Below are 57,671 nucleotides of genomic sequence, written 5' to 3' on the forward strand. Positions count from 1 at the left end.
CGCCGAAGGCGCACTCGTTGATATTCCTGCCATATTGCGTTTGTTTTGTTTGTGAAAGTGATTTAATTACGTTTTGTTGAGGTCCTATTGTCGGTTACTTTCGGAATCAAGCGAGAGCGAGCAGCTTGGGATTTTCCTGATAGGTCTTCCAGAGAAACTCCCCAAAAAGTGTGTTGGCCCACGCAAACCAGGAACGCGTGAAGTTTTTAGGATCATTTTTGTGGAAAGACTCATGCATGAATCCTGTACCGCCGTGGGTACTTTTCAACGACTCTATACAGGTTTTCACCTCTTGGGCATCTGAACTGGTGAGACCGCGCATGGTAATGGCCATGGGCCATATCATGTCTTGCCCTACGTGCGGGCCGCCTATTCCTTCGGCGGCACTGCCTTTAAAGAAGAAGGGATTGTTTTCAGATAACACGTATTTACGGGTATTTTGATAAATCTGGTCTGAAACAGGAACCGCTCCCAAATACGGCAAGGAAAGCAAACTGGGCACGTTGGCGTCATCCATGAAATAGTGATTCCCAAAGCCGTCTACCTCAAAAGCATAGATTTTGCCGTGCTGCGGATGGTCAACTACTGCATGTGCCTGCAACGCTTTTTCCACTTCTGAGGCCATGCTCAGCAACGCATCTGCCGTACCCTTGTCTTTGGCAATGGCATCCATCATCTCGGCGGCTTGCCTTAGACTCACCACCGCAAAGAAATTGGAGGGAATCAGGAACGAGTAAATAGTGGCGTCATCACTTGGCCTGAAGGAGGAACAGATAAGCCCTACCGGTTTTACGGGAAAACCGTAGCCCTCCATGGGCAGGGTGTCTGTGGCCTTCGCTGTTTCACGCTGAAATCTATAAGGGCCTAAGTTCTCTTTGCGCTGCTGCTCCCTAAACGTCTGGTGAATGGTTTTAATGGCTTGCTGCCACTGATCATCAAAGGGCTTGGTGTCTCCTGTTTCTTTCCAGTAGTGGTAGGCCAACCGAATGGGGTAACACAGAGAATCTATTTCCCATTTGCGCTCGTGCACGCCGGGTTTCATATCGGTCTTATCGGTGCTCCACTCCCCCACTTTGTTGGGGTCTCCGTAGAACGCGTTGGCATATGGGTCTTTCAGGACATAGACAGTTTGCCGGTTAATCACGCCTGCCACCAACTGCCGGAGCGGTTCATCTTTTTTCAGGAACATAAGATACGGCCACACCTGGGCGGAGCTGTCGCGCATCCACATGGCGTCAATATCGCCGGTGATGACGTAGGTATCAGGTTTTCCGTCGGTGATTTTGTGGTTGACCGTGGTGTCAAGGGTGCTGGGGAAGCAATTCTCAAACAACCAAGCCAGTTCTTTGTCTTTTACATTCTTCCTGAATTCCTTGATAGCCGCTTCTACTGATTTGCTCTGGAAATTTCGCCTGGCCGCTGGTACCCGCACTACGGGAAAATCTGCGGCAGAGGCAAATACCTGCGGATAGAAAAGTATTCCCGCGCCTGCCAGGGCCGAGCTCTGTATAAAGGTTCTCCTGTTCATGTAAGTTTATTTTGGATATCGTTGGATAAACTTTCTCCCAGATTTAGGGAAAAGGTTATTTGATTTTCTGCTTCGCTACGCCTTCCTGGGTAATCTTCACCGGCTGGATAAAGCCATTCTCGTCAAAGGTCATGCGGTCAATGCAGGTCACGCGGTGGTCCCTACCTGTATCGCCTAAGGGTCTTCTGTGGTAAACAATGTACCAGTCGTCTGACTTGGGATCATTAATGACGGAGTGGTGCCCGGCCCCGGTGGCCACCTGCGGGTCTTGGGCCAGGATGGTGCTGATGCGCTTGAACGGGCCCATGGGTGAATCAGCGATGGCGTAGGCCACCCGGTAATCGGGGCCTCCCCAGCCGCCTTCTGACCACATGAAGTAATACTTGCCACCTTTCTCAAACATGAACGGGCCTTCCACGTAGCCTTCGGGGGTGATTTCCTTGAAGGTAGTTCCGTCTTCAAAGGGTGTAAAGCCGGTGAAATCGTCCTTTAGTTTGGCAATGTTGCAATGCCGCCAGCCGCCGTAAATCATGTAGTATTGCCCGTCCTTGTCTTTGAACACGAACTGGTCAATGGGCTGCGCGCCGTTGTGGAATTTATCAATCAGTGGCTTACCCAAGTAATCTTTAAAAGGACCTTCTGGTTTATTGGCAATGGCTACCCCAATACCTCCTTTTTCCTGGTCGCTCTGGATGTCATTCGCTCCGAAGAACAGGAAATATTTGCCTTTCTTCTCCACGATAGCCGGAGCCCAGATCGCTTTTTTGGCCCATTTTACCGACGTAGTGTCCAGAATGCGGGAATGCTTGGTCCAGTTCACCAAATCTGGGGAGGAGAAGGCATCAAAGAACACCTGCTTTTCATAGGGTGCCGAAAAGGTGGGATAGATCCAGTACTTCTTCCCGAAAATGGCACCCTCCGGATCGGCGTACCAACCGGGGAAAACCGGATTTCCGGAAGTGGCTTTTGCAACGGTTTTGGTAGCTTTTTTCGGGGTGGTTTTTGGGGCGTCTTGGGAAAAGGCAGGCAAAACCGCACAAGACAGAAAGCTGCCGAGGAGTACCTTTTGAAGGGAGGATTTTAAAGACATAGACGCAAGGATGATTTAGAAAGGCTGCCTTCAGTTTTCCTGATGGCAGCCCGGATGAGGAATCAAAGGATCCACAAAATAAGCATTGTATTCGTCTGTTTTGCAGAACAGCCTGGGAGAATCTATTTAGTGACGGCGCTCTGCAGCGGCTGTTTGTCCAGCTTCTCTTCCAACAGTTTCATGAAATATCCGCCTACCACAGAGCGTGCCTGGAAACCTGTCATGTTGCCGTTGGTAGTCTCGTGCCAGTCACTGATAGGAACCCGGGAAGAGGTTTCGTTCGCGTATTTCCAAACCGGCGTGAGGATGGCTTTAAAGTCTTGGGGGTTGTCAGCGAGGGTGGCGGTCCAGACAATCCAGTCAGATTTGGTATAGGTTTTCCGGCTGTCCAGCGGCAGGCCATAAGGACCTTGTTTTTTCAGGTAATACTTGACCTCCGTTTCACTTACACTTTTAGGAAAGATGTTCAGATCTAAGATATCGTCCCAGGCCAGGTTGTACTTCTGGCTCCAGGTTCCTTTGTTCTCGAAAGCCAGGGTGTAGTGGTCGCCATCCTGGGCCAGTTTCATCCATTTCTGGGCCATCTCTTTGGCATCATCGGTGTATTGTTTGGCCACATCAGCTTTGCCCAGCATGCCAGCCAGCATGCCATAGGCACCAAGGGCTTCAATGGCTTTCACCGACAAGTTCGCGTTGCGGGCCAGGTGCCCGGCGAAGTCATCAGTGGAGAGTTGGTTCTCCGGGTCGAAGCCGCTTTTCTTCAGGAATTCGGCCCAGGTAGTGAGGGTTTCCCAGTGCTTGCGGGCGTACTCGGCGTTGCCTTCCGCTTTGGCAATGGCGGCCGTTAAGATGAGCATGTTGCCGGCTTCCTCCACCGGCATGTCTTCGCCGTAGGTCTGTCCGTTGGCGATGGGGTACGTGCCCAGGTCATGCGCCGGGAAAGGCTTTTTCCACTGGCCGCTTTCGCTGTAGTAGAAGATGCCGTTTAGCATGCCTTTTAACAAATCTGGGTTGTAAACGAGAAACAGCGGCGCGGACGGATAGGTCACATCCACGGTGTTGATGGAACCGTTGCTGAAGTTCTCCTTGGACAGAAACAGGATCTCGCCCTGCGGGCTTTTTACCAAAATATGGGCCGCGATAGCTTGACGATAGGCCAGTTCGCACAGATCCGCATATTCTTTTCCGCCGGCTTTCTGGGCGTCCTGGTACATCTGCTTGTCAAAGGTCTCGCACTGCTTGATGGTCTTGGCGTAATCAGCGGAAGCCTGGGCCAATTCTTTCTCAATGGTGGCTACTTCGCTTTCTTTCCACCAAGGCCGCAGGTTCTGCTTGAAGTACTGGATGGCATAAACTTCATCATACCCCAGCATGAACACCTGTTCTTTGGCTTGGGTACCCACTTGGCCCAAGGGCACAATGGTGCTTAGCATCAGGCTTCGGCCCTGCTCCGTGTTCTGCACCGCCGGAGTTGTGGCGGATAGAAATGGCGCCACTGCTTTCCCCACTGAGGTCAAGTACTGGTTGGCTTTGGCCGTGGCCGGAACCGCGACGTACAGGTATCCCCAGTCAATGCGCACATCATCGCCTTTCTTTTGCAACAGCGGCTGAGCAGTGGTGCCGGCTTTGAGGATAGACAGTTTCTCGGCGGTGTACTCCTGGGCTTTAACTTCCTGATCTTGTGTGTTCACCGCGATGTCTGAGGAAGCACCTAGGTACAGTTGCACGTTGTGGGCCACTTTGTCGTTGGACTTCACTTTCATAGACACGTAAGACACCGGCCGGGCCAGCACGTCTAGGTTGTTCATGAGCAGCGGCGAGGTGAAGGTGGCGGTCACGTCCACTTTGCCGCAGGTGAATTGGTAAATGGTTTGGGTGGCGTTCAGTTGCACGCTTTTCTGCACGGCTGGGATTACCTTGGCGTACTCCTTGGTGGTTTCCTCGCGCACGATGCCCGCATCCAGCCATCTGCCGCCGGCGGTATTGGCGATGTGGATGGCTAACACGTTTCCTTCTTTCTTCAGCTTTTTGGCGACTTCCGGCTTAATGGGAATGTACTCATATTTATGGACCCATCCGGCATGGCGGTAAATTTCCTCGCCGTTCAGGTAGACTTCCACATTGTCGTCGTGGTTTAATTTCAGGAACAGTTTCCCGGCTTCGGCGGCAGAAAAAGAGAAGGTTCTCCGTACCCATAGGTTGCTGCTTTCCCAAGGCGTTTTGGCCTGGGTTTTATCATCCCCGAAAGGCGCCGCCCCGGTTTTCCAGGCAGATGTGTTGAATTGCTGTGATTGCCAGCCAGCGCCGGGTTCATTTTCTGTATAGGTGAAAGAATAAGGTTTCTCGTCTGCCGCCGGAAGCACCGCCTGGTACACTTTGGCTTCCTGGCCCAAGAACCGGTACACGGCACCGTCTACCTTCACCATGCCAATGAGGGGCATCTCCTGACCCGTCCAGTGTTTTGTAGCCGATTTTGACAAATCATCGCCAAAAGACCAAATACTGAAATACGGATTATGTGTGATCAACGGATAGGCGGGGGCCCTTAAGTCCTGTGCCGTGAGCACTAGTTGGGGCAACCATACCAGAAACAAAAACAGACTTATTCTTTTCATACGAGGTTGGAAGTAAGGTTTGTTAGCTTTTAAAAGGTTCTTTTCAGGTAGTAAAGAGGGCATACTAAAGGTAAGATTTTTAACATGTTAACCAAGGAAAGAGCTGGCTTTAAGAGAAGACCTATTTACCAATTCACCTCCACCCTGATGCCCTTGCTGTCGTTCTCAAACTGCACCAGGTAGGTGTTGGTCTCTTTGTGCCAGGCGGTCTGCACGTCGGTGAGTTTCTGACCACCGGCATCGGTCAAGGTAATGGTTTTGGGTTCCGCGGGCAAGACCATGCGCATGGCGTTTCGGGTGTTGGATGGGCTTTTGGTCAGGAAGGAATAAGAAGCTTTGCCCTTCTTCTCCTCGTACACCCGTGAGGCCGCACACAGCACCGATGGTTCTTTTTTGCTTTTCAGGCGAGTCAGGTTATACAGATAGGCTTGCTGGCCGGGCTTCACTATTTTCTCTGGGAGCACCGGCAACTCAGGGTCAAACAAGTCCACCACCGGACCCGGTATTCTCAAAGGAGCATCACCCACGCTTTCGTCTAGTACCGCCGCAATGTCATAAGGTCCGCGTTGCAGGAGGAAGTGATTTTTGGCGATGACCTTTCCGGCCTTGGCATCCGTTTCATAGGCGTTTTTCACCAAAGAGATGAAATCCGCATCCTGCTTTGCTTGCAGTACAAGTTCTTTGGGATCACGCCGCAGGAGGTACACTTTTCCTCTTCCCACCGCATAGCTTTGCTTCTCTGAAACCTCCTTGATGCCCATTTGCTCAAAGAGATGTTCTGAGGGAGCCTTATAGGTTATGCCTCCTGTGTTCCACCATTCCTTTACTGTCTGGAAAGGATCCTGGTCTCGGCCCACGTACACCAATACGCCGCCGTTTTTGACCCATTTTGCCAAAACTTCGTGCGAAACAGGTGACATGGGTTTCATATTGGCGTAGCTCATGATGAGTACTTTGGTATTCTTCAGGGTTTGGTCCAGTCCCAGGTTCTCCATGTGCACCGTTCCTACCGGAATGCCCTGTTTCAGAAGGGGCATCACTATGCCGTAGAAGTTGGAAAGCTGCGGGTCTTCGTAGCCTTTGTGCGTGGGGAACCGCTGGAACATCATGGAATTAGCCAGCAGGATGTCGATGCCTTTGGTACCGTTCACCTGGTTGGAAGACAGAGGCATCTCGTTTAAAGAATTCACCATGACCTGCATCTGGGTCGCGTAGCTTCTGGGGATGGGCTGAGTCTCATTGCTGTTTTCCATCTTGAACTTGCCCAAGTAGATGCGTTTGGGCCACGGCATGACCTCATAAGAAGCCACCATGGGGTACAAGAGCTGCGCGGTGAACGTGGCCTCGTAGTTTCGTTTGTAGTCGTCCCAGGTTTGGCGGCGGTCCTCGATGGGATCGGTGAGGAAGAACATCTTGCGGCCTGTAGGCGCCGTCATCGACACCATGGAGCCGTACTCCAGAAAGGCATTCTCAAATACGCGCTCTTTCAGCACGCCGTTGAAGTGGATGGGTTCCCGGGAGGTGCCCGTCCAGACCTGCGCGATGTAGCCATCCATTCCCTCCAGATTCGCCAGGCTGGCTTCCGGACTCACAATAGCCCAGGAGGAATAGTTGATGAGCGAGTGCGTGGGCACGTAACACTTGACCGTAACACCTTTGCTTTGACTATATGACCGCACATAGGCGAACACCTCTTTCAGGGCGTTGAAGTAGAGCTGGTATTTCAGTTTGGAGGAAAGGTAGGTCGCCTCGGGAGATTCGTCCTGGGCCATCCATGGGAAGCCGTACTGTTTTTCCCATTCTTTTTTAAATGAAGGTCCATAACCGGCCCGGGCCCAGAACTCAGGTTCCTCCAGGTGCACGGCAGTTACGCCGGCATCAATGGCTCTTTTTACTAGGCCTTTCATATAAGTGAGGTAAGTGGCCGACGGAACCACGTAGGGCACGTCTTTGCCGTGCCAGATGGTCTCGCCGTTCTTCATTACCTGGCCGTCTTCCCAATGGGTTTTGCCGTCGTACTTGCCCGTGAAGTAATCCTGGTACTCGCCCCAAGCAATGCCCGTCATGAAGTGCACTTTGTAGCCTTTGTCGCGCCAGCTTTTCACGCGGCCTTCAAAGTCTCCGCCTGCGTCATTGATACCGTAGACAATAGCTACATCGGACCGCACGTCGTAGTCGGCCGCCCAGGCATCGGCAATCTGGAAGGCGGTTTTCTCGCCATCGGGTTTGGGGGCTTTTAACTGGGCATGACTCGTCATTCCCAACAGCAGGGCACTACTCAGAAAGAAAGCAAGTCTAGATTTCAGGACCATGGGGGTTACGGTTGAAGACGTTTAGATAAACTCAAGCTATTCCTTGGGAGGGCACACCTGCATCATGCCCACCACGCTGCTGGCTTCATAAGACTGAATGGTGCCGGTAGGGCACGCCACCCGGTAGTCTCTGAAGGTGAGATCCCGTGCTTTGTCCCGGTTTTTCCAAGCGGTGCTGATGTTGTCCTGAATCCAAGGCAGGTATTGAGGTTGGTTCGCGTCTTTGATGAGCATCATGATGTAGCGCCCGAAGATGGCTTTCAGAACGCCTTGCTCGTTCCAGTCACCTTCTGCGGGCAGAATTCCGTTGGCGTCGCTCATCTTCTGCTTGGTGTAATCGGCGGCTAGTTTTGCATCCGTGAGGTAAGACTGGGTGCCGGTGGCTTTGTACAGCATCACGGCTGCGCCAATGCAGGTTCCCTGGTTATAGGTGTAATCGCTCCAGCCCACATTGCCTTGGGCCACGTGGACGTTATCGGCTACCCGGCCGTTGTTGAACAGGTTGGCTCTGGACCACGCGTAGATGGTCTTGGCTTTGTCCAGGTACTGTGCATCTTTGGTGATGTTGTACAGTTCCATGGCCGCAATTACCGTGGGGTAATTGATGCAGGCGTTCTTGCCATCTTTGGCAAAATTCCAGAACATGCCGCCGTTCACCGGGTCATAGGATCTGCTCCATACGTGCTGAAATCCTTCTTTGGCTTTATCCAGGTAGACCTGATTGCCGGTGATTTGGTGCGCTCTCGCCAACGAGATGATCCACCACATCATGTCATCGTAGATAAACCACTCGTGGGTGTTGTTCCAGTTATAGCCATCGTATCGTTGGAAACCGCCCTGGTAGATGTCATTGACCAACTTCAATTGGTTTGCGTCTTTAGTGCGGTTGTAGGCATCCATGGCAATGTCCCAATAAACGGCCTGCGTCCAGATAGCGCCCAATCCCGTTTTGGCTGAGGTGCTGTAATACAGTTTTGCCTCTGGATTGTAAAAATGGGTGTTAAAAGCAGTATAGGCGGTGGTGACATCGGCGGAGGTGAAAGAAGCCGTTTCCACGGGTTTGGTGGGCGTTACTTCCTCTTCTTCCTTCTCGCTTCCGCAACCAAAGAACAGCAGCACCAAGGCTGATAAAGAGAGACATTTTAGCTTTTTCATCTTCTTAGGTTTAATCGTCTGAAACTCGGTAGCACTGGCTGCCTACACACTTGATTTAGGTCTACAACCCAAGCTTACTTCTTGCCTAATTCTATCTCCTGCCCTCCGCCTGCGGCCGATAAAGAGAAAGGCTTGTTTTCCTCTTTAACACCTCGGTTCAGAGCCGGTTTATCACCCATCACGAAGCTCAAGATTCCACCGGCTGTGATGTCGGCGTGCCGGATATAATTGTGGTCATAGGGTTTTCCGTTGAGCGTAGCCGACTGGATGTACACGTTCTGCTTGCTGTTATTCTTGGCTTCCACGGTAAACTTCTTGCCGTTCTCCAGCGTGACGGTGGCTTTCTGGAACACCGGGCTCCCGATGACATATTGATCGGTGCCGGGGCACACGCTGTAGATGCCTAGGGCGCTCAGCACGTACCACGAAGATGTCTGGCCCTGGTCTTCATCGCCGGGGTAGCCATTCTCGGTGGAGTTGTACAGGCGGTCCATCACCATGCGTACTTTCTCTTGTGATTTCCAAGGCTCTCCGCCATAATTATAAAGGTACGGCATGTGCTGGATGGGCTGGTTTCCGTGGGCGTACTGACCCATGTTGGCCATCACCATCTCGGTCATCTCGTGGATCATACGACCGTAGGAACCCACTTTCACGGTGTTGGGCACACTGAACACCGAGTCCAGTTTAGCCGTGAACCGCTTTTCGCCGCCCATCAGTTTGATTAGCCCTTGGATATCCTGGAACACCGACCACTGCCAGTGCCAGGCGTTACCCTCGGTGAACGGTCCGCCCCACTCCACCGGATCGAAATTGGGAAGCCACTCGCCGTTTTCTTTTCTTCCGCGCATGAACCCAGTGCTGGGGTCATACACGTTTTTGTAGTTGTACATATTCCGGGCGAAAAGCTGCTCATAAAAGGAGTTCCCCGTGAGTTTGGCCAGTTGGTAGCCGCAGAAATCGTCATAGGCATATTCCAGGGTTTTTGCGGTGGCCTCTCCGTGCCGCGGCATAGAAACATAACCTAGCGTGTAGTAGTCTTTCCAACCTTCGCGTCCGTTGGCAGGTCCCCAGGGGCCTTTGTTCGTGGCTTCGTGGTAATAGGCGTCCAAGGCACGTTTGGGGTCAAAGGTGCGGATGTTCTTCACCCAGGCATCGGTGAGCAGCGAAATGGCATGATTACCGATCATGCTGCCCGCCTCGCCAGGAAATGACCAAGACGGCAACCAACCACACTGGTCTTTGGCATCCAGCAGGGCCACCATGTAGCGCCCGTGCATGGTGGGGTGCAGGATAGAATTTAGCGGAAACTGAGCCCGAAAGGTGTCCCAGAAACCGGTATCGGTGTACATGTAACCTTCGTGCACTTTGCCGTCATACGGGCTGAAATAGTAAGGCTTGCCGTCTTTGTCGTATTCGAAAAACTGGCGCGAAAACAAACTGGCCCGGAAGAAGCAGGAATAAAACGTGGCTTTCTCTTCTTCGGTACCGCCCTCTACCATCACGCGGCTCAGGTGCTTGTTCCAAACTGCCTCAGCGGCGGCTTTGGTGTCTTCCAGTTTCTTGTGCTTGCCCAATTCTCGGCTCAAGGTAAGTTCAGCTTGTTCCGGGCTGATGTACGAAGAGGCCACTTTCGCCTGCACTTTTTCCCCGTCCTTGAACTGCACGTAAGCCCCTATTCCCTGCCCTTCGCCGGACAAGTTGCCCGCGGAGATTTTGCCTTCCTTGTTTTCCCAAGTTCCCTGGTTGATGAACGGTTTGTCAAAAACGATCACGAAATAGCTTTTAAAATTGTCCTTCAGGCCCCGGCCGTTGTGTACGTACCCGATGATCTTGCGCTCCTTGGGGATGATCTTCACCATGCTGGCGCCGGTGTACCCATCCAGCACGATGTAAGAACCTTCTGTTTTCGGAAACGAGAAACGAGCGTGTACTCCGCGCTCCGTAGGAGACATTTCAGTAGTGATGTTGTTGTCCAGCTTTACTTTGTAGTAATGCGGTTTCGCAACTTCGTTGGCGTGGCTGAACTGGGTGGCTCGTTTGTCTTCATGTACCTCCAGTTTCCCGATCACCGGCATCAGGGAGAACACCGCGTAGTCATTAGACCAGGAGCTGCACTGGTGCGCCTGCTGAAATCCTCTGATGGTGTTTTTAGAGTATTGATACTTCCACCCATCGCCGTTTTGGCCGGTCTGGGGGGTCCAGGTGTGCATGGCAAACGGCAGCGCAGTGGTGGGATACGTGTTTCCGCGGGTTAAATCAAACGACGAGTTGGTACCCTGCAAGGTGTTCACATACTGTACCAGGCTGGGCGTACCGGCGTAGAGCGGGGCGCTGCAAAGCCAAAGAAAGAGAAAGAAAAAGAAAAAGGATCTTAGTTTCATTGGTGTTTTCAATAAAGAATATAGAAAGCGTAAGCGAAATCAGGATTGAGCCAAACTGTTTTCCAATCAGTTTTCAGAAAACACTCCGAAAACCGTTAAAGAAGCAGCGCTAGGTTATCAAGAACTCAGGTCAGGAGGTGTCAGAAAAGAACTACTCCAGACTATAGCGGTGTTATTCGATTGCCTCCATTGTGGACACCCACTGGTTCTCCACGCCCCAGGTTTTCTCCGGGGTGCTGGAAGCCACAATCGTCAGGTTCCCGCCCCTGGTGATTTCCTCGTGGGTGAGCCAGTTGCGGGTCAGTTTCTCGCCGTTCAGGTACGCTTCTTTCACGTAGCAGGCCTTCGCCGAGAAGTCTTTGACCTGAATGGAAAAGCTCTTGCCACCCGGCCAGTTGAACGCCACCTTTTCAAACAGGGGAACGTGCAGGTAGTACACCGGCCAGCCCACGGCGGCGGGGTACACGCCAGTCGCGGCGAACACAAACCACGAGGACATGGCACCGGCGTCATCATCCATGGTTCTGAGGTAAGCGGCCGGTTGGTTTTTGAAGATGGGTCCCACGTAAGAACCTATGCCCCGGCTGTTGTCATTGAAGTAATGCTGCACCACGGTATCTACCGCTAGTTTGTGCATCAGGGCTTGGGCTTTCCAAGGTTCAGAAGAGGCATTGTACAGTGCGGGCACCTGTAAATCTGGCTCGTTGGCTCGGTTAAACAAATCCCTCCCGAAGAACTCATCCAGTTGCTGCACAAAGGCCGCCTCGCCCCCAGTTAACCCAATCAAGCCTTTCACGTCAAACGGCACCGACCACCGGTACTGCCACACCGTGCCCTGGTACATGCCCCTCACCGACATTCTATCCACATCGGGCCGGGTAAGGTCTTTAAAGTCTTTGTTCCAGTAGGTCTTATATTCCAACGCTTTCTGCCGGTACTTCTCACTCAAGTCTTTTTGGTTCAGCTCTGCCAGAATCTGCGACAAAGCCCAGGCGTCATAAGAGGATTCCAAGGCTTTGTCAGGGTGCCCGTAATCTAGATTTTTTACTTCCTGTACCAGCGAGTCACAGATGGATTGGAAGTTTATTGCATATCCTTTCCGGTAGGCATCTAGGAGCACCACAATGGCGTGTTCGGTTCGCACGGTATTGGAAGGCTCGTGCGCCGTGGCGTAGTCTTTCTTGCCATAGCGGTACAGGTTGGCAATGGACGCAGCAATGTTCCGGAACTGGTCTGGATACACCAATGACAGCAAAGGAAGCTGGGTTTTGTAATTGTCCCAGATAGACCAACCGTTGTACAATTCTGCCTGAAAAGTTTGCCGTGTACCATCCGTGGCCCGGTACGCACCATCGCTCTCAGACACGACATAAGGCGACTGCAACGTACGGTACAGTAAGGAGTAAAAAAGCTTCTCTCTTTCCTTGTCACCTTTCACCTGGATTTGGCCCAGCACCTGATTCCAGTCTTGGGCGCTTTTCTGCTTGATTTCCTCAAAAGAGCCGGTTTCCAGGGAAGCCTTGGCATAGGAAACATCCACCGAGGAAAAGCCAATCTCCACTTCAGCCGTTTTCAGGTCGGCGGGTAAGATGGCAATGAGTTGATGCTTGCCTGCTTGGGACCATTGTACCGGCTGCCGGAATCTGAGGAAGTAATACAGCCGATAAGTGCCCGCGCTACAGGTGGTTTTAGAATCGATCCAGCCGCTCACCGAGGAATCATCCACCGTATGTTCTTCCGCCACGAAACGGTTCACGAAGGCATGGCTCAGATCCAGGTAAACACCCTTCTCCCCGGCCGGAAACTGGTATCGCTGCAGCCCTGACTTTTTGTAAACTGACATCTCGGCTTTGATTTGGTTGGAGAAACCCACTTGGTAAAACCCTGGACCGGCTGCTTCTGATACTTTGGTGAGCGTAGAGGCCTTGGGATCTTTTCCCAGGAAGGGTTTGATAAGGATATTTCCGCCGCTGCCCTCGCACCCAACTCCCTCAAACCGGTTCATGGTAAAGCCTAAAAACGTTTTAGCAAGATATTCATAGCCCAAGTGGGTAGAGGGATACGTCTGCGGTCCTATGCTCATCATACTGAATGGATAAGAGGCTGCCGGAGATAATTGACCATGGTCACCAGAAGAGCCCAGAAAGACATTCACCAGTTCTGTTTTAGAGCCGTTTTGCTTGAAAGGCATAGAAAACGGGAAACCTTTCTCCGTCTTTTGAACAGAGCAGGAACAGAAGAGAAACAGTAAAAAACAAATCGTCAGAAGTTTCATTCTACCTCCTGGGGTTGGTAAAGGGAATGTTTTTCAACCTTCAACTACATCAATGGGAAGTAGCCTTTTCAGCTTACTTTCAAGAAATAGCCTGTTTTTAAAAGCTTTAGTTCACTGGTGATTCTTCTGCTTACAGCATAGGATTCTGAGCGTATTGTTGCCATAACTCATCCACTGTTTTGCCTGTCAGTTTTACCCATAGTTCAGGAGTGTAGGTGTTTCTCCGCAGAGCAGAATCCAAATTGTCTACTATCTTGGGGTTCTTGTTCTTTTCTAACCAAGCCAAAAAACGACCAGTGATGCGGTAACTGTTAGTATAATGGTGTTGGGAATTGAACGGAGTCAAAGACCAGCCTCCGCCGGCATTGTCCACCCCAAATTTATAGCGCACATAATCCGTGATACCTTCGGTAAGCCAACCTGGCCCGGCCCCATGGTTATAAGCCTGCACCAGGTGGAATACTTCATGCGTGACTACATCAATGTCATTAGGGTGTTGCAGCATCCAAAGCGGACTGTACCGGATAATGCCGTCACTGGCTGCCGCTACGCCTTGGTAGGCGGGATCGATGATGAAAGTGACCTTCTTGGTGGTATTTGGGTTGAACCGGGCTGCTTCCTGGGGGTACACTTTGAAGAAGGCATCCATCATCCGGTTTTTGATCTGTTCGCCCTCCTGCGCGAAAGCTAGGTCCCTGTTATAGAAAATAAGCGTGTAAGGGCCTTTAGTGACAGAATCCTTGCTTATGTAGGCACCTATGTACTTCCAATCATCAATGCGGGCAATGTTCTTTCCCGATTGCCCAGCCTGCGCGCAAGCGGTAGTCAGAGCACCAACAAACAGCAAAGAACCAATGAGTAAACGTTTCATATGAATCAGGAGAACTGGAGATTAAACTAGTTTTATTTACTTAAGACCTTTACAGCTTCTTCCTTATCTGGCAGGATGCCCTTCCAGGAACTGGCCGCCCCTATTAGCGCAGACTCCTCCCCCAACTCGGCCACCCGAATAGAGATAGACAAAGCCGTGTCTTGCAAGTGCTTCCCCAGTTCTTCAGAGAACAGATGGTAGGCTTTAGAGATGTTGCCGCCAATCACCACCATAACCGTGTCTAGGGGCTTCACCACCGTTTTAATGAATTCGGCCAGATTTCGCCCAAACTCAACAAAAACGGTTTGCACGGTTTGGTTTTGCGGGGCCAGATCCGCCAGCTCTTTTACACCTTTTACCTCTTGGCCAGTGAGTTCATGGAACCGGTTTACAAACCAGCGCGTAGAGAGGTAATCCTCCGCTATGCCTTCTTTAAAGGGGGAATTCCACAGATCTGCGTCCTCCACTTTCCCGTGGTGGCACCAGGCAGAACCCAAGCCGGTGCCTAAAGTTAGACCCAGTACTTGTTCTACGCCCTGGGCGGCGCCGCAGAAAACCTCGCCCAGTAGAAAACATTCGGCATCGTTCAGAAACCGGATGTCGTTTACCTGCACCAAAAGCTTTTCTGCCAATAATTCCTTTACATTGAGTTTGTAGAGGATGTCATATTTGTTCTGGTCTTTGATGAGCGAAACCCCGTTGGGGTAATCAAATGGACCAGGCATGGCAATTCCTATTTTACGGGAGGAAATACCGTCATATTTCTGGGCTTGCTGAATGACTTCACACCAGTTGTCAATAATCTCAGCCACTGTTCCTTGGGTGTCTATTTCCTTTCGCACGTAGCTCCCAGACACAAGGGAACTCGTTTCCATATCTACCAAGGCCGCGGAGATGTGTGAACCTCCCACGTCAATTCCCACTACTGTTGCATGATTCATAGATGATGATTTTGAATCTGATGAAAGCCATGTTCTGGTCATAAACACCTTTCCGCTGACTTACTAAGACAAATTGCTATTCTTTTGATTTTGCCTGTTTCCTTTCTGAGGAGAAAGGAAACAGGCCCATATTATTTCCCGTTCTGAGTGACGTATTGCGGTTTCGAGAAAGAGTAAGGAAATGCGCTCTCTTCGGTTCCGCGTTTGGTGTTGGGCTTGTCGCCCATATCAAACCGGAGCTTGGCGCCTTTCATCAGCTCAAAGTGGCCCACCCAGTTCTTCTCGTGCTTTTTGCCGTTGAGTTTCAGGTCCTGCACATACAGGTTCTCCTGGCTATTGTTAGGGGCCTCAATCTCCACTTTCTTGCCGTTCTCCAGCTCCAAAGTCATCTTGGGGAAAAGCGGCGCGCCAAGCACGTACTGGTCGGTGCCGGGGCAAACCGGGTAGAAGCCCATGGCGCTGAACACGTACCAGGCCGAGGTCTGGCCGTTGTCCTCATCACCACAGTAGCCGTCAGGAGTGGGTTTGTACATGCGGTTCATGGTCTCACGCGCCCAATATTGGGTTTTCCAGGGCTCCCCGGCGAAATTGTACAAGTACGTCATGTGCTGGATGGGCTGGTTGCCGTGCGCGTACTGGCCCATGTTGGCGATCTGCATCTCCCGGATTTCGTGGATCACGCCGCCGTAGTAAGAGTCATCAAACACCGGCGGTAACGTGAACACTGAGTCCAGTTTCTTCACGAAGTTCTGCTTTCCGCCCATCAGGTCAATGAGGCCCTGCACGTCATGGAACACACTCCAGGAGTAATGCCAGCTGTTGCCTTCGGTGAAAGCGTCGCCCCATTTGAAGGGGTTGAACGGGGCCTGGAACCTGCCGTCCTTGTTCTTGCCGCGCATCAGGCCAGTGGCTGGGTCATAGAGGTTACGGTAGTTCTGGCTACGCTTGGCGTACAAGTCGATCTCGGCCTGCGGTCTTTTTAGGGCCTTTGCCAACTGGTAGATGGCGAAATCATCATAGGCGTACTCCAGGGTACGGGCGGCGTTTTCGTTGATGTTCACGTCGTAAGGCACGTACCCCAGTTTGTTGTAGTAGTCCACGCCTTTCCGGCCGATGGCGGTGATGGGTCCTTCGTTGTTGGCCCCGTGTACTAAGGCTTCGTAAAGTTTCTCTATATCATAGCCGCGCAGACCTTTCATGTAGGCATCGGCCACCACTGAGGCCGAGTTGTTCCCGATCATGATGTCTGAATAACCCGGGCTGGACCACTCAGGCAACCAACCGCCTTCTTTGTAATCGTTGATCAAACCTTCCTGCATCTCTTTATTAATGGCAGGGTACATGAGGTTCAGGAAAGGGTACAAGGCCCGGAACGTGTCCCAAAAACCAGTTCCCGCAAAACGGTAGCCGTCGTGCACTTTTCCGGTGTAGGGACTGTAATGTACAGCTTTGTTGGCTGCGTTCAACTCATACATTTTGTGCGGAAAGAACAGCGTGCGGTAGAGGCAGGAGTAGAAGGTGCGCTGCTGCTCCTCGGTGCCTCCTTCCACTTTGATGCGGCCCAGGGTCTTTTCCCATCGCTCGCGGGCCTTGGCCATGGTAGCGTCAAAATTGTCTTGGGCCAACTCCCGGCTCAGGTTCAGCTCGGCCTGCTCGGGACTGATGAAGGAGGAAGCGACCTTCAGGTTTACTTTTTCGCCTTTGCTGGTCTTGAAACCAATCACTGCACCCGAATGGTTAGCCGTCAGTTCCAGGGAATCCCCGCCAGTGAGTTTGTTTCCGCGGAAGGTGCGGGCCAGGGCGAACGGCTTGTCCACGTAGATGACGAAGTGGTTCTTGAACTCTTTCAATGGCCCCCTCGCGTGCTTGGTGGTGTAGCCCACGATCTTCCGCTCTTTCGGCAGCACCTTCACGTAAGAGCCCCTGTCCAGCGCATCGATAACGATGAAGGAGCTGTCAGACTTGGGGTAGGTGAACCGGAACTGGGCGGCGCGCTCGGTGGGCGTAAGCTCAGCGGTCACGTCGTGGTCGGCTAGGTAGACGCCATAGTAGTAGGGCTTGGCCGTCTCGGACTTATGGGAGTACCAGCTGGCCCTTCCGTCCTGATCGAACTTCATCTTGCCCGTCACCGGCATGAGCACGAACTGGCCGTAGTCATTCATCCAGGGCGAGGGTTGGTGCGTCTGCTTGAAGCCCCTGATCTTGTCGGCGGCGTAGGTGTAGGCCCAGCCGTTGCCCATGGTGCCGGTCTGCGGGGTCCAGAGGTTCATGCCCCAGGGCACCGCCACCGCCGGGTAGGTGTTCCCGTTGGAGAGCTCGGGCTTGGAGTCCGTGCCCATCAAGGGGTTCACCAGATCTACCGGTGATAATTCTGCTTTTTTAGAAACCTGAGCGGAAGAGAAAAACGGTACGCTTACTAGAATCCAAATGAAGAGTTTTTTCATTTACAAGGAACTTTTAATATTGCCAGATGGCTTGAATTGATGATTTGCAGAAAACAGCCTTTGAGCTTTCGCATCAGGAAGGAACCCCATTACCAAGGAAGTTCTAGGTACTCCGGCGTTTTAAGGCTGTTTTCTGCAAACGGTTGCTAAATCATTTTAAAAGGTAATATACTTCTATCGTTGCACGTTCCAGAGGGAAGCTCTTAAACCCAGTTCAAAACTCCCCTTCACTCCGGTCAGACTATTCAAAGCCGAAGACCCCGTGGTGTACATGCCGGTAAGTGCCAGCCTCTTTTTCACATTGGCCCCGAAACCAAAAGTCACGTTCTTAGAGCTGTGATACATCCCAAACACATTAAACTGGTTGTCCACAAACGTCAGGTTGGCACCGGCATCTATCAGGTCATCAAATCCTTTTACTCCGCGGTAGACCACTTTAGGCTCTACTCCTACACTTGAACCTAGGGCAAGCTTGTAGCTGGCGGCGGCAAAGTAGGTGGAACGGTTAACGGTGTTGTTCTCATTCAACCCCTTGTCCAGAAAAGCCCTAAGATTGGGAAAAGAGCCCTGAATCGTGAGTTTGGAATCTGTGTAGGCCACGCCAACTTCGCCCTCTACATAAGGTTTCTGGTCATTGAATCTGGCCACGGTGTTGTCATCTACATCTCCCACAATTTCATCCATATCTATCTGCTCATTCACCACGCCCGCAGACAACCCGAAATGTAATTGACGGGTGCTCTGGTTTAGTGGCAGATGGTAGGAATAGGTAGCCATGGCTCTGGATCTTTTGATCAACCCCTCTTTGGTTTGCCCTACGTTAACCCCCAAACCCACTTTGTTGCTAAGGCCGTAGTCAGCAGTGATGGCCTGGGTAGTAGGAGACTCAGAGATGCTACCCCATTGGTTGCGGTAGTGCAGGTTCAATCTCAGTCCCTCATTCACTCCTGCCATGGCTGGGTTTGCCAGGTACTGGTTCTGAAAATAGATCGCTCTTAGCGGATTGATTTGGGCGGCAGCTTCTTTTACCTGCGCCAAGCAGCAGAAGGCAAGTAGCAGTAAAGGCAGCCCTTTTTTCATGGTATACGTCTTTTTCATATGACTTGAAGTTTTTAATCACGAATAATGGTTAGGGCACCTTTTGCAGGAGAAAGACCTGAACCTAAGTCAATCACATAGTAGTAAACTCCCTGTGCCAGGGGTGAGCCTTGGTAGGTACCATTCCAATCATTGGCATAGTTCTCCGTCTCATAGACTACTCTACCTGCGGTGTCAAAAACTTTTAATTTGCTGCCGGGGTAAGTATTGATGTTCCAGATCACCCACACATCATTTTTGCCATCTCCATTGGGAGTTAAGATATTGTTGGCTTGCAGCCCTACGCCACCTTCTACCTGCACCGTAAACTGCGCTTCTTTTGTACACCCTTCAGCAGTGCTGGCCGTTACTTTGTAGACATAACCTTGGGTTGGTTTGATAGACAGCACGTTGGTGTTTTGGCCACTGATAATGCCAGGTCCATTTGCCCAAGTATAGGTATAGCCTTCTTCTCCGGTAACGGTTAGTTGAATAGTCTCCCCTCTAGGCACTTTCCCTGTACGGTCCGCTTCAATGCCCATGCTTAGTTCATAAGAGGTGATTTTGAAGGTTCTGGTGAACGTGTCAGTACCATTGTTCAGGGTGCCACCATTGTCTTTCACTGTTACTGTCACGGTAGCCTCTCCTGGTTGGCCTTGCACTAACTTGTAGGTAAGTGTTGCTTTGCCGTTCTCCACGGTGCTCACAGACAGATCACTGAAGAGCGCACTTCTGTTGGTGGAAACGGAAAGCGTAAGCTGTTGCCCTGGCTCAGAAGCTAAACCTTCTAAAGGAATGGTATAGGCGTCTACCACATTACAGCTTCTCTGATCAGCGATGGCTGCCATAGTAGGTGCCTGGTTGGAGCCGTTGGTGATGGTTTCAACCACAGAAGAATAAGGTGCACTGATCCCTGACGATTGGCTGTAAGCGTTTACAGGCCGAACTCTGTAGTAATAGCGGGTAGCCAGTCTAAGCCCTGCATCGGTATAGGTGGTTACATCTGCCGCTACGGTTTGAATTAAAGAATAGGAAGTTCCGTTGGTAGATCGCTCAATCTGGAACCCGGTTTCATTTTGTGCTCTATCTGTCCAGTCTAACTTTACCTGGGTTTCTGATAAGCTAGTTGCCACCAAGCTTTGTACTGGCAAAGGCAATCTTTCATCATACAAGGTGGTACCGCTCACAACTGGTGAATAAATAGAATTACCCGATGCGCTTATTGCTCTTACCCGATACTGATAAGTGGCCAGAACTCCTAGATTGGAATCTGTAAAAGTAGTAGCACCAGCTGCAACTGAACTTAGTCTAGTGAAAGTTACACCGTCTGTTGAACGCCAGACCTCATATCCTGTTTCATTGGAGGCCAAATCGTTCCAGTTAAGAGTAAGCGTACTTTGCGTTGCGTTTGCAATCCTTAAATCACCAGGTACAGCTGGGGCATTCTGGGGGATTCCCCAAATTTGGAACTCAGAAATCTGTATGGCATCATTGGAACCATTGTTAAGCGTAATATCAAGCTTATAGTATTTGAATGGCCTGTTATTAGAGAAGGAAAAAGATTTTTCTAATCGACGACCTGCAAAGCTTTGGTTTGCCCGTGTATCTAGAATGGTCCAATCTGTTCCATTAGTAGATCCTTGGAACGTCCAGTCTCTGGCATCTCTCTCAGGGGCATCATCACCTGAAACTATGGTATATTTGGTCACAATATCTGATGACGTAGATGATTCATACTGCACCCACAATTTTACAGGTGATGGTATACCACCGGCCAAAAACTTTGTCTGAAAATTATTGTCAATCAGTTTAGTGGAGTTTTCATTTACCTGATTTGTATTGTCTTTGGAAACAGTCAACCTTCCTACATTATCTGTTAAATCTACCATAGCACCACTATAATTTAGTGTTCTGGTGCTACTTATAACAGAATAGCTAGAATTTAGCTCCGCACCAGTAGTCCTAACCCGATAGTAGTATTTTGTATTTTGTGTTAAACCTCTATCAAAATAAAAATTTGTATTAGCCGCTGTAGTAGCTATCGTGGTAAAATTCACACCATCTAAAGAGCGCCCAACTTCAAACCCAGTTTCATTTGCACTTAAATCAGTCCAGGATAAGTAAACTTCATCACCAGCAGTAGCTAAAGCGGTCAACGCTGAAGGTGCTACAATTGCGATTCCTTCAAAGAGTCTCCACTCCCCCAGCTGGAAAGTGCCGCTCCCATTCAGAGCCGAGATATTGAGGCGGTAGTATGTATAAGGTGTAGTATTTGTGATGGCATAGCTCTTTGTTTGAATGCGTTGAGAGAAAGTCTCTCCCGTGCGCGTATCAAGCACTGTCCAATCATTGCCATTGTTGGATCCTTCTAGTGTCCAGTTTTTAGGGTCTCTCTCCGGAGCATCGTTGCCAGAGACCAGCGTATACGTTCCCGCTACCGCGGGTGTGTTCAACTGAAGACGCAGCCACTGTGAACCCGGCCAGTGTGATAGGAACTTTGAGGCTGGGTTATTATCAATTACCTTAGGCGATCCTTCCCCAGCTCCTCGCCCTCCATTATTTTCCTGTAATACGGTCAAAATACCACCTCTAGCAGTTATGTCAGGGTTTTTGACTGCCTCATAGAGTCTCCATTCGGCCAATTGGAAAGTGTTGTTCGCTTTAATGGCACTTATATTCAAGCGATAGTACCTGTAGGCGGTGGAGTTTGTAATATTGTATGTCTTGGTTAGGAAACGCTCTGGAAACATCTCTCCAGTGCGTAAGTCAAGTTCTACCCAGGTTGTACCATCATTAGATCCCTCAAACTTCCAGTCTTTGGGATCACGGTTTGGATCATCGTCTGCTGAAACAAGCGTATAGGTACCTACTATTGCTGGTTCTGTGAGTTGAAACTGCAGCCACTGCATGTTTTCAAAATGAGATAAAAATTTGGTGGCGGGATTGTTGTCAATCACTTTTGGAGAACCTTCTCTTTCGTTACGACCTGCATCATTCTCCCGAAATACCGTCAGAACCCCACCTTTTACTGTGAGATCATCCTGTGCAGCAGCTTCATTGATGACGCTGAAAAAAAACAGCGCGCAAAATGCCACCCTCACATATTGTAATATTTGTTTCATATATGTTTTTTAAGGCTATATGGAAAATCTAAATATTCTTCTTGGATCCTATTGAGTTGATGAGTAGCTAAGTCCAGGCATGGACAATCCTTTCCTGAACTTAGCCATACAGTTACCAACCAGTGTTTTGCACCAGTAGTTGGTTAATGTTCATCTCACTCTGAGGTATTGGCCACAAGTAATGCCGCTTAGTAAACACTCTTGTCTCAAAAGGCACTTTATTGTAAAAGTTGTTGATGTCTGGGGCATTGATGTCAAGAGCGTAGGTAGGTCCGTTGAAGGCTGTTTCAGCTATCTTCCATCTTCTGGCATCAAAATACCGCACGTTTTCAAAGGCAAGCTCTACTCTGCGCTCTTTCCTGATAGCTTCTCTCACAGCAGCCTGACCGGTTGGTTCCTCTAATTCGGCTGAGCCGTATTCAGGGATTCCTGCTCTATTTCTGATAAGATTGACATAAGTAAGTATATCAGGATGACCAGGGCTGTACTCATTCAAGGCCTCGGCATAGTTCAGGTAGATTTCGGCCAAGCGCAACATCACAAAAGACCTGCCACCGTTGCGCCAATCACCGGTGCTCATGTTTTTCCTAACAATGTACCCAGTGGGTGTATAGTCATTTCCTCCTCCAGAGTTCTTGCCAGAATTGCCGTTAAACCACGTTCTGGTTACAATGTTCCCGGTGTTTCTATTTAACCACAAACTATTATCATAGGTGATACCCACATAAAACCGTGGCTCTCTGTTTACCCATTGATTATAGACCTGTCTGGCCTCAGTATCATTTGGAGCCCTAAAGTTTGTAAACCCAGAGACCATATAACCTGATCTTGGGTCATCAATGGATCTTCCGTTTGCTGTGAAATAAGCATCCACAATGTGCTGGGTTGCTCCCAGCCCACCACTACCTTTCGCTTCTGCCTGTGCTCCGGCATGGAAGGGAGTCAACTCATATTGTCTTGGGTTGATACTCGCATCTACTCTGGCAAAGATTACTTCCTTGTTCCATTCATCAAGGAGCACGTCACGCGTAGAGAGATAGGGATCAAACTGCCCTTGGGCATTATTCTTCCGGTATAAATCAAAAGTACCTGGAACGTATGCATCAATAAATGCTTTGGCAGCATCAGCGGCCAATTTCCATTTGTTAACATCATACTGCTGGTTAATCAATTGTTGACCGTCTTTGTTAACCAAAGAAGCATAATCCGCATTGCCGTTGAACAATGGACTAGCTGCATACAATAATACCTGAGATTTGATTGCCTGTACATAGGACTTGGTCATGCGCCCATAATTTTGCTCAGTAGCAACATCTGGAAGATCTGCGGCCGCTGCATTGAGTTCCTCTAGCACATAGGCCACGCACTCATCATAGGTATTTCTTGGCTTTTTTAGTTCTTCAGCAGGCGCATCAACCGGAATGGATTCGTTTCCTACCAATACAACTGGCCCATATAAGCGCATCAGATAGTAGTAATACAACCCTCTTAGTGTTCTGGCCTCAGCTTTGTATCGTCTTACTAATGCTCCGTCTGCTCCGCAATCTGTGCATTGGTCTACGTTTTCAATGAACACATTTGCTCTTCTGATGCCCCGGTAGAAATTAGACCAGATGGAATTGACAAAGCCTGCAGAAGAGTCCCATGCCCCTATGTTCACGGAGTTACTTCCCACAAAGCCCCAGACATACTCTGCTTCATCAGAACCTGCGAGCCAAGGGCCTACGTTACCATCGCCGCCAAGTCCCCTTTGGCTTGCATCATCTGGAATCTGGGAGTATACATTGGCTAAGTATTGCTCTACTGTATTTCTATTCTTGAAGGTAGCCTCCAGCGTTAAACGGTCATCTGGCACCTGGTCCAGGAAATCATCATTGCAAGAGAAATTTAGGCTTGTAAGCAAACCTACAAGTATGATTGATTTTATTTTCTTCATTTTTCAGGAAATTAGAATTGGAGATTGAAGCCCAAGGAATAAACTGAGATATTAGGATATCTTGCGCCGTTTCTGGTAAGCAACTCAGGATCCCACAATTTGAAATTGCTGAAGGTTAACAGATTCACCCCTCTTAGATAAACCCGGGCGTTTCCTACACCTATTTTCCCGGAGATGGCACTTGGAATGGTGTATCCAATTTCAGCCGTTTTCAACCGCAGGAAATCTATCTCTTTTAACCACCAGCTACTGTACTGATTGTTGTTGCTGCTTCCATTGGCTCCAGAACCGTACGACAATCTTGGGTAAAATGCGTTCGGATTAGGGTTCTCTTCTGTCCAGCGGTCCAGTGCAATTTCATACAGGTTTTCTCCGCCACCATCGCCGCTGAAAGCTCTGATACTACGTCCTTCTAAAACAATGTCTGCCTCTGCCTGCCCCTGGAAGAAAAGACTGATGTCCAATCCTTTGTACCCCAGGCTTGTACCGAAACCATAGGTGAGGGCAGGCACATCCCCTTGTCCTATTTGAGAAATGTCATTGGCATCAATGCGGCCGTCTCCATTTAAATCTTTGTATCTGATGTCACCGGGCTGAATTCTACCAAACTGAACAGGAAATTGGTCGCTGTCATCAGGGGTAATGAATCCGTCTTTGTTTACATCATCCTCAAAGCTGTATAGACCTTCTGCGGTATAGCCCCAACTTGCCAATAAAGGAGATCCTCTTCTTTCCAGCCAAGGATAGAGCTGAGGTGCCTGGTCATTTTCTATGATTTTATTTCTGTTGTAAGAGAAGGTGCCTCTAAAGCCCATGGAGAAATCACCTATATTTTTGTCATAAGTAATTGTACCATCAAACCCTTTGTTTTCTACAATTCCTAAGTTACCAGAGGGTATGGAAGTAAGCCCTATATAAGCAGGTACATCTCCTCTTGTCACAAAAGCTCCTTCCCTGCGGTCTTTAAAGACATCAAAGATGATCCCTAAGCTGCTGTTGAAAGCATTAATCTCAATACCTATGTCTTGCTTACGGGCCTCTACCCAGGTAACAGCCACGCCATACGTTTGCTCCAGTATGCCACCAACCCCTGCTCTGTTTCTACCAAAGGTGTACCCTCTTATGTTGTTCCCATTACCGTCTTTATCAGTAACATTTCCTAAAAAGGCAAATCTACCTGCACCAGAGTCAGAGCCTACTTTTCCGTCGGTGTATCTCAGTTTTAAGAAATTGATGGTGTTTGCCAGGGGTTCAAAGAACCGCTCGTTGGAAACAACCCACCCCAATCCAAAAGCAGGAAAGAAGCCGTATCTATTTTCCGGGTCAAAATTTTCAGAACCATTGTATCCAATATTGACTTCGGCAAAGTACCTGTCATTGAAAGAGTAGGTAGCCCGGGCAGCTATACCTTCGGTTCTGAAAGGGATGGATTCTGTGAAATTGCCTGCAAAAGCATTAGAATAATCTGAACGGTTGCCCAAGATCAGTCCGCTTACCCGGTGCTTGTCAAAAGCCCTGTCATAATTCAAGGCCCCTTCCATGTAGAACCTTCTGTTTCCACCGTTTTCACGGCCATATGACAAGAAGTTCTGCCCAGAGAAGGTAGGAGCAGTGCCTAAGTTCAAAGTTCCATCTGGGTTTCTTGGGTTAGTTGGGTCCACAATCCAGGTATCTTCCCGCTTACTTCTTCTAATAAAGTGTTGGTTGAATGCATCAAAAGCGAACATGGCCGTAGCAGACAGCCCTGGCGTGAGAGCATCCAAACTTTGGGTTAATCTTAAGTTAGAGAATAGCTGGTTTTTGTTTTCGTTCTGATACCCCCTTAAGGCTGCATCTGCATAGGGGTTCCGGGATCCGCCGTTAGAACTTCTACCCGGCACCAATCCTCCTGGATACATCACGGGATATTCCACTGGGCTGATTTCAAGGGCCGAACTGTAGATGGTGGCGGCGTTCTCAGCTGGGTAATTTCCAGTAGCAATGTACCCCTGGATTCCTAGGTCCACTTTAGTGGATTTAGTGAGGTCCAACGTCACGTTAGAGGTGACGTTATAGCGGGTAAACCGAGTAGTGGCATTGTATTGGGCAATGGCATCTGTGTTGAACAGACCTGTTTCATCATAGTAGCCCAGAGACACATAGTATCTCGCCTGAGGGGATCCCCCGCTCACATTTAAGTTTGCGTTGCGGTTTTTGCCATAGTTTTCAAAGACCTCATTTAACCAGTTTACATCTGGGTATACAAAAGGATCCTCCCCGCTGGCGGTTCTATCAATGGTCTCCTGGCTGTACCTAGGAGTGGGAATGCTTCCGCCGGGCTCTCTTCTGGTATAGATTGCCTCATTGGTAAGGTTCATGTAATCTACTCCCCCAATTAGTTTAGGAACCTTGGTGAACTGAGTTAGCCCTTGGTTGTAATCAAACGTTACCCGTGGTTTTCCTTCTTCCCCTCTTTTGGTCATGATGAGAATTACTCCGTTTGCTCCTCTCACCCCGTACACCGCGGTGGCAGAGGCATCTTTCAAGATGGTAAAGGACTCAACATCTTGTGGGTCAATGTTATTCATAGATCGTTCCACCCCATCTACCAACACAAGGGGAGCACTGGAACCACTTAAAGAAGCAATCCCCCTGATCCAGATGTCTGCTCCGTCATAACCGGGTTGCCCGGAGCGCTGTACGCCTGTTACCCCCGCTACCCGCCCAGCCAACATAGTGCTGATGTTAGCAACCGGCTGGTCCAACTCTTTTACAGAGACAGAAGACTGAGCACCCACATTACTTATTTTACGCTGGGTTCCATAGGCAACTACCACTACCTCATCTACTTTGGTCTGGTCTTCTGCTAAGGTCACATTGAGGGTAGCTCTTCCATTGATGGCAACTTCCTGAGTGAGAAAACCTAAGTAGGATATTACCAGAGTGCTATTGCCATCAGGGGCATTTAAGGTGTAATTACCATTCACGTCGGTGATGGTTCCTAAAGAAGTACCCTTGACGCTTACGGAGGCACCTATCAAGGCTTCGCCTTTACTATCAATTACCCGTCCTTTCACTTGGAAATCAAAAACAGATCGAGTTTTAACATCTCGTTTTGTTTTCACAGGTTGACCCACTAGCTTTTTAGAGGTCTTCCCTCCATCTGCTAAAGCGGGATCTGCAGTAGTTACAATGCAGAATCCTGCCAGAATAATCTTGAGCCAAAGCACTCGATTATTCTTTGTATAACTACTCAGTAGGAATTTAAGTGGTAAATCTCGTTTCATATGGTCCTTTTTATTTTGAGTATTTCTTTCCTATAGAATGCAACCATGGCACTGGAAATATTTTTTCACCTTACCATTGGCTCTAACCTCAGACTATCTTCTAATTTCCTATCTCTTCTTAACAGAATTACTAAACCGTTTTAGCAAGTTTATAAAATGGATTTGCGCCTCTAAGAATATAATGGTGTTCTTCTCCTGATAAATAAGCAAAAATTGTAGCCTTCATTCTGAAGTTGTCTTCGTAGAATCTTAAAAAATAAAACTCAACTAAAACGTTTTAGCAAAACATTATTAAAAACACCCTAACTACAGGGCTTGAATTACAATCTGGAAATTTCAACTATTATATATTAAGACTGCCGCTTTGACAAAGCAGCGAGCAATAAGTATGGCAATGTATAGGACTCATAAACCAAGTTCCCAATAATCTTACCCCACCTTTAGAGACCACTAATTTCTTCAGGTATTTGCGTCTTTCGCAAAACTGGTACTAAATTAATGCAAACTGATACTTAATCTACATCTATTAACGAGGTTGAAAATTTTGGCAATTGGAAGCCTGTTTTTCTTCTCTTCGTTATCGATATGATAAAAGAACAAACATTATTTTTTAAAAACAAGAACATGCTCAAAATTTATTTTTCCCTTTCAGTGGTGGGAATAGGCATACCTTCACCAAAGAAGGCCAGTAAAGTGCTCATATAAGCTCTATACCGCGTTTTGAAGAGATGAGAAATAATTGCCGTATAAACCACAGAGAAAGAACAATTCAGTGGAACTTTGCAAAATTAGCAATGAAAGTAAGTTTTCCTCTCAAGAAAACCTTCCAACATGGATGTGATCATTCCTCTACTTTCTTGAAGTTTGGTCAGCTTTAAACTCTGAACAAACCTCTCTTATCTACCTTCCTGCATCTGGTCTCTTCTCATTTTCACGTTGCTAAAACAGTTTACCATTTTTAATGTTAATTTTAGAATGCTTTAGGCGTCTCTCTTACAGACGCTCATTGGCTCCCGACTCCAATTGACGATCATCACCATATCCCTGTTTTGCTTTAACCTTTCAGAAGAAGGGGCTCATATACACAAGAGAGGGTATTGTTGCAACTATCAAAAAAAATGAAAAAGAGGCTTTCAATCAGAGACATCGCTCAGCAACTCAATATTTCTATCACCACTGTCTCTTTCATTCTTAATGGGAAAGCCAAAGAAAAGCGCATCAGCGAACAGGTAACAGAGCGGGTTCTTAGATTGGTGGAGGAACTTGACTACAAGCCCAACCAAATTGCCCGCAGTCTGAGAACCGGCAAGTCAAAGATTATTTGCTTGATGGTGGAGAACATTTCTAACGACTTTTTCTCCAGTATTGCCCGCCATATTGAAGAAAATGCTTTTGACCAAGGATATAAGATCATCTATTGTAGCACAGAAAATAAGCCTGAGAAAACCAGAGAATTGATAAAAATGTTTCAGGAAAGGAATATTGACGGGTATATCATTTCTCCCCCAGAGGGCATCAAAGAAGACATTCAGTCTCTATTAGATGAAAAGTTACCCGTTGTTCTTTTTGACCGTTTGATTCCGGGCCTACTCACGAATTCTGTGATGATCGACAATTTTGATGCCACGTACAAAGCCATTCAACATCTGGTAGAACAAGGATGCCAGAACATTGCCTTCATTACGCTTGATTCATGTCAAACCCAAATGAAAGACAGGCTAGACGGTTATACCCAAGCCCTCAAAGAGCAAGGCCTGAAAACCTATGTGCTTAAAGTGGATTATGCAGCTCCCTATGCAAAGCACGTAAAAAGTATTGCTACGTTTCTAAAGAAACACAAAGCGTTTGACGCAGTTCTGTTTTCAACCAACTACTTAGCCACCAGGGGCATTGAAGCGCTTAATACCCTCAATCTGAAAATTCCTTCGGATATAAGTGTCATTGCGTTTGATGACCTGGACTTCTTTAAACTGTATCAGCCCACTATAACCGCTATCTCGCAACCGGTGGAGGAAATGTCAAAAAAGCTGATTGACATTATCTTGAGGAAACTTGAAGGTAATCTGGAAGACAATGACCGGGCGGAAGTAGTTCTTCCCACAGAATTGATTATACGTAATTCGTCTCGCCGAAATTGATGCTTATAATTTAAAGCTTTAATCATTATCCTGCCTGCATTCCCATTCCTCCGTTTCTTTGAAGTTATTATTCTCTGCTGCTTACATTATGAAATGATAACTAAGAGGACAGGAAGCACTGCTTCCCATTCTCAAATCCTGACCGGGAGAATAAGAATGCAATAGTCTACTGGAGCTTTTTTGTTAGGCCGCCATACATTGGCTGTTTTAAGCTTATCTTCAGGAAAGAAGCCCTAAAACAGCAAATGAATCAAGGATGAAACCCTAAAGTATCTTCCGCTTAGGACGCGTAGTAATACGTAGTTGCTTTTACTCAAATTTTCAGAGTTCCTAAACCTGTTGTACATTTGGTTTAGAAGGATTAACCAGACTGGCCTGTCTTAAAAGTTGTATTTATTTCTGTAGGGCTGGTAAGGGATCAAAACAGAATAGCGATTTATCTGTTATGCCTTTCGCTTACTAACTGACCCAATAGTCATCTAGAGATTGCCCCTATGGAAAAAAAGCAGGCCCCCATCAGCTTCAACCTTGATAAAAACTATGATTCAGAGTTCTGCGGTAGTATTCCGTTGCATTTAGTAAACCTGATTCAGCCGCACGGCGCGTTGCTTACCTTAGATTACTCCAATCTACAGATAGTGCAGGTAAGTGAGAATGTGGAGCAACTGCTAGGTATTCCTGCGTCAGATATCTTAGACCAACCTATTGCCAGTTTTTTGCCGGCCGCACAGTTTGAAGACATCAGGGTAAAAGTACAGAAACAGAACAGCCAGGTTAAGATCCCTTTTAACATCACTTTTCTGGTACAAGGCCAAGAGACTTCGTTTACCGCCCTGGTGCACCCCAGAGAAGAGTATGTCCTGATTGAGCTGGAAAATAACCGGGACACTTCTCCCCAGAATTCTTTTCTGGAACTATATCAGCAGATCAAATACCTTACCTCACTCCTGAAGCAGGCAGGCAGTGTGCATGAAATTGTCCAGATAACGGTAGAGGAAATAAAGAAAATGACCGGGTTTGACCGGGTGTTGGCGTATCAGTTTGACCCGCAGTGGAACGGTATTGTGATTGGGCAAGCCAAGGAAGAAGACATGGACGACTACATGGACCTTCGTTTTCCGGCGTCAGATGTGCCCAAGCAATCCCGTGATTTGTATTTCAGCAATCCGTACCGCCTCATACCTACCCGTTCTTACACGCCGGTTCGGTTAATGCCGCTCATCAACCCGTTGACCTTGCAGTTCACAGATCTGTCTGACTGTAATTTGAGAAGCGTGGCCTCGGTGCATTTAGAGTATCTGGCCAATTTGCAAATCATGGCGTCCATGTCTTTGCCGCTCATCATTGACAACAAACTGTGGGGGCTTATTTCCTGCCACCATAAATCGCCTATGAACCCCAGCTATGAACTAAGGTCGGCGCTGGAATTATTGTCGGGCATTGTCTCGGCGCAGTTGGCGGCCAAAGAACGGGAGCAAGCCATTGAACTCAGGGCCAGGCTGCGGGGCATGCACGCGCAGATTCTAGAACAGCTCTACACCAACCACAGCCTGCCAGACGGCCTGCTGTCTGGTTCCACCAACCTGCTGCACCTTTTCCACCTCACGGGGGCGGCGGTGTTGCTGGAGGGAGGCGTCTGGACCAGCGGGGCCACCCCTTCTGAACAAGACCTGAAGGAACTGGTTTTTTGGCTCAGAAGAAACAAAATAGATAAAATCTATACCACTGACACCCTGCCTATCCACTACATGCGATCACAGGAGTACAAAGACCTGGCCAGCGGCCTAATTGTGCTTCCTATCAACTCAGAGCAGGGCGAATATATTCTGGGTTTTAGGCCAGAGGTGTTGCAAACCGTAAGTTGGGGCGGTAACCCGAACCAGGCCATTCAGATGGAGCCCGATGGAAAGAACTACCACCCCCGCAATTCTTTTGCCACTTACCAGGAAACGGTGAAGCACACTTCCTTGCCTTGGCTGGAAGAGGAAATAGCCGCCGCTGAGGCGTTTCGCAGTGCTGTCCTGGAAAAAATTATCAAGGAAAGATATTAAGGCACGTTCTTCCGCAGTTTTATCATAGACAGCATCATATCATCAGTACCAATGCCAAGTTCAAAACAGCCAGTCACTCTCCCTAAAACAGACCACTATCTGGTAGGAATTGGGGCATCTGCGGGTGGATTAGAGGCTATTCATAAGTTGTTTGACCATTTCCCTAACAACTCCACGTTTTCGTTTGTCATTATCCAGCACCTCTCGCCAGACCACAAAAGCTTAATGGCGGAATTGCTTTCCAAGCACACCCAAATGCGGGTGCAGGAAGCCGAAGATGACATGATCACGCGCCCCAACTGCATTTACGTGCTGCCCAGCGGCAAGCAACTGACCTTGAAAAATGGACGGTTGAAGTTGGTAAACCAAATCAGAAACCGGGAGCCCAACTTCGCCATTGATGTTTTCTTTGAGTCACTGGCCAAAGACCGCGGCAGGTACGCCATTGGTTTGGTATTATCCGGCACCGGCACAGACGGAACCAAAGGCGTGAAGATGATCAAAGCGGCGGGCGGCATGGTGATGGTGCAGGACCCGGCCTCGGCTAAATTTGACGGTATGCCCCGCAGTGCTATAGAGACTGGTGCCGTTGATTTTGTTTTTCCTCCGGAAAACATGCCCCATGAGATTCTGGAATACACGCGCCAGATTCCGTTGGTGCAGTCGCTCATAGAACAGGAAACGGGCATTGAAAACGATGAGGTGCTACAGGAAATTCTGGACCTGATCTGTACCCATACCCAAACCAATTTCAAGAGCTACAAACAGGGCACCATCTATAGGCGCATTAAAAAACGCATAAATGCGGTGAAAGTGGACACCCTGCCAGAATACCTGAACTACATCCATGAGAACCCCTCCGAGATCAAACAACTCTGCCAGGAGTTCCTGATTGGCGTGACCCGGTTCTTTCGCGACCCCGAGGCGTTTGAGGCATTGCAAGAGGATATTATTCCCGAGATTATCGCCCACACTCCAGAAGAAGAAACCATTAAGGTGTGGGTAACCGCCTGTAGTACAGGGGAAGAAGTGTATTCCATAGCCATGCTGTTTCAGGAGTGTTTTCAGAAAATTGGCCGTGAAACCCGCGTGAAACTCTTCGCTACTGATGTAGACCAACGCGCCATTCGGCAGGCGTCTAAGGGCATTTATCCGGCGTCTATTGCCAAAGATGTGTCTGAGAAACGGCTGCAGCAGTTCTTCCACCATAAAAACAACAAATACACCATCAAGGAAGACATTAGGAAACTGGTGGTGTTCGCGCAGCATGATTTGCAGAAAGATCCGCCCTTCAGCCGGATAGATTTGATCACCTGCCGCAACATGCTCATCTACCTGAACCCTGATTTGCAGAAGAAGGTGATGTCGGTGTTTCCGTACGCTCTAAAATTGAAGGGATATTTGTTTCTGGGGCCCAGCGAACATATTGGCGACCTCAAATACAATTTCACGGAGAAAAACCGCAAGTGGAAGATTTTCCAGAAAACCCAGGAAACCAAAGGCGTGCAGCATACCTACGGGGTGAGCCACCACACCCGCGTGCCTGCCGAGAACAGTCAGCCTACGTACCGGAACGCGCAGGCGCTGCGTTACAATGAGCTGTTTCTGGATGCAGTAGCCGAGGATCTGAAAATGACCGGCCTCTACATTGACGACAATTACCAGCTTTTGCACGGCATAGGCGATTTCAACCGTTTCCTGAAATTACCCGAAAAACGCCTGCAACTGAACTTGCTGGAGATGGTACCTAAGGAGCTGGCCGTCACATTGAGCGTAGATATCAGAAAAGTGCTCAAAAACCAGAAAACCGTGTCCAGGCAGGTGATGGTGAGTTTGGGTTCTAAAAACCAGTTGGTGCAGTTGACGGTGAAAGCCATTTCCATGGAGCCAGATTCGCCCAAGGTGCTGTTGGTGCTGCTCCAGGAAATGGGGAAAGTTAGCCCCACGCTTAAGAATCTGCAGCCTTCGTTGGTCTCTCCCTCAGACACCGAGTATTTCCAGCAGCTTTCCATTTTGGAGGCCGAACTTAAAGAAGCCCGCGAAAGCCTGCACCTGACCGTTCAGGATTTGAGCACCTCCAACGAAGAACTGCAGTCTACCAATGAGGAGCTCATGTCTTCCAACGAGGAGCTGCAAAGTTCCAATGAAGAAATGCAGTCCCTCAACGAGGAACTGCACACGGTCAACTCAGAACACCAGCTCAAGATCAAAGAACTGCAGGAACTCAATGAAGACCTGGACAACTATATCAGGAGCTCCAACATCGGGCAGCTTTTCCTGGACCAGAAGTTGGTTATCAGGAAGTTCACGCCCATTGTCATGCAGTTGATCAACATCATTGACTTAGACCTGGGCCGCCCTATTCACCATTTATCGCATAATTTCAAGTACACCCGCTGGCTGGAAGACATCCAGAAGGTGAACAACACCTCCGTGGAGATTGAGCAGGAACTGGAAACTAATGATGGAAGATGCTTCCTGATGCGCATTATCCCCTACCTGAAACACGACGGCAACAAAGACGGCGTGGTGCTCAGCTTTGTGGAAGTCACCACCTTGAAAACCCTCAGCAACGTAGTGCAGGGCGTGCTCAACAGCTCGCTCAACAACATCATGGCGTTTCAGGCGGTGCGCAACGCAGAGAAGGAGATTGTGGATTTCCAGTGGACCTTGCTTAACAAGCAGGCCGAGCAGTTGATGGGCAAGTCACAGGCGCAGCTTCTGCACCAGAGCATTCTGCCAGAAATGCCTTTCCTGAAGAAAACCGGCCTGTATAAGAAGTTTGTGCAGGTAGTGGAATCCGGCGAGCCCCTGCATGTGGAGCAAAGCCTGGAAATGCACGGGCAACGCCGCTGGTTTGAGCTAGCCACCGCCAAAATGGGCGATGGTCTTACCCTCACCATGGGCGATATTACCGACAAGCGGGAAAGCGAAGAGAAAATTCTGCTGGCCTACGAAGACCTGAAACGCGCCGAGGAAGACCTTATCAAGCTCAACAACCAACTGGAAATCAAAGTCGCCGACCGCACCCAGCAACTTTCTGCCAGTCAGGAGCGTTTCCGGTTGGTTTCCATGGCCACCAATGATGTGGTCTGGGACTGGAACCTCATCACCAATGAACTATGGTGGAGCGATACCCTTAAACCCATTTTAGGCTATGAGCCCGAAGAAATGGGCAAAGGCATTAACGCTTGGTTCACCAAAATTCATCCCGAAGACAAGCAACGGGTAATCAAAGGCATTAATGAGGCCATTAACAAAGGCGAAGATCAATGGGTGGAGGAATTCAGGCTCACCCGCGCCGATGGTTCCTATGCCCCGGTGTACAACCGCGCCTACATTCTGCACAATGAGTACCAGGTGCCGCACCGCGTGCTGGGTTCCTTCATTGACTTGTCTGACCTCAAAGACACGCAGTTGAAACTCAAGGACACCAACGCCCACTTGCTGCGGGTGATTGATGACCTGGACAATTTCGTGTACACCGCCTCCCATGACCTCAAAGCGCCCATCCATAACATTGAAGCCCTTTTGCGGGAGCTGCAGGTAGAACTACCCAACAGTGCCATGGAGATGGTAGATGCCCAGCAGATCATGAACATGATGCAAGGCGCCGTAGAACGCTTCAAGAAAACCATTGGCAATCTCACAGAGATCACCAAACTCCAGAACGACCATAGCACTGAGGTGAGCACCATTGATGTAGCCCGCCTGGTACAAGACGTTGCGCTGGATCTGGAAACCATGATGAAGGAAGCCCACGCCGAACTGGAACTGGAAGTGGACAAATGCCCGGTGATTACTTTCTCTGAGAAGAACCTGCGCAGTATTGTCTACAACCTGGTTTCCAACGCCATTAAATACCGCCACCCAGACCGCGCGCCCAAAGTGACTTTAACGTGCAGCGTGGAAAAGGAATACAACGTGCTCACTGTTCAGGACAATGGCTTAGGACTAAACCCCGAACAACAGGAACACCTGTTTACCATGTTCCAACGCTTCCATGATCACGTGGAAGGCACCGGCATTGGCCTGTACATGGTCAAGAAAATCCTAAACAATGCCGGCGGTAAAATAGAAGTAGAAAGCCAAGTAGGAGAAGGAACCGCTTTCAAGGTGTTTTTCAGAAAATAGCCCAGAATCACAGCAAACCAACCATTAGCATAAAAGCCGAGTTTTGGCGCTGCTTTCCAGAAAAAAGCACCAAAACTCGGCTTTTATGTTTTCTGATATCGTGGGGGACAGGTCGCGACCTGTCCGTACATTTTTTGGAAAACAGCATGGAAAATGGCAATGATAAGGGATTGCTTTCAGCTACTTTAATAGTTCGGGCTTACAATTCCGGAAGGGCAAAGGCAAGTATGTACGGACAGGTCGCGACCTGTCCCCACGGTACCACAAGCAGTGCTTATTTTCCTCCGTTTCGGTAAATCCTGACGGGGAACAGGCGGTAATCATTGAGGTTAATGGCATATAGAAACCCTTCCCAATGGATAACAGGCACCACGCCGGTAGGCTGAATACCATTGTTGTTGGGAATGGTGACCAACGCATTGCCCACATAGGATGCATCTTTCAAGCCCACCCGCAGAGCCAGATGGTTCTGGAAGGCTTCTTTCTGGTCTTTGGAAGAAGTAAAACCCACCTCTTTGGGTACCAGTTCCTCAGCTTTTCCTTGGGTGTAATACGTGACTTTCTCTACCGTATTGATGGAAATATCGGGTACATAGAGCCGGGGAACGGTGGTTTTGGCTTCGCCTGCGTTATAGAACTTAACGGTATTGGTGATGGGTTTTACCTGGTCTGGCAGGTTGGCTGCTTTCTCCAGACGCTTCAGCTTTTCGGCCTTGTTCAAATACGCCGTGGCCTCCTGCTCACTCCCATCGCCGGTGCCGTGCGTCAGTTGGTAATGTTTCTGGTGCACGTCCAGAATGGTGGTGAAGGTGGTAATGAAATGGTCAGTGTTTTTGAGGTGGAACAACTCCAGGTCATGCAGCTTCTTCCTGGAAACCATGTAGGCGTGAATGTTCTTCGTCTTCTCGTAAACCGCCTTCATTTTAGGCTCCTGCGGCGTTCCTTTGAAGCGAGTACCCAGCTCTTGCAATTGGGTAAGCCGGCGATTGGAATCTTTGATATACGCTACCTCCTGTAAATCAAAATCGACGGGTGCTCCTACTACGGTTCTGGGGCCCGGCTCTTTCATCCCAAACAGGGATCGCATAAAACTCATCATTCAGTCAGTAACTTTTTAAGGTGGAGCGTCTCAATTTCAACCTGTATTTTCTCGGCGTTTTTCTGATTCTCGAAGAAATTGTCCAGGTTGTTGATATACAAATCTAAAAGGGAGTCCTGCTCCTGCGTCAGGACTCCGTTCAGAGATGTAGGGGTAGAGGAATTATCTGGCATTAATCAATCTCAATCTTTTTGGATTTGTTTAACGTGCCCAGAATCTTGCTGTTGAGTTCTTCCTGCACCAGCGCGAGTTCTTTCACGGCTTCGGCGCGTTTGCGGCTGCCTTCTTCAGAAATCTTGATCACGGCATCCAGGGTTTCCACCATGTCTTTGTTCACCTTCTTGAGGGTGTCCACGTCCACAATGCCCCTTTCGTTTTCCTGCGCAGCAGTCACCACATTTGTTTTGAGTAACTGCGAGTTCTTCAGCAGCATCTCATTGGTGGTGTCGGTTACTTTTTTCTGAATTTCCAGGGCTTTGCGCTGTTTCTCCAGGCCTAGCGCAATGGCTACCTGCTGGCGCCACACCGGAATCACAGTCACAATGGAGTTCTGGATTTTCTGGGCCAGCACGTCATTGGTGGTCTGTATCATCCTGATCTGCGGCATAGACTGCGTGGCAATGGTATGCGACAAGGTGAAATCATGCACCTTTTTCTCTAAACGGTCTTTAAACGCCACCATATCTGCCAGGCGCTGCACCACCAGTTCGTCCTGACCGCTGCTTTCTACTTCAGACTGCAACTGCGGGATCAGTTCGTTCTCAATCTCTTCAATCTTCATTCTCCCGGCGGCAATGAGGGAGCGCACTTCATGGATGTACTCCACCACCTGCTTGAACATGACCTCCAGCCCGGTAGAATCTTTCAAGACACTCTGGCGGGTTTTCTCCAGTTTCACCACCACATCATCTACGTTCTCAGAAACGGAGTTGTACTGGCTGGCCAGTTGCTGCGTCTTGTTTTTGATCTTACCCACAAACGGAAGACGCGAGAAGAAACCGGGTTTCTCGGTCTCGTCTACCTTGATCATGTTGATCTGGGTGAGCAGTTCATTGATGGCCGCCCCGGCATCACCTGAATCCTTGGCTTTCACCTTGGTCAGAAGTTCATTGGAGTAATAGCCCAGTTTGCGCTGCGTCTCTACCCCAAAGGAACTGAGGCTTTCGGGCTTGCTGGGGTCAATTGTCTTGGAGATTTCCTGGGCTCTCTGCTGCACCAGCTCTTTGTTTTCAGATAAGACGATTTCTTTATTTTCCATAGTGCTTAGTTTCTTTGAATGCGGAGGTTTTGAACAGGTTCTAACTCATTTACAAATGCCTTGATATGTTGGTGGCGGTCATTGACCTCATACCATTCAATTTCATGCTTAGGCAAATAATCACCTAATAAACCATGTACTTCCTGCAGTAACTCAGCGCCTTTGCGGGTCCTGAAAACAGGGTTCTTGTAGTAGGCACTCAGGTATTCCACTTTCACCTGCCCACCTTGCGTCACGGCCAGTTCCTTCACCTCTACCACCAACTCAGAAGATTTCTGGTTGTCAGTGACAATGGTTTTGTACACGCCTTTTTTCTCGTCTTCCAACACCGCGCGGCATTTCTCTTGCACGTCTTTCAGCGTCTGTTGCAGCTTATTGTTGGGCCTGATGTAATGGCCATAAATATACCCTAGAAATCCGGCCAATAGGAATGCGAAGAAGATTGCCATAGTTGTTTCTTTATTTCAAAAACGCAGTAAATGCCTAATCCTATACGCAGGCCACACGTAAATGCCCATTTTCACCAGATCAAGACAGGAAATGTTTTGCCTTATGCACTTCCATCTCTTGCCAACGGTTTTTTAAATCGAAGGTCTTGTGCTGTATTTGTCGTGTTTCCGATGTAAATATTACTAAAACTTCCTTAGATTTTATGCCGAGGCTTTGAATTGTTTCAAACCCGTTTTGAGCAAAATACCCCAAAAGCCGAAGCGGCTCAATCTTCAAAAGGCCCACCCCTGCGGCAGACTTACTCGTTACCCATATTGTACTGCAAGCCGCTTTCCTTTTTAGCTCGAAACCCTGCGCGATTAATAGCTACCTTTACGCTCTAAACGAAGATCCCATGCTCCAGAAAATCCTAGACACCCTGAAGATCTCCAGCCTGAACGAGATGCAGGAACAAACGCTGGCAGCAGCCCAGAAAAGTGATGTCATCTTATTATCACCAACAGGATCAGGGAAAACATTAGGATACTTGTTATCAATATTGCCCCGCCTGAAGCCCGAAGTGCAGGAAGTGCAGGCGCTTATTCTGGCTCCCTCCAGGGAACTTGCCATGCAGATAGAGCAGGTGTTCAGAAGCATGGCTACCGGCTTCAGGGTAGATAGCCTTTACGGCGGACATGCCACCAACCCAGAGAAACGCAGCTTAGCCAATCCACCCGCCTTACTGGTGGGTACCCCCGGCCGAATCGCCTATCACTTACGGGAAGAAAACTTTTCTACCGCCGCCATAAAAACTCTGGTGCTAGACGAGTTTGACAAATCCCTGGAGTACGGGTTTCAGGAAGACATGGCCTATATCATCGGGCAGCTCAAGAATGTAGACAAACGACTGCTGGTTTCGGCTACAGCCATGCCGCAGGTTCCTTCCTTTACCAAGCTTAAGAGCCCCATTACTGTGAACTTCCTGCAGGAGGCAACTAATGCCCCGGATTTGCAGGTGAAAGCGGTAGAAGTTCAGAATGGAAACAAAATGTCGGCTCTGATGGGTGTGTTATGCTCAATTGGAACCGCTTCCAGCATGGTGTTTTGCAACCAACGCGACACGGTGGAAGCAGTAAGTGATTTCCTGCGCGACAAAGGCCTTCCTCATGGCATCTTCCACGGAGGCTTAGAGCAACCAGACCGGGAACGTACCTTGATGAAGTTCCGGAACGGCACCTACCGCACCTTAGTAAGTACTGATCTGGCTGCCCGGGGCCTGGACATTCCCGAGGTGGAATTTGTTATCCATTTCCAGGTTCCTGATCAAGAAAATTTCACCCACCGCAATGGCCGCACCGCCCGCATGAACGCCAAAGGCACCAGTTACCTGCTCTTGCAACCCGGTGAAAAGCCGCCTTACCTTTCCAAGAATCCGCCACTGGAGAACTTGCCTGCCAAAGCTACCCTGCCCCCTCCTTCGCCCTGGGAAACCATTTACATTAGTGCGGGCAAAAAAGACAAGGTCAACAAAGTAGATATTGTAGGCTGGATGCTGCAAAAAGGCGGCTTAGACAAATCAGAACTGGGCCGTATAGAACTGTTGGATAATGCCGCTTTCGTGGCCGTTTCTAAAAAGAAGCTGGAAAAAGCAGTGCAACTCCTGCAAAATGAAAAGCTGAAAGGAAAGAAGGTAAAGATTGAGCAGGCGGCTTAAGTGAGTGAGAGATTGAGTGAATGATTGATAATACACAAATAATACACAAAGGAATCCCCGTTGCAGAATTTTTGATAAAAACATCTGCAACGGGGATTCCTTTTGGACTTGACCTTTAAGATTGACTAATCTCGCCTATAAACCTCTTGCCTAAATTAAAGGTATGTGTCTTTGACAGTAGATTTCATTTTAATCCTCTTTTCCTTAAAAGAGCCTCAAATTGGTCTTGGCAATTAAAGAACCTACTTTAGCAACTTCTCTTCCTTCAACCAATCAAATATAATTTGGTCCACCGGCGAAACTTTATCCCGGTCAGAGTAGCCAAGCCATACTACTTCCTCTATCTCGTTTGCCGGTTGTATGTTGCCCTTGTAAGCTCCGGTATAACACGTCATTTTCACCTCCACTCCCTCTGGATGACTATCGGCTTGGGCCTGAAACGTCCCGAAGTAATTTACCGTCTCCTCTACCAAATCTACTTCCAGCTCCTCCTTGATCTCTCTGGACAAGGCCGCAAAGTCGTTTTCATCTGCCTCTCGCTTTCCACCCGGAATATAGTACTTCGTACGGCCCACACTGCGCGTACTCAATATTCGCCCGTCATGGATTTCAATCCAGGCTAGTTTATCTATGGTTTTCATGGAAGAGAATTTTGGTAAGCTTTAGGATGAATATACACAAACTACCCTAATGTTTTCTCATGCGGGAAATACTTTTTCAGAAGGTGCTCTTCCCTTACCACCTGAACAAAGAAAAGCGGATTTGAACCTGTTTTGTGAAATTACCCCAAAAGATAAACCCACATTTGCTTTTACCTACGGGAAAGTAAAAGACCAACATATAGGAGAGAACGCCTAAGAAGAGCTTCCTTCACAAAAGGTGTAATTTCACTTATCAAAAATAAAATTTTACTTTTTCTAGGTAACCTTGAACTAATGTCTACCTTTGAGGGTAGTAGATGTATAATAAACAATATCATGAATCAAGGAACAGTAAAATTCTTCAACGACTCTAAAGGGTTCGGTTTTATCAAAGACAACAATTCAAATCAGGAGTACTTCGTACACGTATCTGGATTAGTAGATGAAATCAGAGAAAACGACGAGGTAGTCTATGATCTTCAAGAAGGAAGAAAAGGACTAAACGCCATCAACGTTAAACGCGCTTAGTCTTTAGACATAAAGACATAGTACAAAAAAGCCTCTCCGATTGGGAGAGGCTTTTTTTATGCTCTAATGTGAGGGCGTTTTTAGCCGTTTTTTCAGAAAGCTGGTTAGAAATGCCTAAAAAACCCAAGTCAGGAAACACCAAACACATACTTATCCATAAACTCATTCCTGAATTTTCCTTCCGGATCATGCTGAAGAAGCAATCGCTTAAAATCCTCCATCCTTTCATATTGGGCCTGCAACACCTCGGGCTCCATAGTAAACAGTTTTCCCCAGTGCGGCCGGGCATTAAAAGGAGCTAACTTCTCTTCAATTAACGGAAGCAGTTGCATCACCACTTCCTCATCCTGCTTCCAGGTAAAGTGAAACGCCACGGTAGTTTGCTTGTATTGCGGGCTTAGCCACAACTCATCCGCTTTGATGGTTCTGATTTCTGAAACAAACAGATGCGGCTTAATCTTCTCGTGCAGTGATTCAATTGCCATGATGGCTTCATAGGCATGTTCAATGGCCACAAAGTACTCACTCTGCAATTCGGCTCCGGCGCTAGGTTTGAACCCCATCTTAAAGTGCGGCAAACGCTCGTACCATTCACCAACTTCTCCCAATTGCTCAGTAGTATTCTCCGCTGATTCACTCTCAATAGGGTGCAACTTCTGAGTAGCGAGTTTTGCCCCAAACAACTCTGGTTCAATAATGGTTGGCACACCTTCCTCTACTTTGCTCTTTACCCAAACCTGGTTAATGTTTTGGTTTTCCCAATGGGTGAACAGGCTCACGCTGTACCCTTTGGACATGATTTCTACAAAATTATTCTGCAAAGCTCGCATAGGTAAATTCCGATACACTACCTGCGTCATCTTAAAGGAAGGCACTAAGTCAAGAGTGATTTTAGTCACAATGCCTAAACCACCAAGCGCCACTACTGCACCATTAAACTGTTCTCCATCCTTCTGCCGGGACATAATTACCAACTCACCAGCTGCATTCACAAACTCAATGGCAGAAACAGAGGTAGCCAAGTTGCCATTTTGTATTCCAGAGCCGTGTGTGGCTGTGGAACACGCTCCAACTACTGTAATGTGCGGTAAGGAAGCCATGTTAGGCACTGCATAGCCATGTTCCTGCAGAACTTCGGCTAGTTCTCCGTACCGCACTCCTCCTTCTACCGTCACATTATAGGCAGTTTTGTCTAGGGAAACCACAGAGGCTATAAATTGAAGGGAAATAAGATCCTTTCCGCTATCAGCGATTTGGTTAAAAGAGTGCCGTGATCCTACCGCCCTTACCTTCTGGGAATTTCTTACAATAACCTGCACCTCTTCCACAGAGGCTGGATAATGTACTTTGCTGGTGCTATAGGCGAGATTGCCGGCCCAGTTTTTTAAGCCGGGTTCTTGTGCAGGAGTAGTCGTTTTTCGTTTGGCCTTTAGCAGTTTAGAAAAAACCACGCCACCTGTCAGACCCAACGAGAGGAAGAATATGACTCTTTTAACCATTTTAAACTTGTAAATAAAACAAGTTAGAAAAATAGCCGATTTTATCCAAACCATTTAGCTTACTCTTGATCTTCTTGAACATTGACGAAGTAATCTTGGTGGGTGGTTCTACCCGTATCCCAAGAATCCAGGAGAAAGTAGAGAAGTTCTTCGGCAAGAAACCATCTAAGGGTGTGAACCCAGATGAGGTAGTAGCCATTGGTGCCGCTATCCAGGGTGGTGTATTGACCGGTGAGGTGAAAGACGTGTTGTTGCTTGACGTGACTCCGCTCTCTCTGGGTATCGAGAACATGGGAGGTGTGATGACCAAGTTGATTGAGTCTAACACCACTATCCCAACCAAAAAGTCTGAGACCTTCTCAACCGCTTCTGACAACCAGCGAAGCGTGGAGATCCACGTGTTGCAGGGTGAGCGCCCGATGGCCCGCGATAACCGCACCATCGGAAGGTTCCACTTGTCAGACATTCCACCAGCGCCACGTGGTGTTCCGCAGATCGAAGTAACCTTTGATATTGACGCTAACGGTATCCTGCACGTGTCTGCCAAGGACAAAGGAAATGGCAAAGAGCAGAAGATCAGAATTGAGGCTTCTTCTGGTCTGTCTGAGCAAGAGATCAAGCGAAAGCGCTATGAAGCCAAATCCAACGAAGAAATTGATAAAATAGAGCAAGAGGAAAATGATAAGCGAAACCAATCTGACTCAAGGATAAGATTTGTTTCTTTATATTTAGATATGATCATCTATTAACCTTATTCATTTAACCCCAACCGAATTTTTCACTTTTTCTTTTCACCATCATTAATGTTTACTTTTTGCATAATCTTTGATTTTAAATTTAAGTGTGCTTACAAAAGTAAACTTTATACATATTTTGATAAAATACCAAAAAATAAGTATTGCAACTTTACCTTTAACGAATTAACTTAATTCCTTCATAAACAACAGAAAGAAAACATATTATTCAAAAGAAAATATTTACTCTAGGATAGCAAATAAAAAAAAGAAAACAGAAATACATATAAGTAAAGGGTAAACAAGAATTAATTAAAGCTTTCAGAAATTTCATCTAATAGACGGATAGGTAGAGACATATTTGCAAAAGTTATGCGCAATGAAATATTTACGATACTCATTTAATAATTAATGTACGACAAATACATAATATATGGAAGAATTAATATTTTACTACAATGAGCATGCTCAGCAAGCAAGACAGCACGAGAACTATCGCGAAAGAATGACAAGTATAATTTTAACAATAAATGGTGCCTTAATTGCATTTATTACATATGATAAACTTTCAATATGGTCTGTTTGGGCGTCTTTGTCAGTTATACTTTTGGGTGTTTACGGATTTTTATTTGCAGGAAAGCATTATGAAAGATTTAGGTATCATACTTCAATTATGGGAGCGATAAGGAACGAAATAGATAAATTATATATAAACCCACTTGCAAATAAAAGGCAATTAAAAATTTTGCGAGATGAGGGAAGTACAAACCATTACAAGAACTTTAATTGGCCAATTTTTAAAAGCCATAACAATAAAGCAAACTCTTGGATGGCTAGGCAGAGGGTACACTTATTTTGGGAGTTCCTCCACGTTTTATTGATAATGATTGGAATAGGTATAACAACAAATATATTTATAAAAATAAGTATCGATGATCAAGATAAACCAATACTAGTTAAATTAATTCGTTAAAGTTATAAAAATAATAGGAACAAGAAAAAACGACATACAAATTTATAAAACATGACAATCGAACTTCATATAACCTTTTTATTCACCAAGACTTATACGCTCTTATAATTTAAACTAAATCAAAAACAAAGATGGATAATGAGGTATAATTGTTTATAAATCTTAATTGATTATACTTATCTAATAAGAAAACAATGAATGATAGTTCTAGAAAAACAACAAAAAATAAATATTCTGCAAAAACCTTGGCACTACTAGTTATAATACAAAACCATAAAATCACAATGCATTAACTATACTTTCTAGTAAAATTGAAAATTGTTTCAGTAATGATTACTGAAACAATTAATTAGACAAAATACATTATTTTTCATTTAGGTTTAGTTATGTGAAGAAATAAAGGGATCATAAACTTGTTCACAAAAATAAAATAAAATCATAATTAATTTTAATAAGAATAATAATAAAATTGAATTTATGGGTGAGATTAGAAAAACTGTATTTGTTCTTATAGCAGCAATGTTTCTTGGTAGCGCCACTGTCGACTTAACCAAAGATGCGAAGAACGATATCATTGGAAACCAACCGCGTATGGAAAGTGTTAAACTTGAATATGACAACTATGAAGTACTCCAAGCAATGGGAAAAAGTGCATTTGCAATTATTTCTTTGCTACTTAGTTCTATGTCAAAAACAGTTGCCAAACCAATATCAGATAACAAAATCCAGTTTTCTACGACAACCGAGATAAGCATTAAAGATACAGAAATACCAAAAAATGAACTCAACCAACAATCTACAGTAAACACTTCAGAAATAGTGTCATCAGAAAAAACTACAATATTTAATCTATGGAAAGACTATTCAGATGAAGAAGTTTCGATATACTTTAATCAGTGGAAACAAGATTTTATTGAATTAGTCCGCTTTAAATTATCTCAAGAATTTAATAATGGGCTAGAAATGATTCAGATTACCTTTGACAAACATGCTGGTACATTAAGGGTCCATTTGAAAAGTGTTTTAAACAAGGAGAACCTTGCGGAAAGTACAATTAAGGCAATTGGTGATGAATTAACTGAGATTTTAAAAGATTTGATTAAAGAAAAAATAATTAGGATTTCAATAGATGCTTATAAGAATAAAAAACATTTAAGAGATGCGATAAAGGACATTGTAAAATTACAAAAACAAGAGGTTCAAGATTTAAGAAAATGATTATCCACATTAATAATATAAAAACAAAAGTTAAAGAAATCAAATCTTTTTATATTCATTGATTGGTTTATTAATCATTTTTGATAAAATCATTTATCACCCCTTTTGAAACTTCCATTTCCAACTTTCCGTCTTTTTTTCCAATTGAGATAATACCATTTCTATCTGTTCGAGCGAATAAGATTTTCTCTTTCTTTTTTTCCAGAAAAGACAAAACACCTGGCTCAGGATGCATTGAATCATTTGCACCACCTGAATGGGCGAACATAACAATTTTTGATTCTATCCATTTATCAAGTAAATCTTCTGATAAACCATCATAAGAAGTATGATGAGAAGTTTTTATAAAATCATAGGGACCACTAGCCAATACTAAATCAGATAAAACTTTCATTTCTTCCTCAAGCCCAAAAACTTCAGGTTTTGCAAATTGCATATCTCCTGCAAGCAGAGCTGACCATCCATCCGAATCAAACTTTAACACAATGCTTTCACAATTGATTGCTCCTCTTGAATCGAAAGCCATAATTTCATTATACCGTTCAATTATTAATTTAGAATCATATAAAAATTGACCATTAAAAGTATTAACACTTGGATCTTTAGACAAAGCTTCTTTAGTTATATTTAAATGATTATTAGATGGACCAATAATAGCCATACCAAAATCTGCGAATTCTTTTTCTAATTTAGTATAATTCTCCTTTACACCATCATATAAGGTTACTTCACACCCATCATTCCTCAAATAATCTATTAACCCTTGGTAATCTTGCCTTAACATAGAAGCTTCAAAAATAAACTGCAATAATTGCTCATCATTTAGGTCACTTCTAAATTCTTCATTTAAGGCTTCAATCAATGCAGTAGCCTGCCCGAAGTCATTTTTACTCTCATCTTTATAATTATCTCCCCATCTCCAATCGGGATCAATAAGTAAGGCATTTTTAGCTTTGATATCACCCGTACGCACCAGTGTTGGAAGACACCCAATATGGTCACTATGGTTATGCGTTACAACCAGCAGATCAAATACAAAAGGAGGTTGTATATTCAATAATTTATTTAATTGAAACCGAATTGTATTGCTATCACCTGGGTGAGCACCATCTATAAGAATTTTTTTTTCGCCATTGGTGATCAAGATGCAATCACCATATTTTTCACTACCCATGTCAAGAATATGAATTTTCATAAAATTTCAGGTTTATAAATAATAAATTAATGTATAAAATATAAGTTCATCAATCAGGGTTCGAAGGTATAATAATTTAAGAAAAACATAAGAAACTCACATTATTAAAAATCTATATAGATATGAAATTTTAACTCTGGTTTTTAAATTATAATTTATTTACTGGTAAATATGATAACAAAACACAATTCCAACCTCATACTTTTAATAGTTTAGACAATACTAAAATTGAAGAATACACTTTTCAACAACTAAATTCTATAATTTTCAAATCAAAATAAATAGTTTTCAAACACTCAATTTTGGGAGTTTATTAGCTTTTTCCAATCCTCCCCAATCTTTAAATAATTTATTACCTATATCTTGAATTTCATCAAACCTTCTTGGTTTTCCATTGCCACTTCCAGAAAACACAATATAAAGAACATCCTTACGGAGGGTTCCGCCACTTTTTGGGTTAGAACGGATCTTTAAAATTTCGGCAGCTTTAATAGATATTTCGCCAAAAGCATCTGCAGGACCTACCTCTGAATAAATAGCAGCAGTATAGTTTCCAGTTTTTCTATCAATAATATAAGCAAAATCACCAAGCTTTGCACCAAGGTTACTTTTTTTAGGTAAAACTACATAAGGAAATTCATTAGCATTTACATAACATTTAGGATCTGATTTTTCAAAATTCTCCCAATCGCCATGTGCAGTTTTTGAAACAAAATAGCCAGGGAATGGATCATCTTCTTTTTGATAGATTGGATTGTTATTTTTGTCGGTTACAATTCCCCACCAGGACCATTGGTCAAGAAGTTTATCGGTTGGAGCTCCTTTAAATGGAGGCTTACCCGCATTGGCCAAATAATCAATACCTTTATCTCCAATTTTGTAAGCATTAGGAGCTCCATCAGCACAAATTTTTGCATAGGATTGACAAATTATAGTTCCTTCTCCTGCAACCCCCCAGACACGGTATATTAAATTTTCATTTCTTCTGAACTCAAAAACAGAATATAGTTTATTTTCATCCGAATTAGTTTTAGAGGTAGAAACCCTTTCTATTAAAAACGATTCATCTGAATATGTTTTACTAAAATCTAATGGCAAACTACTTTTATTTATTAATTTATCAAACCAGGCGAAAATAACTTTTTCATTATTTATTAGAGCTTTACTAGTGTTTTCTTTTACAGCATCTCCTGTGTTTGAGCTTGAGCAATGAATAACTTTCTTAGCCAGACCTTCTTCAGAAACTTCCGTAACTATACCCATATGTCCTTCTTTCTGCTTTCCATTTACATAATAATCACCATATACTGCTATACAGCCGGGTATTGCCTTTTCTATTCTAGTTAATAATCCTTTAGGATTTAAAGCATCCTTAAATGTAGCTGTGGTTTCGAACCATCCTTTATTACCATCACCATTATAATTAGCATAAAATTCATTTTGTATATGCCTGTTTATACCTAAACACCAAGCTACAAATCCACTACAGTCAAGCAACTTATCTGATCCTTCAAATGCAAATTTGGAATTAGGATTCTTTCCACCCTTACCTAATTTATACTTTTTCCTTGATTTAGCATTTTTCTAGCTCTTTCTATAAGCTCTGTAGAAGTGGAAGGATAGTCCATAGCAAATGAATTTAAAAAATTAATAAACCTATTTAATCAATAAAGTGTTTTAATTGTTTTAATAACCTTGTTCATTTGAAACAATAAGGGTAATTCCCAAACAAGTCTCTACTTTGTGTTTCCAATTTAAGCACTTTAAAAAAACATAAGGAATTAAATTATAGAAAATCAGGATACAAGGTCAGAATTACCACCTGAAAAGCCATTTGATTTTAAGTACAACAAATATTTAGTTGGGTTTAGTAACCTGGCTGGAGGATTAGGCTTATCCTTCATCCATCTAAGCGGTAGTTGAGAATTGTTATTATTTTCTACTTTATAGGTTTCAAAATGTAACATATTAGTTGCACTTATAAAACCAATTTGCTGTCCAGCTTTCACAAAATCACCAACGTTTAAATTGAGTCGATCTAAAGAATCTACCGTGACTTCCCCGTAGTTTGCTATAATATTTGAATGCTGTACAAGCAAGGCATAGGTTTCATCTCCATTTTTAGCCTTATAAAAATATTTAAAAGCAATAATTTTACCATCTTCACATGCAAAAACCGGATCATTATGATAGCCAAATAAATCAATGCCAACATGGTATCTTGAATCACCGGACTTGGTTTTCCTGTCAGCTAAAAATCTCCTTCCCTTTCTTCCTATCACAAATCCATCTTGGGATTCATATGAAACCAAACGTCCTTCGGAAATATTGGAATCAATTGGCCAATAACTATTTTGGGAAGGCTCTTGAGCAAAAGGGACAGGATTATTAGTTGGTACCCTTTTTGGAGGGGGATTAACCAAAAAAGTTTCAAAATTTAAAGGCAACTCTTCAACTGAATTATTAGTTTCTGCTACACTTCCATACCTTTAAAAATCACAAATGCATCTATACCGGTTACTGAAGCTAATATATTAAGGGAAGCAATATCCCAATCCGGGTGCTTTGCCAAATAACTGTTTAATGAATTAGCCAAATACTTCATATTTGGAAATTGTTCCGCTGCAACAATTGTATTTTGCATAATTTTAATTATCTAGTAATAAATGAAATTCAATAACCAATAAGGGACAGAAAAGTAGTATTATTATACTATATCAATACTATTAATGGCAAGCTCTATTATTTTCCCAAACCAATTTTAAATCAATGCAATTAAAATGTAAGAATCTAAACTGATAATAATAAATAGCTTTTTAAAAATTCAAAAACTTGACTTAATCTATACTTAGGTAAACTTCAATTAATTAAGTTAAAACCAAAGGAATACAGCTTTAAAAAAAGGAAATAGGCTAAAAAATGAAATATGTTAATTCTGAAATAAAGAACTTTATACAGTTATAGATTTTGATAAAAATAGTTTATACTCCTCTTCATTCAATTGCATCGTCTCTTCTTTTATGGTATAAAATTGAATACCTTGTATATTACCATTAGGATGGGTTAAGGGAGGAGCCGTTTGTGGCACTTTTACAAAGATGCCACCCGGGTCATCCGACCCTGCGGTTCTCCATCCGTAAACTCCTTTTAACACCCTTATCCCATATATTAATTCAGGGATATTTCTATATGGATCCTGAATAGTATTCTTAGATGTAGAAATAATATGAGTTATATGATTCTTTAATTTTGTGCTTTCCGGGTGTTGGGTATTGTTAGCAATATTTACAGCCTCATTAATCCTGCTTAGAATTGGACTATCAATTATTACTTTCCCAATGGTGTTATTGGAGAATCCTTTAAATTGTTTTGCCTGACAGCCACTTGATGAAACTGGTGCGCATATAAAATCAATGTATGTCCTGGCTTCTTTTGAGCAAAAGATATAACTTTTCCCCAAGGCCTTTCTATTAATAATCACCGACTTCATAGCTTCTAGTACAACATTAATTTCCTCAAAATTATAGCCTACTTGCATTGGCGTACGTGCTTCAGCCAGAAGCAAGTGTTGGAAACACCCTACGTCAGTATTAACATCATCTAAAATAACCATTTTTAATTTTCCTTAACTTATATTTATTTCATAATTAACAGCGAAACTTAACCAAAAATTTAATTTTACATTAAAGCTTATTTTGCATTAAGATTTTATGTAAAATCTCCAAAAATAATTAACTTTTAAAGATTGTATCAGCAACAAAAACTGGTAAATCAATTTCATCAGAAGTATTGTTATAAATCGTTATTGAAACTGCAGGATAGCCGTTACTGTAAGATTTATATTTATCGTCAAAGGAATTTTCATTGGTGTCCTTCGATGGTAATCCCCCAGCTTCGAACTCCATTTGTTTAAGTATAACAACTGGTAACTTTGCTTTTCGATCTTGGTTTAAATCAGTTGTGTTTATTAGAAACTTTGCAGTTGATTTGTATGGAAGGTTAACAGTTTTTATTTTTTCATAAACCTGCTGTAAATTCACAGTTCTTGGTAATAAAATAGGGGAATGATACCTTATTTGTGGGCTGGCCCAAGTTGAGGTACTTACAGTTTCGGTTGAATATATAAACTCTTCATTTTTAATTCGTTTGTTTCTAACACTCTTTATTTCTGGCATTACTGAAATAATTCTTCTTTCCAGACTTTTAAGAATATCGAAGCCCTCCCCATCCAGAACAATAGTTAATTCACCGTTTTTTCTAGTTGCATTAATATTAAACTTTACTAAAGAATCTTTTACATGCTCCCATTTACCTGCAACATTTTTAATTAAGGAAAATTTAAAAGTTCTCTCGTCTTTATTTAATATTGAATTAAAGGAAGACTGGGCTGAAATCTGGGATGTTAAATCATCTATAAAATCTCTGTCATTAAAGGTTAGATTATTTTGCTCCAACATTGATGACCAATAGGCAATAAATCCTTTAAAATCTTTATTTGATCGTGCAGAAGCTTTAAATAAATCTTTTACCTTTATCGTAATATCCAATTGATCATTAGCGACATAAGCATCTTGTTGGTCTTCTGGAACTCCTGGAATCAAATCCGGATCAGCAATTTTTAATTCGTAACTCCATTTGCCTATATCCTCGCTCCAGCTTAGGATACTATCCTTTTGCTTTTGTTCTGCTTTATGCCCAATTATACTTGGTTTCAATGGAAACCTCCTAATAATTCTTGGCCATTGCTTTTCATTTGTACTTGTATCGGTTCTAATTTCTGTTATCAACAAGATTGGTTCTATCAACTGTATCCAAGTTGATTTTTCAATTTCATTTCCAATTTTCTCAATATCAAATTCAATATGCGTTATTTTTGGTAAAAACTTTAATTCTATATTAGGCTTAAAATTTATCTGGTCAAACAATATGAACCATTTAGGTTTAACTTTATCATTCTCTTTTGGATCAGTTTGAGGCCAATACTCATTATTAATGATTGTAAAATCAATTTTAGAAGATATTAAATTAAAATTTTCCTGTTTATCAATGCTTATAGTAAGCCTATAATTTTTGAAAATTTCAACGTTATAATCAGATGGTGTTAAGTTTATAATTCCATCATAACTATAAAAGTTTTCCAGCCTCTCCATTAACAAACCCCGAAATTCCCGTTGCAACTTTTCCTGCTGGCTAATTGGTGGAAGTTCAGAATCTTGTAAATCGACATTTCCCGTTTTATTCTTTAATTCCTGCTCAACTAATTTCTTTTTATTATACAACAATATAGATGCATAATTTTTACCTGTTGTATCAGCACGGCTTAATCCTGTTATTTGGTTAGGAGAAAGCAATTGGTCAATTTTAGCCAGGATCAATCGCAAACCTTTGTCTAAATCTACTTTGGAGAAGGTACTTGCTGCGTTACTACTTGTATAAGGTTTATAATCACCAGACCAAAGTTGGTTACTGTAAGGCTTAATAGCATAATAGCTTGTTCTTTGGAGTGGAATTAATTCACCTGGTTTCAACTTTTCTAGTAGATCCCGTCTTATTAAATAAATTATTTTATTCTTTTTGTCATTAGAACTTAAACCTAATGTATAAGGGCAAGAAGGAGCGCTACTTATAGATTGATTTAATGCTTTAAGTACATCTTCCGGTTTTTGGTTCTCCACTGCAACATCCTCTTTTGGTTTAAACAAAGAAATTGGGGTTTCTACCTCTCGTCGCATATTCTCATCCCAAGTATCCTGTTCAGTTAAAACAAACAATTGTTCATCTGTAGGCCTTTTGATTGTAAGTAATGGCAAAAGTTGGGTTTTTAGTTCATCTTTACCTTTTATAGAGAAAATTAAATCTCTACTTTCTTTAAGTATAGGCTCTTCAAAGTTGTTATAAATATGTTCCAGAAAATCAATACAAATTTGCTTTAAGTTTGTATCCTTTTTTACAAAAGGATAATTGAAAATGACATTGGCCTTATCATCATTAATCTGTGCAATAATTGTATTTACAGTTTCTAATATTCTTTTTTTATTATTTGAAAAACCATTAGATAGATCTTGATTTTCGAAAGCTTTTATTTTTAATTCAAAAACAAGCTGATTCTCTTTATATTCTTTAAACCAATAGGAAAAACTAATAAAAGGCCATGAGTTAATAGGGATGAGCTTATCAAAATACTTGTGCTTATAATTAAATTTTTTAGTTAAATCTAAAGAATGGTAACCATAAATATCTCTTACACCAAAAGAAAGCGTTATTTCCTTTCCTATATATTTATACCGATCTAAATTTCGTTCAGAACTTAATTTATCGATTGGAGTGATATGATTATAAAAAATTTTTCCAGAGATTAAATCACCTTTTTCATCATACTTATGGGTTGGCATGAGTGGTAGAACTTTACTACGAGTTATTTCCTGGCTACCTTCTATACCGAATTCTACTGGCAGAAAAATCTCTTGGCCAAGACCAGGCTTTGGCTCATTACGTGCCATAATAAAACCAAAACAATGGGCCGGCATGGTAGCATGATATTCTTTAACTGGTTCTAACACCTCCTGGCCAGTTTGTTCATGCACTTTAACCTTTAATACTTCTACAAATAAACTATACACGGATCTGTCTAATTTCTCAAACAAACCATCATTATCAACTACCTTGATATAATTGTTATATCCATTAAAAGCTATACCTGCCTCTGATTCGAAACAGAAAACTAATGTATATTCAGGCGTTGCATTATCAGGTTTCTCGGCAGGAATCTCTTTATTAAAGATTTCGGAATTTTCACTTTCCAGTAAATAAAAACCACCATTGTTTGTAATAACACCTTCCCATAAAATATTGATAAACTTTTCTTTCTCACTAAGGTTAGCCAAAAAACTCTCTGGTTCGGCCAAAGCACGTGCTTTTTCTTGTAGTATTACAGGAGGGTGCGTTTTAGGTGAAAGATTTGTTTTAATTATTCTCGTTTTGGTTTCTTCCCCAGGTTTAATGATTGGTATGAAACTTACAATGTCATTATCTTTCTTACTTAAATAAATAGATATCTTGCTAATCGATGTATTTGACTCCCTAATCTGATGCATTAAAGTAAGGTCGTCGATAAAAACATTCACTAATTCTAAAAGTTTAGTTTTGCCACCTACCAAGTGAGGCTTTACTTTTACTTCCACATTTGCACTGGAAGTAAAAGGTATTGAATCCTTCAATTCTATAGAATCAGCATTGTTATATACCTTGAGGTTAAGATTAACCTTCTTTCTACTGAAATGTTGATATATTTTTTCAGGAATTGTAAAGTAACGATAAACTAAATTATTTTCTTTTAACAGGATATTACTGTTGGTAATTGGCAGTTTGACATCTACCAGTTGAAAAGGTTTTTCCTCATTAATAGAAATGAATTGGTTTTTAACTTCTTCCAAATTAACGTTAAATATTTTTTCACCTTCTGCAATAAAGTCTTCAAGTCCTTTATCAGAAAACATATCTCCTTGAAAAGATATTGATTTAGGAGTTGGGCTGGAGATATCCACTTTTTCTATTCTGACATCTGCTGTTGATAAATTAGCATTTTCAACAAATCCTTTAATGGTGGTCGTTTGCCCTATTAATTTATAAAAAGGTATTGACTCATAATATTCTTTGTTATCAACTGTTTTAGGGTGAAGTACATCTGGTAATTGTAAGCCATTGTTGTAAAAATAATTTAGCTGTCCAACAACGGTGTTTACAACTTCTAATGGTTTAATTTCAACCTTCTTAGGTGTATTTAACTCATTTCCGTCTTCTCCAATTGTAATTTCATTATAGCGGAAAACAAACAAATAATTATCCTTTCCGGGGGTTGATGAAGGAACTTTATCCAATTCAACATCGGGTAACACGGTGTTTGCCTGGCGTTTATCAATTTGATTTATAAAAATATTGTAACAGGCCTCTAAAGTAAGCAAGCCTATCATTTTAAAATATTCTGGAATAATGGCATTTTCCCGAACATCCAATAAATTTTCTAACCCCGCCATTCCCGAAGATTTGCTCCTGTTAACAAATTGGGTCATGTAAGCGTCAAAATACTCCTCAATTTGGGCTATTTGGTCTTGAGTGTATTCTTTTCTGTTTAGTATTTCTTGTGTAATTGTGGTCTTACTTGTATTATCTTCAAAAATATTTGATAAAATTAGCTTAAAGCCATTCTCTGTATAAAAAGGCTTTTGACCTTTTTCTTGTGCTTTTACTTTATATGTTATTGGAATAGGAATGGGCCTAAAAGGGCACGATTCACTTTGTGTCCCGTTACTGCAGTCATTGGTTTTTATAAGCGCAATAAACTCGTCAGCCTCTTTTGTGCTAAAGCCAAAGTTATCCATTAAAAATGCTTTATCAGTTTTATCGTCCTCCGTATAGCCGGAGTAAAACACTGGCACAAAATCACTTGTATCAAATTCAATGTTTTCACCTTGCTCGCCCTCAAGAAAAACAGATCGCAAAAATTCATAAGGAAGTGAAGGTCCATAAACTGAAAATACAGCTTCGAAAATGGGCTTAATAATATTGTCTTTCAGCAAATTAAATTCCGAGAATACCAATTCTTTTTTACCTGCTTCATTATCGAATTTGTATCCAAAAAAATTGACAGCAAACTGATGGATAAGTTTTCTTTCGCCTTCCGCTGTTTTTGTAACTGCAGGAACATAAATAATTGGAATCTGGCCAAACTTAATCTTAATTGGTGCCTTTGTTGCCGTTAATCGTGAAATACGGAATCTTCTGTCGGATCCGCCAATTGTATAAGGCAACCGTACTTTCGCAGAAAAGGACAAGGTTATTGTAATACAAATTTTCTTCCGGAATATCCGGAAGCAAGCTATAGTAACTCTTACCCTAACATTAACTTCCCCCTCCAGGTAAATTGGCACAGGTTTTAAACTACCGTTTATGATAACTAATAAAAATCCGAATTCCACCCTCAGCATAATGTATACCGAGGCCTTAATAATTTTAAAATCTACGTAACCTATCAATTCAGCAATTGCGCCTACTCTACCCCGCAAAGCAAAATGATCAGGAAAAAATGTTTTTAATCCACCAGGCTTATCTTTGTTGAACGCGAAAGCACCTTCCAGTATACCATACACACTAATAGATGCTCCCACATAAAATATACCTTTATCAATATATGCCCCCAGTCCTATTCTGAAGGCAAAACCTGCTTGGATAATACTTACTCCATCTCCTGGATTGCTAGTCGGATTACCCTTTATTTTGGGGAGTAAATGCTTATAATGATCGAAAATAGATAATGTAGCCGAGCTAAGCCGGGTAATATACATACCTGCCCAACCTACAAATGGCTTAATTTGGATTAGACAAGAACGCGACCAATCATTCGTTGTTCTAGGAAAACCAACATCTCCTTTCCAATCACCATTGGTATAAATATCTATGCCAATGTTAGGCAACGTTAAAGCTGCTCCACCCAAATCTATATTTCGGAGGCTTGGATCTAGCGCAAATTCAAGAGACCAAACTCCTAAGTTTTCTGAGACCTTTTTATAAAGGATATCAATTCCAAATAATCCTACTAATTGCACATACACACCATACAATACAGGATCATTGAAAACAAACTTAAGATCAATAACATCTTTCCAAGAATCAGGAATTACATTTTCAGAAGCTATTAATAAGTTACTATTTGGATTATAAAGCTTAGTCGGGAAATTGCCTGTTTTGCAAATATCGTTTTCAGGATCAAAAATTATCTTTATTTGATCCATGGCGACATTGACAACTTTAATTTGGTCCAAGCCATTAATGCTAACCCTTTGCCCTAAACCTAAGGTAAGTTTATTACTTGCGTTGGATACATAGGAAACAAGCCAGGCAATTTTATCTCCAGGTTTGGCAAAAATTAAAGCACTAAAATTATCTTCCTTTGGTGGTAGTTGGATGTTTAAAATTGTTAACCGGGCATTTATCAGATTTAAAACATACTGTTCGCCGAGCTTACAAACATCTACTTTAGCAATATTTAACTTTAAAGACCCAAATAATTCTAGATGTAATCCTTTTTTACTTGGGCGGTCAAACTTAAAACCAACAGCAAAGCCTCCTTTGATACTCCAGCCAAAAAGTAATTGCCCTTTAATTGCTCTCAAGGCAGCTAAATTACCTAATGTGCCCAGATCCAGGTCAAAAACAAAGGAGAAGAGGCTAACAGATTTGCCAATGGATATATCCGGAACCCTAAAAAGAGGAAGTTGGAAAAAATCGAAATCAATATCAATACCAGAAGCATCCAACCGCTTCATTTTAAAACTTTGGAAATGGCTGAAGCGAATGGGAAAGCTGGTTAAGAAACCTTTTTTCTCAAAATTTATTTTTGGAAGTACAAACAGGTTGGATAAATCAGGAATAATATCCGGAAGTTCTACTTTATCTAACTTAAAAGCAAGCCCGATATTGGAAAAGTCTATAAATTCAAGGGAGATAATATTAGGAATATCCCAACTATCTAATTTAGCCCGGGCATCCAGGTCAAACCGGAAGCCATCTGTTTCGGGAGCATAGCTAAAACCAATTCTGTTAATCTCGATTTCTTTCAGTATAGCCTTGTCACCTTCTTCTCCAAACTTTATCTTTCCGTTTAATTTGGAAGTAAATACAAGTTCGCTCTGATCTTCCTGGTTAGCCTGAATTAAATTTTTCTTCTGGTACGTTCCATTTAACCGAATTAAATTTGGCTTCTCAGTTGTATGCCCATCATTATCATGAGATAATTTTAATGGATCAATACGTACATTATCATCGAATAAACCAGGTACTTGCAAAAAAGCAAACGATTCAAAATCTTCAATGGAAGAGTTTCTAAACTTTACTTTTAATTTAGAAAGTATAAATTTCCATTTATCATTACTAAAATAATCTGATATTAATTTATAATCTTTTGGATCATTAAAGGGGTTATAATCTATTAAACCATAAAATGAAGTAGATTTTATATCTACCTTACCATCGGATAATTTAGTTTTGT

The 57,671-nt window shown here is 44.3% G+C and carries 34 protein-coding genes and 1 pseudogene (1 of these 35 running past the window's edge); 9 read left to right on the top strand and 26 right to left on the bottom strand.

Going from position 1 to position 57,671, the window contains the following annotated elements:
- Window positions 1–106 precede the first annotated feature (106 nt).
- The 14 genes from ACY0JR_RS19690 to ACY0JR_RS19755 form a co-directional block, all read right to left on the bottom strand.
- Window positions 107–1,528, bottom strand: coding sequence for a glycoside hydrolase family 125 protein (locus ACY0JR_RS19690; protein ID WP_462635881.1), 1,422 nt, complete (start codon window positions 1,526–1,528; stop codon window positions 107–109).
- 55 nt (window positions 1,529–1,583) lie between these two features.
- Complete coding sequence (locus tag ACY0JR_RS19695; protein ID WP_462635882.1) at window positions 1,584–2,618, bottom strand: glycoside hydrolase family 43 protein; 1,035 nt, start codon at window positions 2,616–2,618, stop codon at window positions 1,584–1,586.
- A gap of 122 nt (window positions 2,619–2,740) precedes the next feature.
- Window positions 2,741–5,233: a glutaminase family protein gene (locus ACY0JR_RS19700; RefSeq protein ID WP_462635883.1), complete on the bottom strand. Its 2,493-nt coding sequence runs from the start codon at window positions 5,231–5,233 to the stop codon at window positions 2,741–2,743.
- 125 nt (window positions 5,234–5,358) lie between these two features.
- Complete coding sequence (locus ACY0JR_RS19705; protein WP_462635884.1) at window positions 5,359–7,545, bottom strand: hypothetical protein; 2,187 nt, start codon at window positions 7,543–7,545, stop codon at window positions 5,359–5,361.
- Window positions 7,546–7,581: 36 nt separating this feature from the next.
- The gene (locus ACY0JR_RS19710; protein ID WP_462635885.1) at window positions 7,582–8,700 is read right to left on the bottom strand and encodes a glycoside hydrolase family 76 protein; all 1,119 of its coding nucleotides are present in this window, start codon (window positions 8,698–8,700) and stop codon (window positions 7,582–7,584) included.
- Between the two features lie 74 nt (window positions 8,701–8,774).
- Complete coding sequence (locus ACY0JR_RS19715) at window positions 8,775–11,084, bottom strand: GH92 family glycosyl hydrolase (RefSeq protein WP_462635886.1); 2,310 nt, start codon at window positions 11,082–11,084, stop codon at window positions 8,775–8,777.
- A 172-nt stretch (window positions 11,085–11,256) separates the two neighbouring features.
- Entirely contained in the window at window positions 11,257–13,359 is a 2,103-nt protein-coding gene (locus ACY0JR_RS19720; protein WP_462635887.1) for a glycoside hydrolase domain-containing protein, read from the bottom strand.
- Between the two features lie 130 nt (window positions 13,360–13,489).
- The gene (locus ACY0JR_RS19725; RefSeq protein ID WP_462635888.1) at window positions 13,490–14,230 is read right to left on the bottom strand and encodes a basic secretory protein-like protein; all 741 of its coding nucleotides are present in this window, start codon (window positions 14,228–14,230) and stop codon (window positions 13,490–13,492) included.
- Window positions 14,231–14,262: 32 nt separating this feature from the next.
- A complete protein-coding gene (locus tag ACY0JR_RS19730) occupies window positions 14,263–15,171 on the bottom strand; it encodes an ROK family protein (protein WP_462635889.1) in 909 nt (302 codons plus the stop codon).
- A 131-nt stretch (window positions 15,172–15,302) separates the two neighbouring features.
- Entirely contained in the window at window positions 15,303–17,615 is a 2,313-nt protein-coding gene (locus ACY0JR_RS19735; protein ID WP_462635890.1) for a GH92 family glycosyl hydrolase, read from the bottom strand.
- A gap of 174 nt (window positions 17,616–17,789) precedes the next feature.
- Window positions 17,790–18,713, bottom strand: a complete 924-nt coding sequence (locus ACY0JR_RS19740) for a PorP/SprF family type IX secretion system membrane protein (RefSeq protein WP_462635891.1) — start codon at window positions 18,711–18,713, stop codon at window positions 17,790–17,792.
- A 14-nt stretch (window positions 18,714–18,727) separates the two neighbouring features.
- On the bottom strand, window positions 18,728–21,814 hold the full coding sequence (locus tag ACY0JR_RS19745; protein WP_462635892.1) for a T9SS type B sorting domain-containing protein: 3,087 nt from the start codon (window positions 21,812–21,814) through the stop codon (window positions 18,728–18,730).
- A 112-nt stretch (window positions 21,815–21,926) separates the two neighbouring features.
- Window positions 21,927–23,717, bottom strand: coding sequence for a RagB/SusD family nutrient uptake outer membrane protein (locus tag ACY0JR_RS19750; RefSeq protein ID WP_462635893.1), 1,791 nt, complete (start codon window positions 23,715–23,717; stop codon window positions 21,927–21,929).
- A gap of 44 nt (window positions 23,718–23,761) precedes the next feature.
- A complete protein-coding gene (locus tag ACY0JR_RS19755; RefSeq protein ID WP_462635894.1) occupies window positions 23,762–26,854 on the bottom strand; it encodes a SusC/RagA family TonB-linked outer membrane protein in 3,093 nt (1,030 codons plus the stop codon).
- A gap of 1,280 nt (window positions 26,855–28,134) precedes the next feature.
- Here ACY0JR_RS19755 and ACY0JR_RS19760 point away from each other — a divergent pair.
- The 3 genes from ACY0JR_RS19760 (at window position 28,135) to ACY0JR_RS19770 (ending at window position 35,339) form a co-directional block, all read left to right on the top strand.
- On the top strand, window positions 28,135–29,154 hold the full coding sequence (locus ACY0JR_RS19760; RefSeq protein WP_462635895.1) for a LacI family DNA-binding transcriptional regulator: 1,020 nt from the start codon (window positions 28,135–28,137) through the stop codon (window positions 29,152–29,154).
- Between the two features lie 494 nt (window positions 29,155–29,648).
- Complete coding sequence (locus ACY0JR_RS19765) at window positions 29,649–31,205, top strand: GAF domain-containing protein (protein WP_462635896.1); 1,557 nt, start codon at window positions 29,649–29,651, stop codon at window positions 31,203–31,205.
- Window positions 31,206–31,256: 51 nt separating this feature from the next.
- Window positions 31,257–35,339, top strand: a complete 4,083-nt coding sequence (locus tag ACY0JR_RS19770) for a chemotaxis protein CheB (RefSeq protein WP_462635897.1) — start codon at window positions 31,257–31,259, stop codon at window positions 35,337–35,339.
- 274 nt (window positions 35,340–35,613) lie between these two features.
- Here the strand turns inward: ACY0JR_RS19770 and ACY0JR_RS19775 are convergent, their stop codons facing one another.
- From ACY0JR_RS19775 to ACY0JR_RS19790, 4 genes are read right to left on the bottom strand one after another with little or no spacing between them, the layout of a single operon-like run.
- Complete coding sequence (locus tag ACY0JR_RS19775) at window positions 35,614–36,426, bottom strand: hypothetical protein (RefSeq protein ID WP_462635898.1); 813 nt, start codon at window positions 36,424–36,426, stop codon at window positions 35,614–35,616.
- An 8-nt stretch (window positions 36,427–36,434) separates the two neighbouring features.
- Window positions 36,435–36,611 carry a hypothetical protein gene (locus tag ACY0JR_RS19780; RefSeq protein ID WP_462635899.1) on the bottom strand — a complete coding sequence of 59 codons (177 nt, stop codon included), beginning with the start codon at window positions 36,609–36,611 and terminating at the stop codon, window positions 36,435–36,437.
- Entirely contained in the window at window positions 36,611–37,696 is a 1,086-nt protein-coding gene (locus ACY0JR_RS19785; protein ID WP_462635900.1) for a toxic anion resistance protein, read from the bottom strand. Before ACY0JR_RS19785 ends, ACY0JR_RS19780 begins: the two co-directional genes overlap by 1 nt.
- 5 nt (window positions 37,697–37,701) lie before the next feature.
- Window positions 37,702–38,145 (bottom strand): hypothetical protein, encoded by a 444-nt coding sequence (locus ACY0JR_RS19790; RefSeq protein WP_462635901.1) that lies wholly within the window; start codon window positions 38,143–38,145, stop codon window positions 37,702–37,704.
- Between the two features lie 395 nt (window positions 38,146–38,540).
- Between ACY0JR_RS19790 and ACY0JR_RS19795 the strand changes: the two genes are divergently transcribed.
- The gene (locus ACY0JR_RS19795) at window positions 38,541–39,839 is read left to right on the top strand and encodes a DEAD/DEAH box helicase (RefSeq protein ID WP_462635902.1); all 1,299 of its coding nucleotides are present in this window, start codon (window positions 38,541–38,543) and stop codon (window positions 39,837–39,839) included.
- Between the two features lie 242 nt (window positions 39,840–40,081).
- On the opposite strand, the gene ACY0JR_RS19800 is transcribed toward ACY0JR_RS19795, so the two are convergent.
- A complete protein-coding gene (locus ACY0JR_RS19800; RefSeq protein ID WP_062542010.1) occupies window positions 40,082–40,480 on the bottom strand; it encodes an NUDIX hydrolase in 399 nt (132 codons plus the stop codon).
- Window positions 40,481–40,529: 49 nt separating this feature from the next.
- On the opposite strand from ACY0JR_RS19800, the gene ACY0JR_RS19805 reads away from it, so the two are divergent.
- The gene (locus ACY0JR_RS19805) at window positions 40,530–40,697 is read left to right on the top strand and encodes a hypothetical protein (RefSeq protein ID WP_462635903.1); all 168 of its coding nucleotides are present in this window, start codon (window positions 40,530–40,532) and stop codon (window positions 40,695–40,697) included.
- Window positions 40,698–40,816: 119 nt separating this feature from the next.
- Window positions 40,817–41,008 (top strand): cold-shock protein, encoded by a 192-nt coding sequence (locus tag ACY0JR_RS19810; RefSeq protein ID WP_062542011.1) that lies wholly within the window; start codon window positions 40,817–40,819, stop codon window positions 41,006–41,008.
- Window positions 41,009–41,136: 128 nt separating this feature from the next.
- On the opposite strand, the gene ACY0JR_RS19815 is transcribed toward ACY0JR_RS19810, so the two are convergent.
- Window positions 41,137–42,507 carry an FAD-binding protein gene (locus ACY0JR_RS19815; protein WP_462635904.1) on the bottom strand — a complete coding sequence of 457 codons (1,371 nt, stop codon included), beginning with the start codon at window positions 42,505–42,507 and terminating at the stop codon, window positions 41,137–41,139.
- A gap of 77 nt (window positions 42,508–42,584) precedes the next feature.
- Here ACY0JR_RS19815 and ACY0JR_RS19820 point away from each other — a divergent pair.
- The 3 genes and pseudogenes from ACY0JR_RS19820 to ACY0JR_RS19830 form a co-directional block, all read left to right on the top strand.
- A pseudogene (locus ACY0JR_RS19820) lies at window positions 42,585–43,217 on the top strand (Hsp70 family protein); the annotation flags it as partial.
- Window positions 43,218–43,674: 457 nt separating this feature from the next.
- Window positions 43,675–44,214 carry a hypothetical protein gene (locus ACY0JR_RS19825; RefSeq protein WP_462635905.1) on the top strand — a complete coding sequence of 180 codons (540 nt, stop codon included), beginning with the start codon at window positions 43,675–43,677 and terminating at the stop codon, window positions 44,212–44,214.
- Between the two features lie 477 nt (window positions 44,215–44,691).
- The gene (locus ACY0JR_RS19830; RefSeq protein ID WP_462635906.1) at window positions 44,692–45,432 is read left to right on the top strand and encodes a hypothetical protein; all 741 of its coding nucleotides are present in this window, start codon (window positions 44,692–44,694) and stop codon (window positions 45,430–45,432) included.
- Between the two features lie 70 nt (window positions 45,433–45,502).
- Here the strand turns inward: ACY0JR_RS19830 and ACY0JR_RS19835 are convergent, their stop codons facing one another.
- The 6 genes from ACY0JR_RS19835 to ACY0JR_RS19860 form a co-directional block, all read right to left on the bottom strand.
- Window positions 45,503–46,627: an MBL fold metallo-hydrolase gene (locus ACY0JR_RS19835; RefSeq protein WP_462635907.1), complete on the bottom strand. Its 1,125-nt coding sequence runs from the start codon at window positions 46,625–46,627 to the stop codon at window positions 45,503–45,505.
- A gap of 288 nt (window positions 46,628–46,915) precedes the next feature.
- Entirely contained in the window at window positions 46,916–48,124 is a 1,209-nt protein-coding gene (locus ACY0JR_RS19840; protein WP_462635908.1) for a hypothetical protein, read from the bottom strand.
- 299 nt (window positions 48,125–48,423) lie between these two features.
- Window positions 48,424–49,074 carry a M23 family metallopeptidase gene (locus ACY0JR_RS19845; protein WP_462635909.1) on the bottom strand — a complete coding sequence of 217 codons (651 nt, stop codon included), beginning with the start codon at window positions 49,072–49,074 and terminating at the stop codon, window positions 48,424–48,426.
- A gap of 26 nt (window positions 49,075–49,100) precedes the next feature.
- The gene (locus tag ACY0JR_RS19850) at window positions 49,101–49,271 is read right to left on the bottom strand and encodes a hypothetical protein (RefSeq protein WP_462635910.1); all 171 of its coding nucleotides are present in this window, start codon (window positions 49,269–49,271) and stop codon (window positions 49,101–49,103) included.
- 306 nt (window positions 49,272–49,577) lie between these two features.
- The gene (locus tag ACY0JR_RS19855) at window positions 49,578–50,240 is read right to left on the bottom strand and encodes a hypothetical protein (RefSeq protein ID WP_462635911.1); all 663 of its coding nucleotides are present in this window, start codon (window positions 50,238–50,240) and stop codon (window positions 49,578–49,580) included.
- Window positions 50,241–50,358: 118 nt separating this feature from the next.
- Window positions 50,359–57,671, bottom strand: the 3' portion of a protein-coding gene (locus tag ACY0JR_RS19860) for a hypothetical protein (protein WP_462635912.1). It continues 1,993 nt past the right edge of the window; 7,313 of the gene's 9,306 nt are visible here — the last part of the coding sequence; its start codon lies off the right edge, out of view; the stop codon is at window positions 50,359–50,361.

It is taken from the genome of Rufibacter sp. JT3400010, assembly GCF_054956755.1.

Bases quoted from the DNA above. Each gene is read 5' to 3' on its own strand.
- ACY0JR_RS19740 (WP_462635891.1), bottom strand. From the start codon at position 18,713: ATGAAAAAGACGTATACCATGAAAAAAGGGCTGCCTTTACTGCTACTT.
- ACY0JR_RS19695 (WP_462635882.1), bottom strand. From the start codon at position 2,618: ATGTCTTTAAAATCCTCCCTTCAAAAGGTACTCCTCGGCAGCTTTCTG.
- ACY0JR_RS19730 (WP_462635889.1), bottom strand. From the start codon at position 15,171: ATGAATCATGCAACAGTAGTGGGAATTGACGTGGGAGGTTCACACATC.
- ACY0JR_RS19810 (WP_062542011.1), top strand. From the start codon at position 40,817: ATGAATCAAGGAACAGTAAAATTCTTCAACGACTCTAAAGGGTTCGGT.
- ACY0JR_RS19790 (WP_462635901.1), bottom strand. From the start codon at position 38,145: ATGGCAATCTTCTTCGCATTCCTATTGGCCGGATTTCTAGGGTATATT.
- ACY0JR_RS19735 (WP_462635890.1), bottom strand. From the start codon at position 17,615: ATGAAAAAACTCTTCATTTGGATTCTAGTAAGCGTACCGTTTTTCTCT.
- ACY0JR_RS19765 (WP_462635896.1), top strand. From the start codon at position 29,649: ATGGAAAAAAAGCAGGCCCCCATCAGCTTCAACCTTGATAAAAACTAT.
- ACY0JR_RS19805 (WP_462635903.1), top strand. From the start codon at position 40,530: ATGTTTTCTCATGCGGGAAATACTTTTTCAGAAGGTGCTCTTCCCTTA.
- ACY0JR_RS19855 (WP_462635911.1), bottom strand. From the start codon at position 50,240: ATGGTTATTTTAGATGATGTTAATACTGACGTAGGGTGTTTCCAACAC.
- ACY0JR_RS19705 (WP_462635884.1), bottom strand. From the start codon at position 7,545: ATGGTCCTGAAATCTAGACTTGCTTTCTTTCTGAGTAGTGCCCTGCTG.
- ACY0JR_RS19775 (WP_462635898.1), bottom strand. From the start codon at position 36,426: ATGCGATCCCTGTTTGGGATGAAAGAGCCGGGCCCCAGAACCGTAGTA.
- ACY0JR_RS19720 (WP_462635887.1), bottom strand. From the start codon at position 13,359: ATGAAACTTCTGACGATTTGTTTTTTACTGTTTCTCTTCTGTTCCTGC.
- ACY0JR_RS19800 (WP_062542010.1), bottom strand. From the start codon at position 40,480: ATGAAAACCATAGATAAACTAGCCTGGATTGAAATCCATGACGGGCGA.
- ACY0JR_RS19835 (WP_462635907.1), bottom strand. From the start codon at position 46,627: ATGAAAATTCATATTCTTGACATGGGTAGTGAAAAATATGGTGATTGC.
- ACY0JR_RS19760 (WP_462635895.1), top strand. From the start codon at position 28,135: ATGAAAAAGAGGCTTTCAATCAGAGACATCGCTCAGCAACTCAATATT.
- ACY0JR_RS19770 (WP_462635897.1), top strand. From the start codon at position 31,257: ATGCCAAGTTCAAAACAGCCAGTCACTCTCCCTAAAACAGACCACTAT.
- ACY0JR_RS19815 (WP_462635904.1), bottom strand. From the start codon at position 42,507: ATGGTTAAAAGAGTCATATTCTTCCTCTCGTTGGGTCTGACAGGTGGC.
- ACY0JR_RS19690 (WP_462635881.1), bottom strand. From the start codon at position 1,528: ATGAACAGGAGAACCTTTATACAGAGCTCGGCCCTGGCAGGCGCGGGA.
- ACY0JR_RS19850 (WP_462635910.1), bottom strand. From the start codon at position 49,271: ATGCAAAATACAATTGTTGCAGCGGAACAATTTCCAAATATGAAGTAT.
- ACY0JR_RS19725 (WP_462635888.1), bottom strand. From the start codon at position 14,230: ATGAAACGTTTACTCATTGGTTCTTTGCTGTTTGTTGGTGCTCTGACT.
- ACY0JR_RS19700 (WP_462635883.1), bottom strand. From the start codon at position 5,233: ATGAAAAGAATAAGTCTGTTTTTGTTTCTGGTATGGTTGCCCCAACTA.
- ACY0JR_RS19710 (WP_462635885.1), bottom strand. From the start codon at position 8,700: ATGAAAAAGCTAAAATGTCTCTCTTTATCAGCCTTGGTGCTGCTGTTC.
- ACY0JR_RS19715 (WP_462635886.1), bottom strand. From the start codon at position 11,084: ATGAAACTAAGATCCTTTTTCTTTTTCTTTCTCTTTCTTTGGCTTTGC.
- ACY0JR_RS19825 (WP_462635905.1), top strand. From the start codon at position 43,675: ATGGAAGAATTAATATTTTACTACAATGAGCATGCTCAGCAAGCAAGA.
- ACY0JR_RS19780 (WP_462635899.1), bottom strand. From the start codon at position 36,611: ATGCCAGATAATTCCTCTACCCCTACATCTCTGAACGGAGTCCTGACG.
- ACY0JR_RS19745 (WP_462635892.1), bottom strand. From the start codon at position 21,814: ATGAAACAAATATTACAATATGTGAGGGTGGCATTTTGCGCGCTGTTT.
- ACY0JR_RS19785 (WP_462635900.1), bottom strand. From the start codon at position 37,696: ATGGAAAATAAAGAAATCGTCTTATCTGAAAACAAAGAGCTGGTGCAG.
- ACY0JR_RS19795 (WP_462635902.1), top strand. From the start codon at position 38,541: ATGCTCCAGAAAATCCTAGACACCCTGAAGATCTCCAGCCTGAACGAG.
- ACY0JR_RS19830 (WP_462635906.1), top strand. From the start codon at position 44,692: ATGGGTGAGATTAGAAAAACTGTATTTGTTCTTATAGCAGCAATGTTT.